We start from the raw sequence: 57,671 nt of genomic DNA, 5'->3' as shown, positions 1-57,671 counted from the left end.
GACAGAATTTTTTGGGTGGAAGTGGTAGTTCGTATGGAATGCTTATTCTACGCCTGAAACCTTGGAGCGAAAGACCGGGGGTAAGCGATAAAGACATCATTGCGCGACTTACACAGAAAACAAAGTTTATTCAGGGAGCAGCCATCAACTTTATGCAGCAACCAACAATAAGTGGGTTCGGAACAAGTGGCGGATTTACTTTCCAAATTGAAGATCGTGGTGGCCATAGTGTGTCGGAATTTTTTAGTATTGCTCAAAATTTCCTTCAACATTTAAATAGCCGTGCTGAAATTCAATATGCTGCAACCTCATTCAACCCCAATTTCCCACAATATCTGATCACTGTCAATGTTGCTCGTTGTGAAGACAATGGTATTTCACCATCAACCATTCTCAATTTGATGAACGTATATTATGGTGGCTCCTACGTCAATAATTTCAATGAATTTGGCCAACAGTATCAAATTATACTTCAGGCAGATGACCCCTACCGCGGTACCATTAATCAGATGAACAATGTAAAAGTGCGTACGGGATCTGGAGAAATGAGTCCGATTACAGAATATGTTAATATTGATAAAGTGTACGGGCCTACGTCCATCGCGAGATTCAACATGTATAATGCCATTTCTGTCAATGGCTCTCCTAACAATGGCTACAGTACGGGTCAAGCCATTCAAGCTATAAACGAAGTAGCCGAAAACTATTTACCTGCGGGTTACAGTTTTGAATATAGTGGTATAAGCAAGGAGGAACAAAGTACGGGTGCACAGGCCATCATGATTTTTGGATTGAGCATTTGTTTTGTCTATCTCCTACTCAGTGCGCTTTATGAGAGCTATATACTTCCATTTGCGGTTCTGCTTTCTATGCCTGTAGGACTTAGTGGCATCTTTATTTTTGCCAAACTCTTTGGTATAGACAACAACATATATGTACAAATCTGTATGATTATGCTCATCGGATTATTAGCCAAAAATGCAATTTTGATGGTCGAATTTTCATTAAAAAAACGGAAAGAAGGGCTCAGCTTATTTGATAGCGCAGTTGCAGGTGCCAAAATTCGGATCAGACCGATCCTGATGACATCACTTGCATTTATTTTTGGATTACTTCCGCTTTTGTTTTCCACAGGAGTTGGTGCTAATGGCAATAAATCGATTGGGGTGGGATCCATCGGGGGAATGTTATTTGGGACATTACTCGGTGTCTTTGTTATTCCGGGCCTCTATGTCATTTTTCAAGGACTTCAAGAACGCCGTCAAGGAAACAGATATGATGATAACGATGAATTAATTATAGATAAACAGCATGTTTAATAGCCTCACAAAGATCACGACATATTCAAATTTGGAATAATAGACTTATGTACAACGAGATCACTAAACATTTATAACTAATTTAAACCGATGGAAAAAAGAAGACATATAAAGACATTTTTCGCGATTATACTGCTTCCCTGTATACTGCTCTCTATGTGCTTCAGCTGCAATGTCTCTTCCCCCTACAATCATCAACAACGTGTTTCGGACAATTTATTTGGTTCAGTGAGCACTGACACCAATACCATAGCCACTCTTCCTTGGAATGAGCTATTTACGGATACAATATTACAACGTTTGATTGCAGAAGGTATAACCAATAACTTGGATCTCAAGACTGCCATTGCCAATATAGGAATAGCCGAGGCAAATTTTGTACAAAGTAAACAAGCCTTCTATCCCAATCTTTCAAGTACCGTTTCCGCGGGTGGATTCCATCCATCAGATGCACAAGGTAAAAACACACAAGTATATCAGTTCTATGCCCAGTCTTCCTGGGAAATTGACCTCTGGAACAAGTTAAAAAGTAGCAAACGGGCAATGTATGCCAATCTATTGGCAAGCCAAGCGAGTAAACAAGCTGTTCAAACGCAACTGATCGCCAGTATCGCCGCGACTTATTATCAACTTTTAGCCTACGACGCACAATTGGACATTCTACAACAGTCTTTGAAAACATACGCTGCGGATACACTTACCATGCGCATCCTCAAAAATAGCGATGTCGTTACAGGGGCTGCCGTGGTACAAAGTACAGCTAATTACTACGCAGCATTATCGTCTGTACCTGATGTTAAGTATAATATCCGTCAAACAGAAAATACACTATCTTTGCTATTAGGCAGAGTTCCCGGGATTATCGTACGAGATTCGCTCAATCAACAAAATACATCCACTAGATTGAATATCGGTATTCCAGCGCAATTATTGGCCAATAGACCCGATGTCAGAGCCGCTGAGTTTCAATTAAGAAACTGTTTTGAGTCAATCAATATTGCACGGGCCTATTTCTATCCGACGTTAACAATAACAGGCGAAACTGGTCTTTATGAAACGAACTTAAAGTCATTCTTTAATGCTGGTGCTTTTTTTGCCAATATTGTGGGCGGCCTAACGCAACCAATATTCAATAATGGTCTCAATAAACAACGTCTTAAAGTTGCCAACATCAATTTCGAAACAGCCAAATACAATTATAGCAAAGTATTGCTCAATGCCGGTCAGGAGGTATCTAATTCTGTTTATGAGTATCAGATGGCTAAGGAAAAAAAAGAGTCCCGGCAGCAACAAATCACCAACTTAATAAAGGCTGTTCATTTCACAAAAGAACTCTTAAAATATAGTAACACGACAAACTATACAGATGTATTGACCTCCGAACAGAATCTCTTGACCGCAAAACAGAATGCAGTCAACGACAAATTACAGGAGTTGCAATCGGTCGTAAAACTCTATGCTGCTCTGGGTGGTGGCTGGCGATAAAACAAAAAAGGACAGCAAATTTCGATGCTGCCCTTTTTTTACTTAGAATTTACCCTGACTTACGTTTACTTCCCTTTTTAATCAATGATAACTTCTTGTGGTCGTATTACTTTCTCAAGATCTTTTGGAAGAATGACGGTCAATACCCCATCCTCGAAGCTCGCATGCACATTATCCGTAAGCACTTGTTCATTTAATTGGAATTCGCGTTCAAATGCCATTCCATCGTACTCTTTATAAATATAATCTATGGCATTGTCCTGAGCATTCTCTGTACATGAAATTTTTAGTATTCCGTCATTTATACTGACTTGGAATTGTTCCTTCTTACGGCCAGCAGCAAAAAGCTGTACTTCATAGAATTCTTGATTCTCTACAATATTTACAGGAACAGATTGCTGTCCGCCACCACTGTGTGCGGCTTCACCTTCAAAAAAATGTTGTTGAAATTTTTCAAAACGGTCTTTAAAATGTTGTCCGCAAAATTTGTTATGATTTGAATATCCTCTGGTATAATGATCTCTTTTAAACATGTCTTTAATTTTTAATATTGAATAATACGTTGAACTGATACATGACGAAAGCTTCGTCTTTGCAATTTTTTAAGCTTAATAAACGGGAACTATCGTTGCTTTCCTCGCACGTTTTTGTCCTTGTAATGGTACGATAGCGACCACTGTGTTGTATTGACGGTGAACATTCGGATATACTGGAGTTCTATCCATTTTGAATGCTTGTCTATCTCTCCTACGCATTCTTGCTGCTGCGAAGCTTCCTATTCCGAAGAGAACTGTCCCAAACAATAAGAGTTTAAAGATCGTCCCAATAATCAAGGTTGCTAATCCCGCTATTGCCGTAAGCACAATCAGGCGTGGCAATATAAATCGAAGTTTATTTTTCATTTGAATACATCTTTTTTGTAAAATGGTTGCTGGCTTCCTCCTTTTTCATCTGATTGAAAACGACATTCTCCTTGACCATTCGTATTTTGTAATTAATTATTTTTCTGTCCAACATCCATTCTGACAGAACATCGCGTTCTGCTATTTCCTTAGCATCAGGATACCGGCATAAAAAAAGGCGCCTTTATAGAAGAAGACGCCCAACAACAGTTTTTACTTTAAAATTTTTTTTCTTTTTTTAGAATCCACATCGTCCTCCAAAACGACGCTTCCATTCTTCCCGCAAACGCTCCCTTTCCTCATCGGAAAGATCTTCTCCTTTTTCCATCTGACGCGGAAAACCTTTTCGAAATCTCCCCCCTCCAGGTTTACCAAAACCCCTACCGAATAGAATTCTTGACAAAACAAAGAGTCCCAATGCCTGCCAATAGGTAATTGTTTTTAAATTGAAAATATCAACCATTAATGTATTCCATAAATATTGTAGTAAGGCTACCAACAAAAAAACACCAATGATAATAGCGACAAACATAAAAGCGAATTTACCCTTCCGCTGTCTATTCATTCTTCCATTCATAGCTTAATCCTTTTAAAATTTTAATTCTTCATACAAACTTCGCAACCGTACCCGCAGGTGCTTCACGGCATACCCTTTTCGACTGATAATCGTCTTTAGGTTCTCATTTTCCATAATGGCAATTTCTTGAAGTGTTTTCTCTTCCAGCTCATTCAGCACAAAAACCCGACGTTGCTTCTCCGGCAATTCCTCCAATGCTTTCATCAGCTCATCCCAAAAAATATCCTTAAATAATTTTAGCTCGGGATTATTGGAGTCGTCGGCCAAAAGGAACTGACGAATAGGAAAAGTGCTTTCACTATCATCATCACCTGCTATCATATCGTCAAGCGATTCATTTTTCTTTTTCCGATAACTATCGGTAATCTTATTCCGTGTGACAGCATAGAGCCATGCTCCCGCATTCTCCAGTTCGTCCATATTGGTCAAACGGCTAAATTGATACCAGACCTCCTGTAAGATATCTTCTGCATCCTCCGTTTTCTTTACTTTTCCCTTAACAAAACGTAGCAGTTGACTTCCATAAGTCTTAACGATATCCGTAAATGATCTGGAATTTTTTTCTGCCATATGATTTTGGTATGCAATGTCCATAGCAGCATAGACGAACTAGTCGAACTTTTACTTTAAATTATTTTCATGGATCTACTTTCTTACTGACTTCCACCGCATGAACAACATGACACATTCATTTTCGTCTTCTTTCGTATACGCTTTGTTCGCATAAATATACTAGATAATCAGCTAATAGGCTATGCTTTCTATACACTTTATGCAACATAAAAAAGTAGTTCCATGGTTTAAGACTTCCGGCGCTGCTGAATGACCTTACCTTTATCGGTAATAAAAATATAATGGTATGCTGGAAAACGCTGAATCAATTTTTTTCCTTCTTTCTCGCCCAGTACCATGATTGAGGTACTGAGTGCATTTGCGATTTCCGCTGAGGGTCCATAAATCGTCACTGAAGTTAATCCTGTAGCTGGATAACCTGTCACCGGATTTATAATATGTGAATACCGTTTTCCATTGATCTCCGCATATTTCTCATAGCTGCCCGAAGTTGCTACGGCCATTTCATTCAAACGAAGAACTTTGACCATTCGATGGGGTTTGAACGGATTGTTTACGCCCACTTTCCATGCATCGTTCTGGGGTGGACTTCCCCAAGCCGACAGATCACCAGAAGCATTCACTATACCTGCTTCAATCCCTTTTGCTTTCATTATTTCCCTGCCCCTATCTGCTGCATACCCCTTCCCAATAGAACCGAAACCGATCTTCATACCCGGTAACTCCAGAAAAATTGTCGAAGCCGCACTATCGAGGCGAATGTGTTGATAACCAACTTTCTCGATAGACCTCTTAATCACTTCTTCCGAGGGCATCGTGGTCATGCTGCCATCTAATAGCCAAACTTTATCTAAGGCAACAATACTGATATCAAAAGCACCACCTGAATTTTGAGCATATTGGATTGCACGTTGTGTTAGTTCAAACACTTCTCTATCCACCTTAACTGGCTTAATCCCTGCATTGCGGTTCACCGTTGCTATTTGGGTTTGCGGACGCCATTCTGAAATCAGGTTTTCTATTCGATCTATTTCGGAGATGACTTCATCGATATGCTGATTTGTAATCGAGCTATCCCGATCTACCAGGCTAATTTCGAAAACAGAGCCCATAAGGGTAACCTGCCGCTTTACCAAGACCTGCGCAATCCCCGAAGTAATGGATACCAAGCAGAGTATTAAAAGCAGCCCACATTGTTTATTGTTCTTCATGAGATTGATCTGAAAAAGGGATTAAAAAGTCGATGCGTACCAAAAGCAGTCTTATCGATGGGATATGCTATTGCGCCACCAATTTACTAATAACAATCGGTTAAGATCTGTCCATTTTCTTTGTAGACTGCAATAGTTTTGCCGACATGTTGCAAAAGTAGCTCATTTAAAGTATATTCAACATCATGCTGCATACGCAACGCACCACAAAGCAATATATAACCTCCTTTATCAAGCAATTCGACAAAATATAGCGCATCCCGACGAATCAAATCCATGACATATTGTGCATTTTCCTCGCGTGAAAAAGCCAGTTCAAGCTGTTTTAGATGTCTCAGCTTTATCTGCTCATCAGCAAAATCTATATAGTGTGCTGTCATTTCATTTCGATGGCGAAAACCAGCATACAGACGCACAGGAGTCATACTTTCATTCGCTGAAATCATGCCTAGAAAAGGTGCTACCCCTGTACCATTCGCAATTAAAGCAACTGCATTTGCGGCTTTCGGAAAATGAAAACTTGGATTAACCATGACTCGTGCCTGCAGGGTTTGATTCGGTTCCAATCGATACAGGAAGCTTGAACCGAATCCATTAGGAAACAATTTCACCACAAGCTGAACCATACCGTCTTTGTAACCTATCGAATAAAAACGTTCACGTTGATCTTGCGCGGGATAGATTGCCAATAAATCGCCCGATTGCATTTTAATTTTACCTGAAGGTTTCAGTACTAAAGTAAAGGTAGTATTACTAGCTGAAACTGTAGACTTCGCAATCACCTTAAATTTCGTCAATCCGACGACTTTAGCATTATAAATAGCCGGTGCAGAAGCTAATGCAATATTGGTCTGAGCAGACCACTGATGTATCCATGAAATAAGCTCATCAACATTCTTATCATTGACTGTATGTAAATCTGTTAGTCGAGAAGCCCATGCTTGTTTTTCTAATAAATGATCAATTTCGCGCGCATAGGCACAAAAGTCGGGATAGGCTTTTGAACCAAAGCCCAGAACCGAAAATTGTACGTCTTGTTCTTGTGGATGGCTGTTGAGCTTATGTTCAAATTGAAGTGCATTGGATGGTGCAGTTCCTAGCCCGTATGTTGAGGTAAACACAAGCAAGTGTTTTGCCCTTGGAAAGCATTGATATTGATTCATTCCGAGCAGCAACGATTTTTGCCCATCCGCTAAGAGCTGTTTATGGATCTGATTGGCGAAAAACAGCGTGCTTCCATTTTCCGTTCCGAAAAGAATAACAATCTCTGCTTCTTCAGGTTTATATTTATTCTTGATTTTAGTACGCGTGCGCTTGAATGTGATTACAAAGCCCGTGTAAATAAAGAACACAATATTCAAAGATGCGAGCCCCAATATAATGGCCCATATGATATTGGTTTTGCCCGTATGGAGGTCCAAAGAAAACTGTTCGGCCAATGCAGTATAGGGATACTTTACTTCTTTATGCAAGCTTCCATTCAACTGATTTATGGTCAATTCCCGATCGCGAAGCTTCAATATAAAAAACTCGTCAGGATCGTCTTCCATAAACGGAAACTCCAATGTCTTCAAATCGACCAGTTTTGTATTTTGGAATATTGAAAATTTTGCCACCTCCAATTGAATATCTTCCTTCATCTTATTGGGATATTCAATTGTTTGGTTCGGCTTTTTTAAGATTTCAATACGCACCAGAAATAAATAGGTACCTGTTAAGGCCAATATCAAAATTGGTATCAAAAATAGACGTCCTGAAACAACATGAAAATACTGTGCGAAAAAGTCCCGGTTGATTTTAGCAAAGAAATGTCGAACGCCCTGTTGACGCTTGACAATCAGAATAATTCCTGAAATAGTAATAAGAAACAACAGAAATGAAACCACACCAATAATCACCCGACCGGTCACTTTAAGAAAGAGTGAGCGGTGTAAAGCAGTAACCCATTGAACAAATTGGGACTTATTCAATTGGGGACCAAGCAGACGCCCCGTATTCGGATCGATATAACCTTTCACAGTGTTGCCATCTGCGTCTATGGCATCAATGCTCACGAATTGATTGTGATCTACCGAGATCGCTATGATTTCAGGATAAACCTTGCGCAAGGCTGTTACTGACTGCGCAAGATTTAACGTTTCAATATGTTCAACCCGATAAGGCGGAATTTTTTCGTTGACGGCGTCAATGGCCAATATTACGCCAGTTATCGATAATAAAAGTAAAAAGATAGAAGAAACAATAGCTAAGGCTAAATGTGCATACCTCCAAATAGATACCAGCATTTTTACCCCTTTTCTTATTGTACTTTATTTAACTTAACAAGTTTGATATATCCCTTGCCATTAGCTTTTTCAGTGATAGCTTCCTTTGTCAAAGGAATTTCAACATCAGCAGTATGGTATTTTTGTTCCTCTACCGCAGATTCAAAACGGAGTTTATACCCTTTGTTAAACTTCGTTTCATCAATATCCAATGTCCGCATGGCACGGTCACCGCCACCAACTGACGCACCCGTCACCGCATTTAGCTTTTCTTTGGTTTTATTTTGGAACTTGTACCATTCCTTGATCGTATTATACCATTGTTTATCAGATCCCAATACGGCGAGTGTTTTTTCGTAAGCTCCACTAGGATTAATCAGTGAAATCACCACGTAGGCTTTCTCACCTTCGTAGGCATTCATTTGGATCATACACTTATATTTAGCTGCCTGTGCGAAAGAGCTTAGGGCCGCCATCGAAAATAAAAGGGTCGCTATCGTTGTTTTAACTATGTTATTCATCTTCAATTGTATCTAATTTTATTTCAAAAAATCAAGCTGCACATTGGATTTAGACAAGAAATCGTTTTCTTTCGCCAAATCATAAGCCGTTTCATCGAATTCTGTTTTCAATTCCTTTTTTGCACCAAGGGAAACCAATGTTTTTAGCAAGGAATCGTCTTTTGCTATGAGAGCTGCCTTATGTAGTGCCGTCGTTCCCTCTTTATCCTGTGCGTTAATATCTGCTCCAAGTTCGCTGGCTTTCTGAATAAGCTTCACATTCTCTTTCGCTACTGCCAAATGATACAATGTGCTACCATTTTTTTGTGGAGCAACAACGTCCAATCCATTCGTCTTAAGGATCGCTAATTTTTCTTTAAACTCATCTCCTTGCGAAGCATTTCCCTGTCCACCGGGTCTGCCGCCCTGAGGCAATTCCTTGTAAGAATTAAACCAGTAAAAGGCCAAGTTATTACCTTCCTTATCCAATAGCTTGATATCGGCTCCATCTTTAATCAACAATGCCACTATTTCGGGAGCCCCATTCGCTACAGCCTTGGTCAATGCAGATTCGCCTTTTTCATTTACTGCATTTACGTTCTTCGCTTTAGTAAGCAGCAGCTCGACCAATTTAGCATCCTTACCGCTAGCAGCCACCATAAGCGCTGTATTTCCTTCGTTGTCAGCTTTTGCGACATCTACACCTTTATCCAAAAAATAATTGATCACGGCCATATCTGGTCTACGAACTAAAGCATGCAGCACTGTCGCTCCTTCTTTATTTACAGCCTTGGGATCCAATTTGAACTTTTCAACCAAATAGGTATAAACCGACAAACCATTCGATGCTTGTCTAGAACCCTGAGTCGCAAAAAATAACGCATTATTGGTTGGTTTTACGCCACGGGCGATGAATTTCTCCATGAGCTCGGTATTTCCAAGTTTAGCCGCATAATCCGTCACTGTGCGGCCCGACTCGTCTTTATCTTGAATAGATAATCCTTTTTTAATGAAATAATCTGTCAATGCAAGGTCCTTGTCTGCAGACGCTGCAAGCATCATTAATGTAGCACCACCTTCATATTTTTGCTTGGGATTCACACCCGCTTTAAACAAAGCATCATATACTGCAGTATTTGTATTTCCTGTCGAAGCTGCATAAGCAATAATTGGGTAACCATGGCTATCTTGGTAATTGACATCCGATCCTTTTGCAATTAAAAACTCGACAAGCTCCGCATTTCCACTTGACGCTGCCCAGTGTAAATAACTACGGCTGTGATGCGTCTTCTTCGTTACGCTATTCCCTTCTTGTTCGATCATAAACTTGACAACATCCGTCGGAGCGCCATTTAATATCGCCATTGTGACTGGATCAAAGGATGCCGCATTAGGCTGAGAAGGGCTATTTCCTTTGCTGATTTCTTCTTTAACAATTGTCAAAGTAGGTTTACCTTTCCAAAACTCGCCGTTCATTAACGAGTTTGTTTGCGCCTGTGCATAAGTTGCAGCGAATAATAAAGCTGCTAAAAGTGTCTTTTTCATCCTTTTATTTGTCTTTTGAAGTTGATGAAGTAACATGGCCTATTCATTCCCTACTCAATTATTCGACAAATTGAGCTACAGTCATACGATAACTTGGGTCGAAATACATCGTGCTGGTTTCATCAGAATATAAGTGTAAATGCGTATATTTTAAGAACATGGAAGCTTTTCGAATTCGATTTTGTACAACAATTTCTGCATACAGAGAAGCCCATGTTTAAAATAGAATAACTACTTTATTTAAATTAATTCTAAATTAATGCAAATCTAAAAAATATTCCCAAACCACAAAAATTAATCGTGCTAATTTTTATTGATCAACTGCCCTTAAAGCCTTTCGGTCTCATCCGAACAAAATCGGAAAGAAGATTGTTAAACTTGCAAATGCACTAAAATTATCTTAGTTTACTTAAAATAAAAAGGTATAATGAGCAAGGTAGCATCCAATTTTTATACAATCAGCGCGACGACTGAAAATGAACATAAAATTTTCTATCGTTTGTATGTACCTGACAACAATCAGATAGTGGCGACAATACTCCTGGTACATGGCATGCAGGAGCATAGTGGTCGGTATGAAGAATTGGCCAATTATCTGACTACAAAGAATTTTGCGGTTCTAACCTACGATCAACTGGGCCATGGAAAGACAGCTCTAGATGCCGATCAATTGGGGTATTTTAAACCGCATAGGGCTAAGGAGCAACTCATTAATGATGCAATTACAATGAGTAATTTCTTACGAGAAACCTACCCACAACTGCCTCAATTTATTTTAGGGCATTCCATGGGATCTTTTGTTACACGTTGCGTGTTACAGAAAAAAGGAATACAATTTAAGGGAGCCATTATCGTGGGTTCAGGCCAACGTCAAAAAGGTTCCACAGCTTTTCGCCTTTTACTCACTCTTCTCAATAGTATTGCCCCAAAAAGAAGAAGTAAATTGATCAACCGTATTTTTGACAAGCGCAACAATGCTCGATTTAAGAACGAGCCCAACCAAAATAACAGCAATTGGTTAAGCGTAAGCAAGACAAACCGTAATTCATTTTTGGAAGATCCCCTCTGTGGGGGTTTGTTTACCAACAATGGATTTCATACCGTGTTAGACCTTTCCTTGCAAGCGACAGATATCGAAGCTACCAAGAATATCCCAAAAAATCTTCCAATTGTATTTATCAGCGGACAGGATGATCCAATTGGAGATTTTGGAATGGGCGTTGAAAAGAGCGTAGCGCAGTTAAGTGCACAGGGGCAGACCGATATAACCATTAAATTATATGCAGGCATGCGGCATGAAATTTTAAATGAAGACTGCAAAATGGAGGTATTCCAGTTCATCAGTACCTGGCTTCATCGCCATTTAGTTTAGTTTCCGGCTGTAATATTTCCGAATAGGCTCATCTAAATATTTAAAAACCAATAAAGCTACAAAAATCAACGACAGCATTCCAATTATAATAATCACAGCCATTTGCTTATTCGATGGGTGATGGAGCTCCACATAGCTCATAAAAATCCAGATAAATGGATAATGAATGATATAGAGCGGATAGGAAATATCACCTAAGAACTTGCATAACTTCTTGCCCCCTCCAAAAACAGGTAGTCCTCCTATCCCCAGCATGAGCAATAAAGGAAAATAAAATATAACGACAATAGGATCGATGTACTTACCATAAACATCAGAAAACGGAATGAAAAATACGACAGCAAGCAGACCAAGAACACTGAAAAAAGGAAGCTTGTTCGAAATAGTCCAGTTCGACCTAAAAATAAGTAGTCCCATTGAAAATGAAAACCATAAACGGATTCCCCCAGCCCAAAAGTTATCTGCCCCAAAACCTACAGCTAAATAGCCGGAACGAAATGATTCAGCACATAGCGCTGCCGCACCGAGGAGCACTATTCCCCAAAGAACCTTTTTTGGAATGCGTACCAGTATCAAAGCATAGGCTATATTGGCGATATACTCCCAAAATAGCGACCATGTAGGTGGGTTTAAATGAAAAAGATTAAAATATCGCTCTGGTACAGCTGGGTATGGAATCAACGTTATCCCACTGATGAACATCCCTATCTTCTGTAAGACGGAAAATGAGCTGGCCAAATTACTGAATGGGTCGTACATAAATGCCAATAAACCAATTAATGTACCGATTATAACCAATGGATGCAATCTTAACAAACGCAAGAGGAAGAATCGTTTTAGACCAATTGTGACCAGCTTCTGATCATAAGCATAGGCAATTACAAAACCCGATAAACAAAAGAAGAAATCAACGGCTAAATAGCTATGTGGAATAAAACTATTGCGATAATCCGGTTGTGCAATTTCCATAAAGTGAAACAGTACGACTGCAATTGCGGCCACCCCACGCATGGCGTCAAGAAGTTCAAAATGTTTCTTCGTTTGATGTATCATATTTTTTATGGACAGCGAAAATCCAGATCCACAAAAGTAGACCATCCGCTGCTAGCTATTGAAAATTCTATTTAAAATTAAACGTTGGGGCCCGTTGCACTGCAACACTACTGGTTGCCCCTTCAATTTTGGGCCAGTCCTTATCCCAGATAATCTGATCCAAAAATAGCATCCGACGATTTCCCCCCGTCGCAACACGAGGCCGCTTTGGGTCCATACCATGATAGAGTATCCAATCTTTTCCCTTATCGTCTGTAATAATGCGCGAAGTATGACCAGTCCCCACAAATTGATCATTTCCCTTTAACAACAACGTTCCACTCCCCCGCTGTGTAAGATTACGCCCCTCTTGATCGATATAAGGTCCCTTCAGCTTGCGAGAGCGACCCACAAGAACATGATAACTGCTTTTTTCTCCTTCACAACAGGAGCCTTTGGATCCGATAAAGTAGTAATATCCTTTCCGTTTATGGATCACAACAGCTTCAAAATCCCCAGCAGCAACTTTAAATTTTTTATTTAAATCGGGTACCGCAGTCCCATTTTCATCGAGTTCAACACCATATGTTCCCTGCGTATTCGCATCACTAAAACTACCCCAGAACAGATAATTCTGCCCATTTTCTGTAAAAAAATAAGGGTCTATTGAATTAGGTACATCGATCTCCTTGCTATCAAAAAGTTTACCTTGATCGATAAAGGGGCCTTCCGGTCTATCTGCTAGGGCTACACCAATACCGGGGTTGGGGTCTCCCCATGTTGAATAAGCATAATATAAGATATACTTACCATTTAACCGCACCACATCTGGTGCCCAGATTCCCCCCTCGGCTTTCCAGCTCGGTTTTGAGCTGAAGGCCGTTCCAATCCAGGTCCAATGAGCAAGATCAGCCGATTGTAGAATAGACACCAAACGCTGTCCCTTTCCATCGCCCCAATTGTCGGCTGTCCCGTACGCATAGAACATTTTGCTCTGAGGATCTCTAACGACTGTAGGATCAGCAAGTATAGGCTCAAAAACCGGATTGCTGTAGGTCTTATGTTGAGCCGTAGCATTTGTTATTTGACCAGACTGCTTAACTGAACCTGGAGAGCTTCCGCAGGAGCTCAACAAGTTCAGTACGACAACTCCGCCGATCCAATATCTGAACAACATTGCATTCAACATCTTATTATTTTTTTATATTATTTTCTTCATCACAGGAAAAGCTATTTTGCTTTTCCCAATTTCTCTTCCAACATTTTGATAAAATAGCCCCCAACAACGGATCTTGCTTTAAATCCAGCTCTCTTAGGACGGTCTGTATACGTCCAATCCGACATGGGAACACGATCTGTTGTTTCGTTCATAAAATGGTAGACTGGCTTTAAAAATGCCTCAAAGGTAGGCTTGTCATTTGCCATGGTCGCCGTCCAAATAATCCAATCGGTTTTGGTATAAGGCTGACGATTGTCCAGGGGAAGTCCGTATTTATTTTGTTTGCCGAGATAGTATTTAATTTCAGTTTCACGAATAGAGGGATCAAAAATATCCATCTTAAGCAATTTATCCCAGACCATATTATACTTTTGGCTCCAGGTTCCGGTTTTATCAAAAGTCAACTTATAGTGATCCCCATCTTCAGCCATCTCTTTCCATTTCATAGCCATTGCTTTTGCTTCGGTCAGATACTTTTTCGCCGTAGCCTCTTCACCAAGCATTTGGGCTAGATAACCGTAAGATGCAATACCTAAAATAGCTTTAATTGATAAATTGGCATTATGCGCAAAATGGCCCGCGAAATCATCTGTGCACAACTGATTTTCAGGGTCAAGACCTTTATCTACTAAATAATCTACCCATGTAGACAACACTTTCCAATGTTTTTTGGCATAAGCTGCATTTCCTTCGACCTTCGCTAAAGCATAAGTTAATATCAACATATTTCCCGATTCTTCGACAGGCATATCTCCACCGTAAGTTTGGCCATTCGCCAAAGGATAGGTCCCAACATCATGCGCAGCAAAAGGTTTTGTCCACTTATTGCTTTCACTATAATAAAAAATGGCGTTCATTAGTGCTTTTGCCAGTTCCGGATTATAGTAAAGGAAAATCGGAGCCGAAGGATAGGTTACATCAACAGTTCCTATCGACCCATTGCTATCATTTTCTTTAGACAGTAAAAGTAGATCGCCATTGGGTGCTTTTACAAGTTTATGAGCGGCGATTGCCTGTCTATAGGCCAAGGCACACAATGCAGCATAGTCCTCACCTCCGTTGCGCAAAGCTGTACCCCATAATTCGGCATCAAATTTATCAGCAGCCTTTTTGAGAGCAGTATACTCTTTGTCGGCCAGTTCAAATTGTTTCTCAATGGAACTATTTCCATTGGTATTCCAATAAGGTCGTAAATTTTGTCCAAAATATTGGATGGAGTACAGGTCATCATACCCCAACAAGATCTTATCCTGGTAGCTTGATGAGACATCAAAAGTTTGCATCAGCGCCAATTGTTGTCCTCCATTTGAAGAAGAGCTATTTTCACTCTTCAGAAAATTAGACCGTAATTGATGGCTACTTCCGACCGCGGACTTTGTCTTTGATTTTGCACCAGCCATATAGAAATACCCCCAATCTATCCGTAGGTCGTCACCTTTCCTTCCTAGAACCTGCTGGCTTTTGCTTCCTGTCTTTACAAACTGGAGATTTCCTGAAACAAAGGAACTGCTTACAGCATCTTGAAGTGGAGAATTCAGTGCCCAATTTGGTGCTGCCTCCAAATAAAGTTGTACCTGGTGTTTCTTGCCATCCTTCGCATCGACCGTATAGGAAAGATAATTTACGGGTCTAGCCATTAAGTCCAATTTATCCAGAAACATGGGCGCAGTAAATGTAATATTTAAATCGACCGGCCCGCAGTTAAACGAATAATGTGTTTGTGTTGCCTGCACATTGGAAGTGATCTGCTTCGCTTCATTGTCGAATTGAATACTACCTTCTTTTTCTGTAAAGAGTCCAAAATCAAAATATCCATTCGCTACCCTATTATAGCAATAACCCGCGAGTATATTTTTTCCTTTCTTCAATGTCTTTACGACATGATCGGGCAGCTTGACCCGACTATTTTTACCTGTCGAATTGCCTGTATTAACAACCTCAATCCCGTTGACGTACAAAATAGCGTCATCGTCATGTGTAAATTCGATATATACGGATTTGCCCGTAAGATCCTCACTCAGTTCAACTTCCCTTCTAACCCAAATTTTAGGTTCCTGCCAATCAGTCTCCACATTGGGTTCTTTATCCTTGGTACCGAATGGCGCTGTCCCCGTCTTCCATTGCTGTGCATCAAATGAAGGTTTCATCCAGTCCGAGGCGGGTTCATTGACAACATAACTTCCGGTCCAAGCCGCATGTTCACCCATCCGTGCCAACGGCAAGAGTTCAGCTTCTTCTTTACCTAAGAAGCGATAGGATTTCCCATCCACTTTAAGGACGCCCAATAAGGGGAAGGATTTTCCGGTCCAATGGCGTACAACATCCGCATTCAATTCGTTGCTATAGGACCAGGCACTTGTATTGGGGTCAATTGTTACTAAAGGATAGGCAGGCGCGCGAAGATCATTCTTAAGGACTTGTTTTTGTGCAAACGACGATACCGATTGACATACAATAGCCGTTGCAATTAGTAATTTTAATTTCATTGATTTCGTATAAAATAGGTTTAGGTTGACAGATATACTTTCAGCGATAAATTTAGGCCGCAACCCGAGTTGCGGCCATATCGCTATCAATTATTTGGTAGGTGCATTATAAAGCGCCTGATGTGCAGCTTTCAATTCTGCTTCAGGCATTTTGACAACTTTACGATCATAGGTCATCAAACCATTTGTTTCTACTTCCACATCTGTTGTCTGTGTATAAACAGCGGCAGACAATCCCATTGGAATTAGACGTGTCAAGTCATGAATCAGACGTTTATAGCGCTCCAATAATTCCGATTTATTTTTAAAACTTTGGTATCCCCAGTTGTCTTTTTGTTGCCAGGAGTGCCCATCGATCGGTAATCCCAGACCACCAAACTCACCCAATGCAAGCACTTGTTTGGCGCCGAATAAATTTGGATCAGGCATAGCTGCATCGGGATAATTGTGGATATCCAAGATATGTCCAGTTTCCATAAAGTTACCACCGCTGGCACTATTTACGAGTCTTGAAGGGTCATTGGCCATTGTCCATTCCGTTATTTCCTTCGTTTTGAATTGCCCCCAAGCCTCATTAAAAGGTACCCAAATAACGATGCTTGGATAGTTGTGCAATACCTCCATAATAGTTTTCCACTCTTTTCTGTAGTACCCTTCAGATTCCTGCGAACGTACTTTATCCCTATTTCCTCCTGAAATCTTTCCCGGTTGCATATCCCAATGGTTTCCGCCAAGATCGCCGCTAGGCATATCTTGCCAGACAAGCATACCTATACTATCGCAGTAACGGTACCAGCGCGCCGGTTCTACTTTGATATGTTTACGGATCATATTGAATCCCATTTCCTTTGTTTTGACAACGTCAAACTTCAGCGCTTCATCCGTTGGTGCTGTATGTAGACCATCTGGCCACCAGCCTTGATCCAATGGTCCATATTGGAAGGTAAACTTATTGTTTAACATTAAACGTTGAACGCCATTTTCGTCTTTCTGCATGGCTATTTTCCGCATGGCAAAATAGCTTTTCGCCTGATCTACGACTTTTCCTTTTCGAATCAGCTGAATTTCTAGATCATAGAGCTTAGGGTTGCTTGGGGACCATGGCTCCAGGTTAGGTACCGAAAGATCGAAAGATGTATTCGGTTGTCCTATTTGTTCTTTAATAACCTTTCCGCCATCCAATGCACGCACCTTTATTTCGTCACCGGCTTGACTTCCTTCTACGGAAGCCTGAAAGGCCAAGACTCCATCGTCCAAACGCGGAGTCTGTTTGGTACTCACAATGTAAGTTTGGGGGACACTTTCTAACCAAACGGTCTGCCAAATTCCCGTCACTGGTGTATACCATATACCATTCGGCTTGTTCACCTGTTTACCCCGTGGTTGTGGACCATCGTCAGTCGGATCCCATACCCGAATAGCTATTTCCTGTTTCGCTCCTTTCTTTAGGAAGCTTGTCACATCCATCGAAAATGGATCAAAACCACCTTCATGTCTTCCGACCAATTGGTTATTTACATACACATCACATTGCCAATCTACGGCACCGAAATGCAACAGGACCTTATTTTTATTGACAGACTTGTCCAATGTTATAGTATTATTATACCATAACGCTTTATCTTTCCCGACCTCTTTACCAACACCGGACAATGCCGATTCAATAGCAAAAGGAACAAGGATATTTCCGTCCCATTCACGAGGAATCTCTTTAGTACCTACTGGAGTGACAGCATATTTCCATAGTCCATTTAAATTCTGCCAGTTATTGGCTCTGGTTAATTGTGGTCTAGGATACTCAGGATGTGGCTTTTGTGCCGTTACTTTCTCGCCCCAAGGGGTTAATATATGTGACCCTGCGGGTTTCCAATCCTGAGCAAAGTTCAATTGTGCTGCCATCATCAAACTGGCAAAAAGTAAGGTTTTCTTCATCATAAAAAATCGTTAAGTCATTTATTTATATATCGTATTTACATTATTTCACAGTTGGAAAAGCAGCAATGCGCAAACGTGCTGCTCCCATGGGAATCAGTTCAACTTCCTGCACCTCACCCTTGCTTTCCACCGGACTCAGGGGCAATACGCCCGTTAGTCCATTTTCATCAATTTTCCATCCATCAATACGTTTCGCTTTCACAAGAATCGAAATAGGTACTGCTTCTGCGTCGAAAGGAAATGCATCTTTAGGCCATGGCCGTTTGACCACTTTTAGTTGGTCAACAGCTTGTAGCTGATTTTGTACAAGTCCGTAATTCCAGTCACTTGCAGGAAGGATTTCATAGGATGGCCATTTTGATGGATCTGCAGTCTCCTGCCATTTAGAATCCCCAATTGCCGAAGCCTTACTATCCTTTTTCACATAATTCTCTTTGATTTTGAGTGCATAGGTCAATGGTCCACGCTGGATACTAACTGAATTTTTATTGGCAGCCCATGTTTTCAGATCTATGGTCATCGGTAAGGAGAGTTCGACCTTGTCGCCGTCTTTCCATTTCCGTTCAATCCGAATATATTTTGCTCCAGCTTCTATAGCCTGACTTTTACCATTAACCGTTACTTTGGCTTGTTTCGCCCAGGCAGGTATACGGAGATAAAAGGGAAAATCAACTGTTTTACCCTGTGTTCCTATTTCAAATCGCAGCGATTCTTCAAACGGATAATTGGATTCTTGTCTGATCTGAATGGATTGATTGTTTCCGACTTTGATTTCAGCTTTTGATGCGGCATAAAGTACTGCCGCAACACCATTATCATTCGTTGCCATATACAGATGCTCCGCATAATATGGCCAGCCCTGACTGTGATTATGTTGACAACAACGTGAACTGAAGGGGTTCATCATTAAAAATGGCCCATTATTATCAATCCCAGGAGCATGATTATGGCTATCGCTGATAGTCATATTAGGGCTCGTGATATAGCGTAATGCTTTAAAATCGGCTGTCACAGCGGCTGGATAGGTATTAAAAGCAACTTCTTCCGCATGATCCGCCCAAAAAGGATCGCCTGTTATCCCGAGAAGGATTTCATTGGAAGCCATCTGCTCCACCATTCCACAGGTTTCCACTCCCTGACGGGGATCGGTATATCCCGGACGTGCATTTTCATCGGCACCGAACATGCCGCCCGGAACCTGACCAAATACTTGTCTGACAAAATGAAAATTATCGTAGGTTGCGTTAAGATCTGCAGTCGATTGGCTTTTCAGATAATAGGTTGCTGGCTCTCTAAAACACTGCGCTACGTTGACATTATGCCAATTGGGCAAATCATCTTTCTGCCGCCAATTGGCTGTATTCCGATGGATTTTATCCGCTAAATCCATCAACCATTCATTACCTTGTGTTCTGTTATAGAGCCAATATACGGATAGCAAATTGTCACCACCACGACTGTTTTCCCAATAATCCTTGAGAAAAAAACTATCCGGCAAATTGGCCTGCCATTTAAAATAATTGGTCATCAACGTTAAAACACGTTGGTCACCGCTATATTCATAATAGGATTGCAAACACCATAGCATCAACATATTCCCCCAAAGATCAGGTTTGTTATTACGCAGGATCAATGGCCCAAAGTATCCATCAGGACGCTGGCTTTTTAGCGCAGCCTCTAACCAGAGTTTTGACTCTGCTATTATCTTAGGATCTTTCAAGATGTAGCCCAAATTAGCGTAGCCTTTTAACCAATAAGGAACTTCTTCCCAGCCATAATCTCCTTTCCCATCTGTACTTAACCAAGCATTATTTTTTTTGGACAACCAGGCACTAATTTCTCCCAAATGACCTGTAAGACCATCTTTTTGCAACTCGAGATACTTCCCTAACCAGCCTTCAGGCACGATACTACCCACCGGCAATTTCAGCAAGACATTTTGTTTTAACGGAGCCCTATTGTTTATATATTGTGAGTTCTTACCTGTTAAGGGCAATTGGTTTACGGAAGTCGCAATTCCGGATTGCGCCGACGCAGCTAAACCAAGCCCCATTAATAGGCTTAAAAAGCTAATTCTTTTAATCATTGTTATTTCAATTTCTTAGGTGAACTATCGTATAGCGCCTCGGTGATACCGCTTATCTTCAAGCCCACACGCGCATACACTGCAGCGCTCTTGGTCAAAATATCTTTGATATCAAGTTCCAAGTCGACATGGCCCGAACTAATTCCAGTTTTTTCCATCTTATAGGTATATTGGCCCAAATCCACGAATTTTGTATCATTGACCAATAAAGTCGCAAAATCAATCGTTCTTGAAGCATCTATCGTCTTGACGTCAAAAGAAGCTTTTAGCATATTCCCTTGGACATCATAGGTAATATTACTCATGGTATAATAAGGTTTAACTGGGTACTCGATACTTGTATTCCCCCGCACATCAACCAGCACTGTATCCGCACTATTCAACCAGGGGCCATTTCCGCTGGTTGCTACCAATTTGTACTTCCCATCAAACAGCTTTGTAGCAAATGAACCGTCCTGCGTCACATACACATTAATAGCAGATCGAAGCGGAAAACCATCTTGCCATAGTTGAAGTGAAACGGACTGGTTTGATCCTCTTACTCCTAGAGGTTCTGAATTATAGGTTACATGACCACTTAATGTACTTTGTGGCGCATCATAATTATCTTTGCCACAAGCAAAAACACCCAAGAGCAAACACAAACTGACTATTAATTTACAAAAAAAAGTTTTCATAAGAGTAATGCTATTGATAAGGATTTCGGACTAACTTCGGATTGTTATTAATCCAATCTTGATCGATGAAATTATAATAGTTCTGATATTTAAAATTTCGTGGATAGAGTGTATGACTCGATTTCTGTTTCTCAAAAATCCACTTACCATCATTAGGATCCCCCGGAGCATATATTTTGTATGGAAATAGGGCATAGTGTACCGCGTTGTAATTATCAGCGCTTCCATTCCAAATTTCATGAGCAATTCGCAAACGCTTCAGATCCCAATAACGATGATCTTCGAAGGCAAATTCAACCCGGCGCTCCTGAATAATATCATTCAAGGAAATGGTCGTCAATGCCTGTATCCCCGCACGCTCCCTAATCTTATTGACATATCCCGTCAACTCGGCTTGTGGTTTACCAAGCTCTAGGCCTGCCTCTGCAGCGATCAACAAAAATTCAGCATAACGGAAGCGCACAAACCAAATATCCGACCCACGCCCACGAGTAGAGGCATCTTTATTTTCGTCGATAAATTTCCTGATATTAAATCCAGTTTTGTTGACATACATATCGTTGGAAGTCGTAGGTCCATCTTTGCTTGTAATAATTCCTCCGAATTTGGAATCTGAAGTACCGGGTATTGCGGTCATCGTCTTCCAAACACCTCCTTCTTTATATCTAACGCCTGCTTGGTAAGTGATTTTGGTACCAGCAAAATCAGCACCAGAGTAAATTACAGTACCATACAAACGCGCGTCTTTATGGGCGAATATCTCTTCGGGATTGTTATAGTAGATGTAATCTCCCGTAGCAGTCTTCGTTTTCAATGCTCCATTTCGATCATCTGTATATTCAAATGCTTCCACCAAATTTAAAACAGGCGTAACAAAATTGGCATCAATATCTCCACGGACGGATGAGGCAATGTTATTGTTGGTGAAAAAATGTGTTTCACCTGGATACGCATAATCCTTAGCCCAAATAACTTCATTGCTACTTGATTTTGAACTTACAGCAAGATAGAAGTTCTTTCCTTTATCGGCATTTCCATTATAGAGGGCATAAGGGCTATTGTTGATAATATCCAATGCTGATTCGTAAGCAATCTCGTAATATTTATTGGCGTCCGCCGCAGGGATTCCCACCTCGTTACCTGCTGTTTTGACGTCTGGCGTTTTATAGTTATACTTCGCTATTGAGGCGGCGTACAGACTTGCCCGCGCCTTAAGTGCCAAAGCTGTCCATTTATTAGCTCTAGCTGAATTTATGGTTTTCTCTGTACCGAGCATTTTAGCGGCTTCGGTACATTCGTTAATCACGTAATTATAACTCTCTGCTTCTGTTGATCGCGGTGTCTGCAACTCTGCTGGATCCATGCCGCCAGTATAATCATAGATCTTATCACCCACCAAAGGAACTCCGCCCAAACGCTTGATCATATTAAAGTAGGTCCAAGCACGAATAAATCTGGCCTCGCCTTCGATGCTCTTTTTATTATTTTCGTCCAATGATGATTGACGAACACCTACGATAAATTGATTCAGATTGCGAATCAGTTCATAATCGTACATACGCCAAAAGTCATTCGGAAATTCCTGCATCGTATTGGGGCCACCGCTTGAAAATCCGGCCTCATCTAACATCGCAAAAGATCCATTGTCTCCAAATTGCTGTCCCCAGCTAATCCGCCCATAATAATTCGCTAGAACAGATTTTATCATATTCTGATCCGAAAATATCTGATCGTCGGTAAAAATAGCCTGTGATTCGCGTTCCAAAAATTTATTGCAGCTTGAAAATGTACATACGAGACATACACCCAATAAAATAACTTTCTTATTTATCATCTTATTAAAAAGTTAAGGTAACACCCACATTTATAACTCGGTTTGTTGGGTACTGAACGCCCGAATCACTTGTGATTTCTGGATCGATCTTCATATCACCCAAATTATCTATGCTAAACAGATTCTGCATCATGGTATATATCCTCAATTTCTGAATTCCTCGAGGTTTCATCCATTTCTCCGGTAAAGTATATCCGATCTGCAGGTTTCTTAATTTCAAATAGTTGACATTGGTAAGCCAGAAGTCGCTATGCCAATAATTACTATGATCTCTATTTCCTTTAATTAATGTAGGGTACTTTCCTGGGATCAATGCACTATTTGGATCCGTAATATCGCTCAGCATCCACTGGTTTTCCATATAGTATTGCGGATTGTTGCCACCATCATGGAAAGGGAAAACAGCTTCATAACTGGGATTAAAAGAAGCAAAAGCTGCTCCGGTGAAATCCATTGCCAAATCAAATCCCTTAAATTGGCCGCCAAGGTTAATTCCGTAATTGAAATAAGGAAGACCGCCTTGTCGATATCCGATTGGCCGTTCATCCAGCTCATTGATCACTTTATCGCCATTAATATCTTCATACTTAATATCACCCGGCCGTAATGATGAGTTACCTTTACGGTCATTGTCTATATCATAATTAGCAATTTCTTCCCACGACTGGAATTGTCCAATGGAATGTAATCCCCAATTGAGAAAGGCATAACGATCATAGATCGATTTTCGATATTGATCCAAAGAGTTTCCAAAACGTGGTTTATATTGTTCGCCGTCAGTTTGCCGTGCGAAAGTGAAATTACCACCTACGAAATAGTTAAATCCATTGACGCTACTCCGCCACATTAATGATCCATCGATACCTTGATGAATATCCGAATTCAGATTTTCATAAGGTAAACTAAAACCTACTTCATTCGGTATCAATACATCTTCTCGCTTGGCAGGCAGTCCTGTTCTTTTTCGACGGAAGACATCTACCGAACCTGTTAATTTACCTTTTAGTGTGCTAAAGTCCAAACCAACATTTAGCATATGGGCCTGAATCCAAGAAAGCGTTTTAACGGGAAGGCCACGTGCTTGAGAACCGATAACATACTTCCCGTCAATTGTTGAGCCGACGATATTTTGATAGCCATCACGGACTGGTTTTCGGAAATAATTATATCCACTTAGATAACCAAAAGCAAAATATTCCCAGGCATCCAAATTATCATCGCCCAATACACCGTAAGATCCCCTTAACTTCACATCGTCAAATACCTTTCTCATACCTTCAGACCAGAACTTTTCAGATGAAACACGCCAGCCTGCAGATACCGAAGGAAAAAATCCCCATCGGCTTCCTGGCGCGAATTTCCATGAACCGTCATAGCGTGAAGAAAGCTCCAAAAGATACTTCTGATCATAATCATAATTGACCCTGCCTGCAAAACCGGCTCTCGCCTGGGTATTTACCCCGGTATCATTGTAGGTATCCATCGTCTGAAAATAGATCAAACTCAAGGCATTAGAGGCTGGACGATCGTGTACATAAACATCTGGATTATCCCTTTTTATGGACTCAGCAGCAAGCACGGCATTGATTCCATGTTTACCGAATCGCTTGTTATAATTTAAGGTAAATTGGGTTGAGATTTCTTCAACCTGCGAAATAGATCTCTCCCGCCAAGGGTTGTCCATGCTAAAAGTTACCGGGTACGTATCTGTCTTCTCATCGTAGCCATATAGTTTATAGGTAAACTCCTGATTATCCATCCATTTATTGGCCAGATAATAGCCTACTGTTCCCTTAGCGATCAAATCATTTGTGATCTTATATTCCGCATTAAAATTTAACTGCATCACCCGCCATTTTTCCTGATAAGTACCGGACAGATCATAATTCAGCATCGCAAAGTTAGTTTCCGCATTGGGCGATGTCTGCGTTGGATATAAAGGATTGTCGTTGGCAAAAGGCCGTGCAGTGGGCAGGTTGCGATATATCGCAAATAAAGCCTGCCAAGTATCGTCAGCACCAGGTACGCCCGGTTGTTTGCGCTGTTCGATCCGCCCATTCAAATTGGCACCAATCTTTAATCGTTTTGATACATTCGCGTCAATATTCATCTGCACATTGGTACGATTGAAGCCGCCGTAATTACGGATGATGGACTGCTGGTCCAGATGCCCTACACTCAGGTAATAATTAATTTTTTCGGACCCACCACTGACATTACCCGAGATATAAGTTTGTGGGCTAGTTTTGAGAATATAATCATACCAATCAAAAGGACGATATCCCTTCTCGGTACCTTGTTGCCATTTTTCGAGATCTGCCAACGTATATTGTGGATGTTCAGTTCCGAGAATAGCATCAGACTGAATATAGCTTTTGATATAAGTACTGGCATCGGCTGGCTTGGGAAAACGAAACATACTCTGCCAGCCATAATATGAATTGATATTAAAGGTATTATTATCGCCACGCTTCCCCTTCTTTGTCGTCACCACAACAACACCGTTGGCAGCACGCACACCATAAATAGCAGCAGACGCATCCTTTAATACCGAAACCGATTCAATATCATTGAAATCTAAATTATTGAATTGCCCTTCATCCTTTTGAACACCGTCGATCACATATAAGGGTGTCCCCATATTGCGGATACTGATTCCTGTTGGAGCTCCCGGACGTCCATCCGACATCCGGCTGTTAACACCGGCGATCTTCCCTACTAAGGCTCCAGACGTTGTTGTAGCAACAGATCTGGAGATATCCTGAGAAGAAATTGCGGTGATTGCACCGGTAACGGATTCTTTCTTCTGCGTACCGTAACCTACAACGACCACTTCATCAATGCGCGAATTTTCATCTTCCAAAGTGATTGCCAAGTCAGCAATTGCCGTCACTTCTTTGGAAAGGTAGCCTACAGATCTTACGGTCAAAAGTTCACCGGCATTGACACCTGTCAGGTTAAAATTACCTTTCGCATCTGTTGAGACTGCAATATTGGGTTTTGATTTCAATGCGACCGTCGCTCCTACAATAGGATTGCCATCCTTATCCTTAACAACCCCTTTTATTGCTTTTTGCAACTCGATCCCCTCTGAAGAAACTGGAATTAAATTAGCTCCCTTTGCTAAGGGGATAAAACTGCTCGCACAGCAGAGCAATGTAGCAGATATTGGCAGACATTTAAGACCCTTAAACATACCTAGATTGATTAGTTTGTATAATTGATTTGTCCAAAATTAAGGTATATTCAATCGTACAGACTTTCGTTTTTTCTCAAAAAACTGCCTATTTGTATCAAATAAATAAAATAGACCTAAAACGTTTTAAAGTCTATTAAAAAGAGAAAGCACACCTCTTTTCAGTGGTGTACTTTCAAACCAATCATTATTAAATATGTATTATTTTACCGAAAAACGATACAGGGATTTCGTTTGATAAACTTGCCCGGGGTTTAAGACAGTTGTTGGAAAATTAGGTTGGTTTGGGGCATCCGGAAAATGCTGCGGTTCGAGGCAAAAGGCCGTACGAAAGGAATCTTTTTTTCCATTCTTCAATTGCACCTGCTCGTTCATGAAATTACCACTGTAAAATTGTATTCCAGGTTCTGCGGTCAGAATATCCATAACAATACCCGATTTATCTCCAATCACGTGAGCTGCTTTGTACCACTCGCCATCTTTCTCCTTGCTTAAGACAAAGTTGTGATCATATCCCTTTCCAAAGCTCAGTTGCTGATCATTGGCATTAATATCTTTTCCTATTGGTTTCAAGGTTGTAAAATCAAAAGCTGTTCCCTTTACCGGTGCTAATTGCCCTGTTGGTATGAGTGTACTATCCACTGGTGTGTATTCATTCGCAAACAATTGAAGCTGATGATCCAGAATTGTACCGCTTCCTTCACCATTTAAATTAAAGTAAGCATGGTTGGTCAAATTGATCACCGTCTTTTTATCGGAAGTAGCACGATAGGCAATCATCAATTCATTATTATCGTTAAGCGTATAGGTCACTTCCATCTGGATGTTTCCTGGAAAACCCTCGTGTCCATCAGGTAAGGTGTAAGCAAAAGTTAGAGACGATTTATCTGACGATTTTAATGTCCAATTGGCAAAATGCACACCTTTAAAACCTCCATGCAGTGTATTAGGACCGTTATTTACCGCCAATGTATAGGTTTTATCATCCAACTTAAATTTTCCCTTAGCAATCCGATTACCAAAAGGCCCTACAATAGTACCAAAAAATGGTTCTTTGGGATTATTATAATCAGCCGCTTTAGAAAAACCCAAAACAACATCGCATAACTCACCCTTATTGTCAGGTACCCATAATCCCACTAAACGTGCACCAAAATTGGTAAAATAAGCTTGTACGCCATTTTTATTGCTCAGTTCATATAGATAAGCCTGTTTTTGATCAATAGTTCCGCTGAACTGTGCGGTATCCATGTAGGCCGATAAAGAATCTGCTTTTGAAGTTTTGGAACCAGTCGATTGCTGACAAGACACACAAAATGCCAGCATTGCAGAAAGACCAAGCAAGGTCAATTTTCCTCTCATTCGTAATATTTTAAATGGTTTATAATCTTTGTTTAGATAGAACTTACGTCCTTTTCTAGATTTTTTATAATTTTAACGCTTACAATATATAAGCTAAAGTCTTAATTTTTTCAGAAATTTTAAGATTAAATTGTTTCATTTTAGCACTATTTTGTATCAATAACCAAATGATCATGATCAACCTAAAGCCTTTACGTCTTCTATTTTTTCTGTTGCTTCCCTCGTTGCTCTATGCGCAGCCCTATTATTTCAATCATTATCAAATCAATGAAGGATTGTCTAACAATGCTGTCATTTGTAGCATGCAAGATAGTCAGGGTTTTCTTTGGTTCGGGACAAAAGATGGATTAAATCGTTTTGATGGTAATAATTTCAAACATTTTGATGCGTCAAAATCTGGAAAAAATAGCCTGGGGGGCAATAATATCATCTCATTGAAAGAAGATTTTCGAAAGAGAATTTGGATTGGTACAGATCAGGGAATCTATTGTTACAACCCCGTCGATGAACAATTTAGATTACTGAGTAAACAATTTGAAAATGCGGACGTCCCCGTTATTATTACCGATCAACGCAAAAGGATCTGGTTTATATCAAATGGAATGCTCTATTGCCATGATTTAGTTAGTCATGCAATTCAACAATTTACAAAATCAGATCTGTACATTACATCCATCAGCTGCACAAAAAGTGGAGCTGTATTTTTTGGAACTCCTGAAGGCAAAATCTTCCAAATAGGTCCTTCCGGAAAACCCGTACTCATGCTTGACTTTCAAGCAAAATATGGTGCTAAGGATTGGTTTAGTATTGAGAAAATAATGGAAAACCGCGACGGAGACTTATTGATTGGTACTTCAAAAACTGGAGTATACAGCTACCGATTTAAAGACCAGTCTTTAAAGCCCATACTTGGCCCGGATCAACTGCATCAATTTCTCTATGTCAGAGATATTATACAGCCAAATGATCATGAATATTGGTTTGCAACGGAATCCGGCCTTTTTATTTATCAAATTGCTAGCCGACGTTACATCAACATTCAGAAAGAGCAAGAAAACCCTTGGGGTATATCTGACAATGCCATTTATAACATCCTACAGGATAAGGATGAGGGTATTTGGCTGGGAACCTATTTTGGTGGGATTAACTATTATCATAAGAACAATAGTATCATCGAAAAATTCCTCCCACAAGATCGCCCCGGGAGCCTAAAAGGCTCTGTTGTACGCATTATTAAAAAAGATATCGACCACAATATATGGATAGGCACCGAAAACGGAGGCCTATCTAAACTGGACATCCAGTCGGGTAAGATTCAAAATTTCTCCGATAAACAGGGGAATCTGGCAAACAATAATATCCATGGCATACTTCCCATTGGTGATAAACTACTGATCGGTACCTTCGTCAATGGTCTGGACATATTTTCACCAAAGCTTCAAAAAGTAATCTATCATATCGATCGCAACAGTGCAACATCGTCCGATCTCCAAAGTAATTTTCTCTTTTATCTCTATAAAACTCGGAAAGGAGAAATTCTCGCGGCGTCAACGCGTGGATTATACCGCTTTGATCTCGAAAAAAAATCTTTCCATCTGATTGATAATGTCCCTGAATACATGTTTTACACGACTATTTTGGAAGATAAAGAGGGGAATATCTGGGTAGGTACATGGCGCGATGGGTTATTTTGCTATAATCCTACAACAAAGTATTTCAAGCATTTTACCCATAGCCAGAACGATCCCAATTCCTTGCCTAACAATAGGGTCAATAGTCTATTTGAGGATTCAAAAAATCAAATTTGGATCGCCACTGAAGGTGGAATGGCTAAGAAGAAATTAAATCAGGACAGTTTTGAAAACATTGGCCTGGAAGAAGGAATGCCCAGTAACGTAACGCTCGCATTTTTAGAAGACAAACAACAGAATCTCTGGGTAAGTACCTCTAAAGGGCTGGTGCGCTATCATCTGCCCAATGGCAGAAAACGGATCTTCAACTTGGAGTCAGGCCTACCGACGATTCAATTCAATTATAATTCATCTTTTGATGATAACAATGGGAACTTCTATTTCGGTACCATCAATGGGCTTATACGTTTCAACCCGGAAAAACTGAACCAAATTAACTATAAGAATCAAATACCGATTTATATCACTAATTTTTACATCAACAATAGAGCGATCAATCAATATACCGATGCAAGTATTCTATCCAAATCAATCCTATTTACAAAAAATATCAAACTAAAACACGACGAATCATCCTTCAGTCTTGATTTTGCGGCATTACACTACCAAGCCCCACACTCTATTCACTATAGTTATAAAATGGATGGTCTTGACGACAATTGGATAGACATTACAAGCAATCAACGCGCTTATTTCACCAAGTTAGCTCCCGGCAATTACGTTTTTACGGTAAAAGCGGAGGATCCAAATGGTAACACAATTCCCACCTTTGCTAGTCTTAAAATCACTATTCTTCCTCCTATTTGGGCAAGTATACCGGCTTTTGTTTGCTACGCACTAATCCTTATGGGGCTCATTGTATTTGTGATTCATCATTTCAATGAAAAGATCAAGCAACGCAATCGACAACACCTTCTAACCGTACAAAATCTACGTGAGCAAGAACTCTACCGCTCAAAAATCAATTTTTACACCGATGTTGCCCATGAAATACGCACACCGTTGACATTGATCAAAGCCCCCTTAGAGAAGCTTATGGATAAGGTAGATCACAATCCTGTAACAGACAAGCTATTATTGACCATGCAGAACAATACGGAGAAGTTGATTGCGCTTAGTAACCAATTACTGGATTTTAGACAGGTCGAAACGGAAGGATTCAAATTACACTTTGAGTCAGAAAACATAAGCCAAACGGTTCAGGAAATCATCAACAATTTTACGGTCACACTCCAGGCACAGGGAAAGCAGATTGTGTCGCACATTATGCCAGATATTATAGGTCAAGTCGATATCGACGCATTCGACAAGATTTGTTACAACTTATTGAATAATGCCCTTAAATATTCCTCATCCTATATTGAAGTGAATTTGAATATGGATAAACAGAAAAATATCTTTATATTGACCGTGAAAAACGACGGAGCTTTAATTCCTTCAGAAGAAAGGGAAAGAATTTTTGAACCATTCAATCGTTTAAAGCAAAATAAGAATGTTCCCGGAAGTGGTCTAGGCTTGGCGTTGACAAGATCCCTAACCTTAAAACACCAAGGTACCTTGTTATATAATACAAACGACCTCCAATTGAACGTATTTAGCTTGACGTTACCTTTGAATCACAATACAAACCCATAATTATGAATGCCAAATCCAATTTATTATTAGTAGATGATCATACCGAACTGCTTGAATTTATTGCGGATGATCTCAATGAGGATTATCAGATAACGACGAGTTCTAATGGAAGGGAAGCCCTAGATTTATTAGCCTCTGAATATTTCGATCTGATCGTCAGTGATGTAATGATGCCAGAAATGGATGGTTTTGAGCTCTGTCAAAAAATTAAGGAAGATATCGCTTATGCACATATTCCAGTTATACTTTTGACAGCAAAAAATAGTATTGAATCAAAAATTCAGGGTTTAGAATTTGGTGCCGACGCTTACATTGAAAAACCTTTTTCGCCCGCTTTTTTAAGAGCACAAATAGCGAGTTTATTAAAGAATAGAGTTAAGGTCAAGGAATTTTTCATTAAAAATCCGATGTCGCAAATCCAACAGATCGGGCAAAATCAAAGTGAACAAGAGTTCTTGCTGAAGATTGAAGAAATCATTATGCAACATCTCGATGATCCCCAGTTTAATGTCGATAGAATGGCCGATATTCTCTGCATGAGCAGACCTACACTCTATCGCAAAATCAATGTGGTATCCAGCCTATCACCCAATGAACTGATTAATTTAACTCGACTCAGAAAAGCAGCAGAACTGCTTATTCAAAAACAATATAAAGTTTACGAAATTTCTAATTTATTGGGATACAGCTCCGCTACTCATTTCTCACGTAATTTTCAAAAGCAGTTTGGCCAAAGTCCTACCGAATTTCAGGACGCTCAAACTGCTTTATCTAAATCTTGAACAAGCAAATAATCATATCTGAATAAAAATAGGTGTCCGTCCACGCGTGCACCTATTGTGTTGATTCAACTTGCGAAAGTGTTGCATACTGTGCTGCATAAGTGAACATGAACATTCCTTCCAAATCATTCTTACCTTTATCATTTGCCCAGCCTCCAAGCAAGTCATTCGGCAGAAATCCATCTTTCAAGAAGTGGGTATAGCCATAATCCAAGTTATCCTGAAAAGATTTTGCATACAGTCCAGCCTTGCTGTAATTGGGAGATATAGCGGTATATCCTCTTAACAACACGCCGTTAAACCAATTATTAAAACCATCTGTCGCATAGGTATAGTGCTCAGGAATCTGCTGCCCTAACTTTCCAAAATAAGTAAAAGTCGCATCGGCCAGTTTCTTGCCATCTTCTAAATAGCTTTTTGCTTTCGTAACACGATATAAGTCTGCTGCTCCGGAAATCATCGTGCCACTATTATAGGAAAATGCTGTTCCAACCGCTTTTCTGAGCTCAGTATTTTTTCGATATTGTACACCATTGACCGTTTCATAAGCTATCGAACAATCTGGAAAGCAATCACCCATCATATCAGCATAAACGCCTTTTTCATTAAGAAGATACACCTTTTGCCAGTCATAAATCCTTTTAGCATAACGGAGATAAAAATCGCTCTTCTTCTCTTTTTTAGAAATACGGGTTAATTTATCTTTCTGATCAATGGAATGCGTAACGATTTGGTCTCCTTTCTTTTTATAGATTTCATACAATGCAACAAGCGGACTAATAATCGGTGCATTGCTACAGGCATGCTTAGTTACATATCCTGGACCCCAAGGAATTCCGCCATGCTCTTTCCCTTTCTCATCCAAAGTACAATCCCAACCATCAAGAACATAAGCAGTAAGGTATTCAGCTTCTTGCAAATAACGTTCTTGCCCAGTCAAGTGATAGGCTTCCAATAATTCCCGTACCAACCACATCTGATCATCATAGACATTCAAAACTCCCGTTACATTTGCTTTTCCTTTTTCTCGAACGCGATCGACAGCATACACCGTCCATTCTTTATGTTGTGTAAAAGATGTTAGCGTAAATGTCCCTAAATAATAAGCTGCATTTGCATGAAGCTTAGCCAATAAATCCACATAGCGGGAATAATACTTTCCGTAAAGCTCGGTATTACCTGCCTTTTGTTGCTTTTTCAAGCCGCTCAACACAGCATTTACAGCTTCTATGGAAGCAGAGTACATCCATACACTCGCTTTTTCTTCGGATCGAACCTGCGTAAATGGATTATAAAAACGATGCATTTTGAAATCTTCACCAGAAAAATAGACTTCCATTGACCGATCAATCAATTGGATCGCCCGTAAAAGATTCTGTTGGCTTTTATGTTGATCATGTACTGATCTTTGGCTGTGCAATTCTTGCGCACACACCTGTTTCACACAGAGGGGTGATACTGACAGAGAAATTAGAGAGAGTGCCCAAAAAGGCCGGATGGAAAAGAATTTGATCATGATACGGTTTTAAATTGATTAAGTAGTCTTTCATGCGCTTTGGTAGAGCGTGATAACCGAGGTTGAAGATAAGCATTTTTTGGACAAAAAAAATCGCATTTTTTGAAATGCGATTAAACTATTTGCCCTTTTGCTTAGTTAACCAAGAACTTTCTCGGTCAACTAAGCTGCCACTGGCTGACGATGACGATTCACAAATTGCTTTTTCAACAGATACAATTTGTAGTGGTCGTACAAACCAATGATTAAAAGAACAAAACAAACCACGTAAAATGTCTTATTCGATAAATAGGTGAATGAAATACCGCTCACAAGCCCTCCCATGACATAGGCTCCCACGATACTCAGCAGTAAATGGAATTTGTCGACCAACGCCTTATTGCTTCTGTTGGACTCCTTTGTGAACATCGAAATCAATATTGCTAAATCTGTCGTTAATCCTGTCAAATGTGTCGTTTTCACAACAGAATTGGATATGCTCGCTGTTAAACCATTTTGTAATCCCATTGCAAACAGCAATGCACCGACAAGTATCTCTGTTTCTTTCAAAGAATCTTCATAAAATACATCAAGATATATCCCGACAAATAATATACTCAGTATTTCCAATGCCAAGGGAATGGAATGTGTCAAATAGGAGCTAAAACGTCCTTTACCATGAATGATGATAAGATTCGAAAGCATACTTCCCACTAGAAAAAGTAAAATCCAAAATAGCACTACTGCACCTTGATACCAATTTCCTTTCGCAATCTCTTGCGCAAAAACAGCATAATAACCTGTTACATTGGATGTAAACGAGAAAAAGACAATGACAGATGCGACATTGACCATTCCTGCAGAAAACGCGGTAATTCCCCCCAACCTAATGTTATCTTGAATCGTCCTATGGTTACTATATTTTCTCAGCATACTTTTCCTTTCCTCCTTTTTTTAGCACAATTCGTGCGATTCCTTTCGTCTGCATATCCAAGTTAAGATGCAGTATCAATTGGTTTTTATTCAATTTTTGTATGACAAAGCTCTCTATAAGCTCATCATTTTTCCGAAGCTCAAGGATATGGCCTCGTCCCTTCAAAAACCAATTGTATTGTTTGTCCTCATGATGGGCAATAAAATTTTTGTCACCCATTTTTTCAAAATGCCATAATCCATCCTGCAAGGGTGGAAGGTGAGCGATTGCAGCATCTTTTATTCCCTCATGGATAACCGCCTGTTTTTTGAACGTTGGAGACTTCTCCACTTTCTCAAAGTACCAACCTTGCTCTTCCCACTCCCCTTCTAAAAGCCGCTCTGGGTTTTCATAAAACATAACCATTGAACTAGCTCCTAAAAGCAAAAATGACAACAAGACGAAGTTGAACCTCGCCAATATTTTTTTCTTAATAATTAACATCCCATTTCTTGTTAAAAAATAAATCCGCCAAGACATTTCCTCCTGTTTTGTTTGTCCCAGGTCTTGCTACAATCGAGACATTCTTCTGTTTACTTTTACTCAAGTGAAGCAAAGCCTGTCCGACGTCGAAAAAATGCCGTGTTCTTTTTTCAAATTCATAATCTGTGGGAACTTTGACTTCATCAATCCGAGCTCCGCGCAAATAATGTTGTAAATAATTGAGATTGTCAGAGCCGATGATATCTGTATAGATATTTAGCTTACGATTTTCATAACGATGACAGATCATCTGGCAGGCCTTCAAAAAATCCTCCGATTGAAGATTACTGAGTTGGTCATCCAATGTGATTCCCAATAGTTCGCTGATCGATGTACTGCTCTTATTACCATAGACAAGAATGATATCAAGTTCTTCGGCTGTCGATTGCTCTATACTATGAATCACAAAAAAAAGCGAATCAATCGTAAAATCACTTGGAATCAATACACGCATTGCCTTTGCCATATCCAATTATTTTTATACAAAATTAATAGGTCATCATGGCAACCGAATGAATCTGGAATTAACTTTCTATTAGAATTTTAAGACTTATATTAAAATGAGATTAAAAAAAAGGTGCAGATTAAAATGGGATTAAAATTTAGTTCCGGCTTTGTAATATAATTCCGCTAGTGCCTTTCTGTAGTCCGTAAAAAGCTTCTCTTGCTTGATCCGCATTTCGATCAGCTTGTTTTCCCTGTTATTGACAACAAATAAGGTGGATTCACCAAGTTCAAATTTATTCAATTCCCCTTTGAGCAATAATTCCTGGTTGCTGACATTTACCGATTGAAGCTTAATCTGCTCGCTGTAAGCATTTAAATCATTGTATTTTTTAACAACATCGTTGTGAATATTTCTTTCTGTTACGAGTTGTTCAAATTGTAGCTGATCTTGCTTAATTCTCACCTCTCTTAGTTTTCCACGTTCGCTACGGATAAAAAGAGGAAATGCAAATTCAAAACCTACCTTATAATTCTGCCAATTAAAATCATACTGCGGTGGTATAAAATCATTGAATCCCCGGCGACTCGAGATAAGTGTGCCCGAAACCGTAAATTTGGGTTTGAGCATTTCCTTTCGATAGCGTTCTTCAAATACGAGTTGTTGATTTTTACTCGCCAACTTGATCAATTCAGGATGAGCAATTTTTGCCGAATCAAGGAGCTCAGTGATTACTTTACTGTCTGGCAAAATAGCATTGCGCTCAATTTTTTGCGGTAAGGCATGCTCGGGAAGTTCTACAGGAAACTGTTGATCGTTCCATAGGTGATTGGACAATACAATTCTGGCATTCGCAAGTTCAGCTTCATATTTTGAAAGTTCTATCCGTCGCTCTTTTACAACGACGGAGGCTTCAATGGAATCGATTACAGGTTTATCCCCTAATATAGTCTGCTCACTGATCGCTTTAAACCGTTGATCAGCCAATTTTACACCCTCCAATAAAAGCTGATACTGCTGATAGGCAAAATACCAATTCCAGTAATCTGAAAGTGCCTGAAACCAAATCGCATTTATTTGCTTTATCTTTTCACCTTCCAGATAACTTATCATGGCCTTTGCTTGCTGTAGAGTATTTCTTCTGCTGTCAACGATCAGTCCCTGACCCAGCGGAATACTCACACCAATGGCTGACAGCCCTGCATTGTTCGTCCTTGATTGCGGGTTTGTATAATCACCAACATTTCTATCGTAAGCAATTTTTAGATCTGCGCCAGCTAACCAAAGTGGAATTTTCAACTCACTATTCCATTGATTGTAATAATCCGTATTGCCAAAATGCTTATTTTTAAAACTGGAGTTGATTGTTGGATCAAACTTCCCCAATGCCTGCGCCACTTGGGCTTTAGCCGTTTCACTCAATAGATTGACTTGTTTGACAATGGGATGATTCGCCATTAAAAGTTCCTCCATGTCATCCACTGTAAAAGTCTTTGTCGTTCCATTTCCCTTTTCTTGCGCTGGGAGCCGATGGAATAAGAATATACACAGCACAATAAAAATGAAATTCAATTTGCTCATAGGATAATCACTTTTTTCCACTTTCTTTTGGTTCACGTTCCAAACTCGGCGGAAAACCATTTAACTGCCGCCATATCTCGTACCATAAAGGAACTTTATTTAAAATAACTCTGCCATATGCACCTGAGCCCTGATTTAACTGAACAGGCCAAGGCTCATCTCCTTCCGGAACAGGATCTGCTGCACGTATCAAAATCCTAAATCGACCATTCGTACTACTCACCTTGTCAATGACCGAGACTTTGCCGGCAAAGGTACCCACCGCGACAGAAGGCCATCCGGAAAATTGGATCGATGGCCAGCCATCAAATTGTAGCCTTACATCACTTTCCGGCTCTATCAGTGGCACATCCATTGCGTTTACATAAAGTTCTACAGCAAGCAAAGGTGTTTTAGGCTGTAATGTCGCAACGGACTCACCCTCCTTCATATTTTCACCAATTCCTGCCTTAAAGGTTTTTACAATAAAACCATCTTGTGGAGCCCTCACGACATATAACCCTCGTCGGACATCAATATTGGATATCTCATTTCTCAGTTTGGCGATATCCCCTTGTACTGAGGCTTTGGAGGAAAAGGCGGAACTTAAATCAGACTGTGCTTTCGCCAATGATTCATTATACTTTGCGCGGATGTTGTTTAATTCGATACTGGCATTCGTTAATGATTGTCTTGAATTTGACAATTTGTTATCTGCACTTACAACTTTAGCTCGATCATTTTGCAGATTTAAGCGCCTTGTTTCAATATCCGTTAACGAAAATAAGCCGTCACGATACCCCTCTTCGTACCGTTTAAGCCGCTTTTCACTGGTCTCAAAAAAGCTCATGACAGCGACCAATTCTGCACTATCTATTTTTACCAGATTTTGAGATTGGATCACCTTATTTTTAGCTGACGCAAGCTGAAATTCCAAACCATTCCGTAAAGCCTGAATCTGTGCTTCAGTGGCTTTCATCTTTTGATTAGCGGCATCTTCTCCACTTCTTTTGGCATGCAATTGTTCTTCTAATCTCAAGGGTAGCATTGGATCAAAATAAGATTGTGCAGTCTCTGAAAGGACCAAAATTGTGTCACCTTTATTCACTTCCTGCCCTTCGGTAACCGCCCAATATTCAATGCGACCACCAATCTGATTTTGGATGGTCTGCGGTCTGTCTTGTGGACGTAAAGCGGTAACCGTTCCTACTCCAGGAATTGTCTGCCTCCATGGGAGAAAAAGTGCTAGTACAAAAACAATCCCAGAAAACACAAGAATTCGCCCCAAGACGAGGGATCCCCGCTCTTTCAATAACCTATCAACTGCATCATGGGAAAGATCTCTCCAAGAGAGCGTTTTCTGATTCGAACGATCCTTATTAATCAACATAAACTGCAGCGTCCTCCTCCAACGCAAGATCCGTTACAGCCGCCAATTTGACAACTCCAGTAAGCATATCAAAAATCGTATTCAAATTTGTCATCAGTTTTTCAATGGCATAACCAATTTGAACGATGACAACTTCAGCAGCAACAAATTGACCAAAAGTCATTTGCCGCTCAACAACAAAATAAGATCCAAGCAAGAGCATTGCTCCAAACAACAGGGTACGAAGTAGGACAGAACCAATAAAAAAACGCTTTAAAACCTTAAAATGATCGTTCCTCGCCTCTAAATACTTACTGACAATATAATCTGTTGTTCTTGTCACTTCGTTCATTTTCGTCTCATCACCGCGATAATGGTCAATTTGTCCGGCAACAGCCTCCAAATAGGCTACCGTCTCATATTTGTATTCAGACTCTTCAATACTTGTTTTCAACCCTCTTTTATAGTATAAAACAAGTATCGTAATAACAGAAAAAATGACAATAAGGCCAAAGGCTAGAAATGCTGGATGATAAAATGATAATAAGACCACGCTGAAGAAAATTGTCACCACCGCAGCGATGATATCGATCAAAAGTTTGATAATTCCCTTTTGAATAATGATAACATCAAAAAATCGGTTGACCAACTCCACAAGGTTTTTTCCAAGTAACTCTTTAGGTTTAATTCTTGGCAGGCGATAAGAAAATTCAACCGCCGATTTTAGAAAGATTTTCTGCTCTAAATACTCGACTAAGGTCAATTGTCCGATCAATAATACCCCGCCCACAATCACGCCAAATAACACAAAAGCAATTAAGATATAGGTAGAGCTATACATCGCTCCATTGCTTAAAAAATTAAAGATAGCTGTTATCCCTATTGGAATAGTCAAACTAAAAATACCGATGACGATGGCATAAATAAATATATAATTGATCGTTTTTCGTTCAGTATGTAATAAGCTAGCCAACCGTTGTAGAGGTGATGGTCCGCCTCGTATATGCCCCATAAAAATAGATAGAAGATAAGTTATAAATGATGAATTTCAGCTAAAAACAACAGTAAAAACTCCGATCGATCATTCTATTAGTCCGATTTCTCTGTTTCTAATACTTGGTTGTTCCTTAAATGAAATTGTAGAAGGAATTTGACTCTCGACTTTACGGAGTGCATTAGCGACATTAAAAAAATTACGTGTTTTCTTTTTATAGGTATAATCACGTGGTATTATGACCTCATTCACAGACTGTCCTTTGAGGTAATGCTGCAAATAATGACTATTATCGGTACCCAAAATATCCGAAAAAATACTGAGCCTACGGTTTTTATAGCGCTGATAGATTCCGCTACAGGCTTTTAAAAAAGATTCAGATTGAAGTGTTTCCAGTTGATCTTCCAATCCAATTCCGAGTAATTCACTCGCAGAAGTGCTGCTTTTATTGCCATACACAAGGATAATATCGATAGAATCAGCCATTGACTCTTCAATACTTTGACGCACAAAATGGAGTGAGTCAACTGTGAAATCACTAGGTATTAATATACGCGTTGTTTTAGCCATGCTTTTTTTTAGCAAAGTTAAAACGCAGTTATGGCAACGGAATGAATCTAAAATTAGCTTTCCATTAGAAAGCGAGCAACAGTATTAAAATGAGATTAGAAATACGATCAAAATTAAAACTACATTAGAATCGAAGGTAAGTGGGTAGTTCAATTTCTACAGTGGTTCCTTCACTCACAACAGAATTGACCTTCAATGTCCCACCATGCAACTTAATAATATTTCTAGCCAAGGGGAGTCCTATACCATAGCCGTCTATCCCACTCGTATTGGACGCTCTAAAATAAGGATCGTAGATATGATCCAAGTCACTGGAAGGTATTCCTATACCTTTGTCTTTTATTAGAATAAAGACTTTATTGTCCAATGCCCCTAAAGCAATATAAGCGGTTCTATCGGATGAATACTTACACGCGTTGCTGATAATATTGGATAGCGCAAGCTGTAGCAAAATTGCATTTCCATTCACCTTGAGTCGCATACTATCATCTGGTAACAAACTGAAATCTGTAATAATCTTAAATTTGTCATTGATGGCCTTAACAGTCAGCTCGGCGTCCATCACGATCTGATCAATACGAACGGGACTAAATGCGGTCGCATTATTAACAAAACCTGTACGCGCCAACAGTAAAAGTGCTTTTGTTTTCTTTTCCAAATGCTCTGCCGACTCAATGATCTTAAATAATGTTCGCTGGTACTCCTCTGTTGTTCGTTCTTTGGATAAAGCAAGATCTGCCTGTCCTATGATGGATGTCAATGGCGTATTTAGCTCATGTGATGCATTGCTGATAAAGTTCTTTTGCGTTTCGAAAGAAGTTTCCAAGCGCGTCAACATCCGGTTAAATGTAAGTGCCAGACCATGAAGCTCACCTTTATATTTATCCTCATCCAATCGCTTATAAAGATTTTCCGAACCAATCTCTTGCACCTCTTTCATCATGGTTAATATTGGCTTTAAGAACGAACGTTTCATAAAAACCGAAACAACGAAAATAAAGAGAATTCCCAAAATCAGACTTACAATAAGCAGATTACGAAGGTAGGCCAAATGGTGTGTATAAAAGTAATTTTCAGCAGAAGCGCCCACAATATACTTTCGACCATTTTGCGAAAAATATTTAGTTGAATAGAATTGATTACCCGACTTGAAATTTGAGCTTCCTTTTTTATTGATTTTATCCCAAAGTTCTTTATGAAATCCTTGGCTTCTTAAAATAGCACCATTGCTATCAAATTCTACTAAAAATTCATGCTGATTATTGAGATTTTCAATAAAATCAAGGCTCCACTGATCAGCCTGGGAGGCGGATTTACTATTCAGAAATTTTTCGGCAGCAATATTTCGCCGCAGATCCAGCCGTTTATAAAAATCTGTAAAAGCAAAATTCGTAACGGAATAAAAAATAAAGCCAACAAAACAACTCACATAAATGACCAGAATTGCAATGAGATAAATAAGCTTTCGATTATAATTGTGCATTTTTAAATATTCAGTCTTCTATTTTTAGAACATATCCCATACCAATAACCGTGTGGATCGCTTTTTTGCTCGTTATTTTTTCAATCTTTTTTCTCAAATAATTCACATAAACATCGACAACATTTGATCCAATATCGAAATTTATTCCCCATATTTTGTCCAAAAGCTCCGTTCTCTCAAATACCTTTTTGGGGCTCTGAATAAACAACAAGAGCAAACGATACTCTGTACTTGTCAGATTGAGTTCCTGCCCCTCACAGTAGGCTACTTTTTTATAATCATCGATACTTAGAAAACCATAACTAAATGTGTCTTTCGATGGCTGTAACTCACGTTGTGTTGCCTGTACGATAGACTGTTGCCTGCGGATCAATGAACGTATCCGAGCCTTCAATTCAATCAGCTTAAAGGGCTTGGAAAGATAGTCATCGGCACCATTATCGAGTCCGAGCACCACATTCTCCGGAGTACCAAGTGCAGTCAGCATCATAACAGGTAAATCGGTATAACCCCACTGTCTGATCTGCTTACAAATATCCAGACCATTGGTTCCTGGCAAAAGAATGTCCAATAGCACAAGAGAGACATCTTGCTTCGCCAAAAGCTGTTCCAGACCTTCCGAACGCCCCAGATGAATGACCCTATAGCCATCCTCGCCTAAGCCTTGTACGATCAAATCAGCAACATCCTGTTCATCTTCAACCAAAATAATTTTTTGCTCCTCCATATTCGTCATGATGTGTAGCTCTCTGTAATGAACTACGATCCAAACCATAAAAATAACGTTTTGACACAAGAGACACAAATCCCATTTTTGCCAAAATCTACACGAAAAGAATCTTGCTCTATTTTTCAAAAGCAAAAGCGCTGTGTTCATCGATCGTGAAACAGCGCTTTCGCCATACTAGCCATACTATTTAATTGGTTCAGCTATAATTTTACTTTACCCATTAACGGGTCTGTCTTACTTGATTTACCAGTCTCTATATGTCCAGCATAGCGGAATTTGACCGCATGATCTTCTGAACACGTTATTTCAATATCATACCAACCTTCGCTTTTGCTACAATCTATTTCAATCAAAGCAGGATCATCCTTGCGCATTGCCTTCGCATGGAAAAGATCATAGGAAGAGTCTTTAAGAAGTAAATCCCAATTTAGCGACTCAGACTGTACACAAAGAATAGGCTTTCCAGCAACTACTTTCGTATATACATCAATTGCAGGAATATGTGACTTTGCGCCTTCAATCGCACGATAGAAACCATTAGGACCATGCAATGCAAATGATATGTACTCTCCTACAATTTTATCGAGTTCCCATTCATACGTTAATTGATCCCCTTCTCGTACCGTAAAATTCCAAACTTTACCCGCCGCATGGCCATCATAATCCACATAGGAAATAACATGATAAGGCAGACCCGCTCCCGCTTTGGCTGTATCGAGCCTTCTTTCCAAGGTTGAGCTGATGGAAAGCATCGTTGGTGTATGCTGTACTTTTAGCTGCAATTCATAAGGTAAAGCACAAGCATCCTTCCATCCCTGCTCTTGCATCTGCATAGCTGCATGATACTGACCTGTCGATTTGATTTCCTCCAGTTTTTGGCTGTCGATTTTCACAAAATCTGTCGGGAGCTTTTTATTCCTGGCGGAGAATATACGTTCAACATACTCATCTCTATCCACCGGATTAAGCCTTGTTTTGGAAATGTTATCTACAGGACGAAAAGAAGTCGTTAAGTCGCCACAGACCATTCTTCGCCATTGACTGATGTTTTCTTCTCGTACCACCTTACCCGTTTTCTTCTCCAAAAAATGTTCTAAAAATTGAAGACAGGAGGTGTGGTCGAAAACTTCGGAATTGACCCAACCACCCTTAGACCAGGGTGAAGCTATCACCATTGGTACTCGATAGCCCAAACCAATAGGACTTTCAAAACTTACATTCTTACTATTTCTCCTTTTTCGCTCCTGTTCTAGCGTAACATATTCATCCGAAGTGTCGATTTCTGACACGGCACCCTGATCTTTGTTCGTGCTCAATGGCGGAACAAAAGGAGCTATATGATCAAAATATCCATCATTTTCGTCATAAGTTAAGATGAAAATCGTCTTTTTCCAAACCTCAGGGTCTTTGGTCAATATATCGAGGACTTCGGATACGTACCATGCCCCATACCAAGGTGAGCCCGGATGATCCGAGAAACGACAAGGTGCCACTAACCATGACACTGTAGGTAATTGGCGATCTTCAACATCTTTTCTAAACTGATAAAAAACATCCCCCGCAGGCACCTCAACTTCCTGCCGCTTTCCACCTTCTTTATAACTTAATTTATCAAGTTTGTGAAAGTTGGGATCAGCTAGATTAGTCACAAATGCATTGTGATGAATATCTTTTTCAAATTGGGATAGCTTTTCAAAATTTTCGGGGGTATAATGAATGACATCTCTTTTCAAATCCTCCAATTCAGCTTTGGCTTTGTGCAGCAATTCTTCTTTTGGATTTGTTTCCAAAAATTTATGCAGCTCTTTTACCCGTTCTTTCATCCACTGATAATGTGCCAAATGATATCTTACACCATACTGTTGGTGAAACTCCAGGTTGTTATCTGTAAAATTGGCCAACCAATCTTCCTCTTCTCCTTTAAAGCCTACTGGTAAACTTAGTTCATTTTGATAAACTTTCCACGAGACCCCTGCTTTTTGTAATCGTTCAGGATAGGTCTTCCACTTGACATCCTTGTAATTAATCTGACCATTGTCTACATGCGCAACAGATTCGGGATTACGGGGTTCTTCGCGCACTGTACCAGTCCAAAAATACGATCGATTAGCGCTCGTTCCCGTCAGTGAAGAGCAAAAATGCTGGTCACAAACCGTAAATGCATCTGCAAAAGCATAATAAAAAGGAATATCTGCACGGTTATAATAACCCATTGTTAAAGGCATGGCCTTATATTCTGAATTGCCAGAGCTCTTTGCTTCCAACCAATTATCCATTTTCCCGTCATGACGAGCAGCAACCATATCACGCCAACCATGCGGAAGCGACCCCATCCAAGTCGATTTACTATTGACGATATCTAAATGGAAAGGTGCAAAATATGCACCTTCCTTATTTCCTTGTATCCATACAGGTAGACCATTTGGTAATTTCATCGCGCGGGGATCGTTAAAGCCACGTACACCCTTCAAAGTTCCAAAACAATGGTCAAACGATCTGTTTTCCTGCATCAAAAAGACAACATGTTCGGCATCCAAAAAAGTTGATCCTTTTGGAGCTTCAATCGCCAAGGCTTTTTGTATTGATTCAGGCAGCCAGTTTATAGCAACTGTACTCCCAGCCAGCATGGCTGCTTTTTTTAAAAATACCCTCCTTGAATCCATTATTTTAACCACCAAGTCTGTAAATTAATATTGTCATTTCCGCCAAATTGTGATTTGATCGCATCAGATACATTCGCAGTATTATTATTGTACTCATCTTGAGGATACATCCAGCGATAGGCTGTTTTCACATTCGCAGATTTACGGAAACTCGGATATCCCGTGCGCAAATGATCAAAATAAGCCGAGTACCCCCCCTGATGAAATGAGCGCAGGTATTTCTGCATCAAAATACGTTCTAGCTTTTGCTCACTGGAGCTAGCTCCGTCAAGACTTACCGAATTTTGTTCAAGATATTTGGCCGCTTGTGCTTCATTTGTATAAGTTCCTAAATTTTTCGCATACTTTTCATAAAATTTGAACGATGCCTGTACTCCTTTGGTATACGTTGCATTGAGATCGCCCGTTATCCAACCTTTCAAAATGGCTTCAGCCAAAATAAACTGCATCTCCGAACAGCCCAATAAGACCAATGGCTCAGCTGTGGGATCTTGATAAAATCGTTCGTGGACTTTCGATAATTTACCTAATACAGCTTTTGCATTTACCTGTGCATAAGGAACAATCGGATCACCGCCTTCATAAGCCGTAAAATCATTAATCGCTTTACCCGCTTCTTTACCCAGTCTTGTTTGTGTAGCGACGGCAAATAACCGCGGATCTTTCAGGTCCTGCAATCGTTGGATAAATGTTGAATCCATATACATTCCCGATCCATAACCGCTAGAGTTAAACTCCGGATAACGATTACCCTCTTGATTCAAAAAGACGAGTTGCCCATCTTCAGCACCACTAACATCAGTGATTCTAGACTCATTGGTAAATATTTTTGAAAATTCTGTTGCTGCATTAAATGGGAGATCAGTCGCTTTCTTCGAAAGCGTCAATAATACTTTTAGGCGAAATGAATTGACTAACTTGTTCCAATTGCCATTATTTCCACCATAAATAATATCCCCATTTATGGTGTTATTGTTCTTCTTCAGAATAATACTTGCTTCCTCGAGCTCCTTCAATACACCCACCAAAACGTCTTTCTGTGTATCGTATTTCGGCGCAAAAATTGCCGAATTTTCACCCTTTGCTGCTTCTGAATAAGGGACATCACCAAACGTTAAGGTAAGATTATAAAAATAATACGCACGGAAAAATTTTGCTAATGCCAAATAACTTTCAGCGCCAATACGTTCAGCTTCTTCGGTCATCTTGGTAATATTGCGAAGATTACCATATTGCTCAAAGCTTCCCCTTTGCCAATTATAAATTTGATTCGCATTTTCACCATCCGTTTGCACAATCATTTTCAAGGCATATAGTGGTGAGGTACCGTGCCAGGTCCGAAAAGCATCCCATTCTACCTTCGTCAATAAAGCTTGCGGGTGGGTTGTTGTCGCTTCATTTGGATTAACATTTACTTCAGTCAATTTCTGACAAGAAGTTATGATTGAAAGAGAAAATAATCCAAGAAATATATGTTTATTAAATAACTTCATCGTACTACCTTATTAAAACTTAAAATCTAGAGAAAAACCAATATATCGCGTAGAAGGATCTTGTAAGTTTCCATCGTTTCCAACACCAAAATCAGGATCGATATAAGGTACTTTCTTCCACATAGCCAAATTATAGCCAAATAGTGATGCATTTAAGGCCGTAAGCTGTTTTAATTTAAACAGCTTATTGACATCATAACCTACCGACAGTCTACGCAGTTTTACAAATGATCGATCAAATACATTGGCAAACAGTTTACTTTCAGACTCTGTAACTCTGGCCTGGTAAGGATAATTTTGACTCCAAGCCTGCCAATCAACAGCTTTTGTATTACTTGTATACGTTCGGGTATCTGAAGTAATATTACCGTTCACGTCGCGGGTAAGCTCACCTCCTGTTACGATCACCCCATCTGGTACAAAAACTGGTTTCCCTGCATCATATTGTTCCTGACGATATAAGACCGAAGAAGGATGCTTTCCACCCCACCACATTTTTTCTATGGTTGTCGAATTCATCACGCCGCCAATAGATCCGTCGAAATCAAGATTTACCTGAAATCCCTTAAATTTAAACTGGTTTGCAAAACCAAATTGCCAGTCCGGTTGAAAGTAACCTAAATACTGTGGAAATGGATTTTTGGTCGGCATACCCGTATTCGGATTCAAGATAACCTTACCATCAGCCGATTTTTCCCAAACAGTACCATAATAGCTGTCTGCACGATCGCCTTTTTTAAGATTACCGTATTTCGCTTGGTTATTATAAATTTCTTCCAAACGCTGAATTGCACGAGACCAGTTTACAGTAGACGTCCACGAAAATTGTTCATTTTTAATTATATTTCCCGTCAAAGAAATCTCCAATCCTTTTGTACGGTATTTATTTCCATTTACTTTACGCGAAGTAAAAGCGGATGCTTGAGAAATACTCAAATCGATAATCTGATTTTTATCAACAACATTATAGTACGTTACATCAGCCGAAAGCCTATTTTTAAAGAAAGCCATAGAAGCACCAATTTCTAAGGAAATGGACTGCTGCGGAAGGATATCAGGATTAATAATACCTGCAGGATAGGTTACTGATGGGGTCGAACCATAGGTAACATCTTTTTTATAAGTCGCGGCAATGCTATAAGGATCCAGATCAGAAGATACCGATGCCCAGGAACTGTACAATTTAACAAAGTCAATTTGCGCTGGCAGTTTAAAATAATCGGAGATAACACTACTTAGTGAAACCGATGGATAAAAGAATGACTGATTTGCCTTTGATAATGTGGATGACCAGTCATTTCTTCCTGAAAAATTCAGATAGGTCGACTTAAACACATTTAAATTTACCGACGCATAAGCACTTCGGATTATTTTTTCAGTTGTTGTATTTGTTGCCTTAACTGGGCCTTGGGTATTGCCTAAGTTGTAGACAAATGGTACAACTAAACCATCTGTAGTTTGATAAAGCTCACGATAATCTCTTTTGAAAGTGGAAGATCCCGCATTAACGGTTACACCGAAATTATCAGACAACTGCTTAATATAAGTTGCTAAGACGTCCGCATCAAAATTGAGCTGTTTGCTATCCCAGTTTTTATAATCCCCATTCCGTGAATCGCCATAATTCATGTAAGACTTAGGACTCTGCATGTCCTGGAATAGATTTTTTTGTCTTGCTGCAGCACGACCTTTGATGGTAAATTCAGGTGAAATACGCCAAGTTAAAGCAGTCTGCCCGGCCAAAATATCTTGATCGTATACTTGGTTCAACTCATTAGCTGCAAAATAAGGGTTGTTGTACCAAGCATAGTTATAGTTTGCTTGACGATAGCCTTCCTGTCCCGGAATATAGAGGTGATCCTTTAATTCCTGTCCATTTACATCATTTCCCATCCACAACAAAATCGTATACATATGATTTTTAGGCCCATATCCATACCTTGGATAATTTGGAGATTTCACTTTATTATAGGATAAGTTAAGATCTAATTGCACCTCAGGAGTAAAACGGTAAGAGGTATTCAAATTTAATCCACCTGTAGAAAGCTTTGTATTGGGCACCTGACCTTTTTGATAGGCATATTTTCCTGTTCCAAATATGCTTACCTTTTCTGAACGATACGATAATGTCGCATTATTTTCGGTAATCAGTCCAGTTCCAAGGAAATCCTCTAAATTGTTATGTGCGACCCAATCAATCGGCACTCTTTCGTAACGTGACTTATCGTTATACTTGGTTCCACTCACATCACCCCACCAAGGAATCACTTCACCAGTTTGCTTATCACGAATCGGACTGTTCCATTGTGCAACCTTTATTCCGGAGTTCAATTTGGGTCCCCATGTCATATCTCCATCTGAAATACCTCCATCAGCACCATCCCAAAATTCATATTTACCGTTGGATCCACTTCCGAACTCCTTCTGCGATTCAGGAAAAACCGTAAATCCTGCAGAAAACATATTACTGGTTCCAACCGAAAACTCCAGCCTATCACTTTTTGCACTTTTGGTTGTAATTAAGATCGCGCCATTTTTACCGCGTGATCCATATAAAGATGAAGCGGCTGTTCCTTTTAGTACATTGATATTCTCTATGTTTTGACTGGACATGTCGTAAAAATCAGATTCTACAGGAATACCATCTACGACAATAAGTGGGGTCTTACCACGCAATTGAAAAGATGGTGCCTGAAAAATCCCCGTTGGATTATTAACGATCAGACCAGATACTTGTCCCGTTAGCGCTGTACCAATATTCATTGTTTTAGACTCTTTAAGTACGTCTAATTTAACTTCTTGGGTAGCGTAACCAATTTGCTTCTTTTGTTGCTTGATACCAATTGCCGTGACAACAACCTCATCCAACTTTGAATCATCCTTTTCCAAAACCACTACAAGATCCCCATCTGTAGCAGTTATTGTAGCTGTTTTATATCCTAAAGAAGAAACACGGATTTGGTCGCCAACCTGACCTTTCACATTGAATTTACCATTAAACTCTGTACGCGTACTCTGTTTGCTGGTTTCATTGATGATCGTGCCGCCGTCAATAGGTTTGCCGTCCTGATCCTTAACAATCCCTTTAATAATAGCTTGATCGGCAATTTCGAGCTTGGTAGTTTCATTCGCAAAGTTTGCCCATACGCTATCGACATGTGCCGCATTCAGCAATGCAATAGCTAAGGTCACCTGAGCTGTTTTCCTAAATTGAGGTAGTTTAATAGGTTTCATTATTTTGAATTTTGCCCAAAAAAATGAAACCTATATTACTAGAAGATGAGTAGTATATTAACAATGCAATCTTAAAGATTGCTTAACTTAACATTAATATCGTTCGCGCTGCAATCTCCTATACATCAACCTGCATATTGAGCTTCCGCGTGCTTCGTCGAACCGCATAGATGACTATAATGAAAATAATCCAATCTATCGCCGCGCTCGCTACATAAATGCTGTGTACACCAAAATATTTTGGCGCAATAATTAAGATAGGAATATAAAATACAACCTGCCGCAATACACTGATAAAAGTCGCAGGCTTGGCATGATCAATGGAGGGAAACCACACCATCGCCATAAAAATAAATGGAAGAACCAATAAAACACTCATGTAAATTCTGAAATCCATTAGCTGCTGTATTGAAAAAATCGCTCCTGGTATCATGATAGATATCACGGCAACGGGATGCAGCATCACCAGCAACCAGAACGGAAGCAGAATCAGCAGCCCAGTAATGGCAAATAAACGGTAAGAATTGATACTTCTCGTATACTGCCCAGCACCATAGTTCATCCCCGTTACAGGCTGCAAAGCCCGCATAAGCCCCCATAGTGGGGTATTTAATAAAATATAAAGCCGATTGACCGCCGTAAAAAACGTAATATCCATATCATTTCCGTAATTGGCCAATGCGTTGAAGACAACAATATTCTGGATTACAATCATGACCATCATGACAAACCCAGGCATTCCTAACGAAAAAGTTTCTTTTAAAATCGATAAATCCCAAGATAAAGACCAAAACTTTGTTTTGAACGAAGCCTTTCCCCCGGCGTAATACCATACACCTAAAAATGTGTAGATGATCATCGACATATTGGTTGCCCAAGCTGCTCCTGAAACACCCCAACCAAAGTGTTCTATAAAAACCGGTTTAAGTAAGACATCAACAAGCAACCCTATTGCAATCATCCAGGCCGCAGTTTTCATACGACCCTCTGCACGAATAATCATATTGAGGGCCAAACCATAAATCCAGAAAAAACTACCCAATATGGTTGCTCGAAAGTAATCCACCCCAAGAGCCAATATCTCACCTCGACCGCCCATCATGTAGACCAATTTGTCGGCAAATACATAGCAAGGGAGCGTAATTATAAGAGAGAAAATAATCGTCAAAAAATGCACCGTACCAAATGACCTATGTAATTTCTCCTGTTGATCCCCACCTATCCAAATGCTAATTGCCGCCCCCATACCTGTTCCGATCAGAGTACCAAAACCTTGTGCAAATTGGGCTAAAGGATAGGTTACACCGACAGCTGCCAACGCTGTATTGTTAATCAGATGACCAACAAAAATACCATCCAGAAAATTGTTCAGACCATACAGGACCATTGCAATCACGGCAGGCCACGACATCTGCCACATCACCCTGCTTAACTTGCCGTTTAAGATCAGTTGTTTCTGTTTCTCCATAACCTATCGTAAACGTTAAGCCCGGATTTCTTCACTCTCACTACGGCGATCTGTAGCAGATTTATCTTCAGCAACTCCGGCTTTCCAATACGAATAAGCATAAAGTTCCTCTCTTCCCCAACCGAGATCCTTACGCAAATAATTCCGAATCTCCTTAACTGTCGAAAATTCAGCAGCTACATAAGCAAATTTATCCTCTACGGGCAAGGATCTGATCTTCACCAAATCCGCCAAAAGGCTACCTTCCTGTGGCGTATCATTATGTAACCAGATAAAATCAATAGCAGCCTTAGTCTTCAATTGCTGTATATCTTCGCTACCATGTACTTCAATCATACAGATTCCCTTTGCCGAAGGTGGCAAATCTTCTAAGATTGCCCCCAGAACAGGAATTGCAGTTGCATCCCCAACAAGGAGATAGTTAGCTGCAACTTCATATAGAGACGTCTTCCCTGCTTTCATCAGAATCCCAAGCACATCACCAGGTTTTGCAGCCATAGCCCAAGCGGAAGCTGGCCCCTCATCACCATGGGCAACAAAATCAATCCATACTTCATTTCTATCAAGGTTGATACCGCGATGTGTATAAGTTCGAACTGTTGGCCTAATCGCTTCATCCATCGGCTTCCACTGCCCTCGTTCATAATCAAATTCTGGAAAATAAATGCGATCTACATGCTTTGGCGGAATCAAGATCTTGTTATTGACTCCGACGGTCGTATTAGCGATTTGATCTACACCATCACCAGTCAAATAAACACGAATATAATGTGGCGTCAGGTATTCTTTTCTACTTACAGTCAGGGCGAGCTGTATTACTTTCATTTCAGTTTTTCCCATGATTTTCTAATTACATACATATTTGATCAAAAGATTTCTATTAAGAATCTTTCTAAACAAAGGTAATTATTCGACTTTATCAAACCCGATTCATGCGCTATTAAAACTTCCGTAAGAAGGAATAAAAGGTCCGTAAAGTGTGAAAAAAGCTATTCCACATCACAAGGTATTTTTTAGCTTACTCGGTGGGATTCCAAATTTACGTTTAAAGGCGTCCGAAAAATGGCGTTGATTTTTGTAACCAACCAAATCAGAAACTTCACCGATTGTTCGATCTTCATCTAAGATCAGTTTCTTGGCATGTTCCATTTTTGCGTCATGCCAAAAACCAAAAACAGTGGTACCAAAGAGCTCCTTAAAACCTTTTTTCAATGTGAATTCATTGGTACCCACCAGATGCGCGAGATTGACCAGTGTACTATTGGTATCCATATTTTTTAAAAGAAACTCACGAACGGCATATATCTTATCGATATCGGCTTGTTTTAACGAAACTGCTACAAAATCTTCTTCCTGAAACTGTTCCAATTGAAGAAGCAAGAGCTCCATAATCTTTGCTTCCAGGAAAATTTTCTTAAAAATTCCCTTTCGTTGACAATTGATTATCTCGTTGATAATTTGATACATATCGTGGGTAATCCGTCTATGCATATTGGTCAGCAATCCCGATTTACCACGGTCAATGGCATTACGAAAATCTGCAAAGAATTTAGAATCGTCGGGTAAGAATCTTTTAAAAAATTCGGGCGATAAGTTTATTTCACATAACTGAAACTCCTGATTCCCCCACTCCATTTGACCACACATTGAATTTCCGTAAATAATATTATGCTGGTAGGTCTCGAAATTTACACCTGAGGGCATCATTTCGCCACTCGCCTGACTATTACCCTTTAAAGCAAAGTGCATTTCAACTGTTTCAAAATCACTTTCAAAACGAAACCGCATCCGTTTAAATAATTGTGCATGACCGTAACCAATATGAATACCATCGAAGAAAACCTCCTTGTAAAAACCTTTTCCAAATGTAGTATCCAAATGTGTTACAGATTCATAAATTCCCGTGTCGACAGAAAAGCAGGTACTTGGGTAAGTCCGCTCCAATAATAAATTGGGTGAATCAATATCATATAATCTTAGTGCCATTTTTAATTCCTTTTAGGATTCAAATAGTCTTACGCACATTAGGCAATATATCTTAGCAGAATATTCCCTTCGACGGACATTTTACTCCTTTATGCAGACCCCATAACAATAGAATGCCTGCTATCTTTGACTAAAGTATAAAATTATTTAGAATCATTCTTAATTATTTTAAAAATAATTCACTATGGATACAAATAGAAATCAGGATATGGCAGACAACTTTCCACTCATCCAGGATAGCATTTATAATAACATCAAGATTGCCAATCCAAATGCAACGAAACATGATATTATTTTAGCCGCAGAAAAAGCGAAAGTCTTAGATTTCGCCTGGGAATTTCCAAAGGGGCTCGACACATGGATTGATGATAGCAGATATCCTTTATCCAGCATACAACAACAACAAATCCAACTGGCCCGTAAATTTTTAAGGGCATTGTCGTAATGACAATGCCCTCCTTATGCTATGCCGTGCAGCGTGCTGCGGTGGCATAACTATTTAATCACCTCAGTTAACTATAACCAGCCCTTTACGAGATCGTTATGTTTCTTGACCCATTCTTTTGCCGTAATTGCTTTGTTCTGGCTTCCCTGCATTTGTGACAACAAATCAGCCATTGTTGATTCATCAAAGTGGACTTTCGAGAAAAATCGGGCTAGCTCCGGCTGCTCAATGTTAAAGTCTCCCCGTGCAAAAATTTTAATTTGCTCGGCATCACCCAATGTCTTTTTGGGGTCATCCAAAAACTTCAATTTCATTTTAGCAAACATCCAATGCGGTTGCCAGCCAGCTACCACAATCCAACGTTTTGCTTTGATCGCGTTTTGCAATTCCGTGATCATAGCGACGGTAGATGAGTTCACATGCTTATAATCGAGGCTATAATCTTTGATCACCTGATCCACCGCACGTGTTATTCCAGCCCCCTTTTCTATACCAATGATCCTACTATCAAACTCTTTTTCATGTTTTTTCAACTCTTCAATTCCATCAATTGTTACGTAATCCGGTACAACAAGTCCATTTCGCGCATGGTTATAACTCGTTCCAAGCTCTTCAATATTTGGGAATTTAGCCACTTTACTTCCATGGGTCAATGGCAGCCAGACATCCATATATAGATCTGTATCGCCATTGTTCATGGAGGCTAAGATCATATCTGGCGTAGCTCGCTGGATAACAACATGATACCCCTTTTCTTCCATAATAACTTTTGCGACCTCTGTCATTGCGACTCCTTCGGCCCAGCCATCGACCATACCGATATGAATAATATTTTTATTCCGGCCTGTGGTGCATGAAGCAAGCAATAACACCATCAGACACAATACCATACTTTTTATTTTCCTCATACTATGCTTTCTTTTTTACAAAGCCCTGCGTGATCCGATCCAAAATAATAGCGAGAATCACAACGGACAAACCACTTTCAAAACCAAGACCAATATCCAAGTTGTTAATACCCTCAAGCACTTTTTCTCCCAAGCCACCAGCAGCAATCATTCCGGCAATAACAACCATAGATAAAGACAGTAATATGGTCTGATTGATCCCTGCTAAGATTGTTTTTGTAGCCAAGGGCAGCTCTACTTTAAATAAGATCTGACTATTGGTTGCTCCAAATGAACGCGCAGCTTCCACAATATCTTTTGGAACCGCATCAATCCCTAGAGTCGTCAAACGGACAGCAGGTGGCATAGCGAAAATAATGGTAGCAAAAGCTCCCGGGACTTTACCGATACTAAAAAATAAAACCGCTGGAATCAAGTAAACAAAGGCAGGCATCGTCTGCATTAAATCAAGTAAGGGCCGAATGATTTTCGCTGCTAGTTTATTCTTCGCGGCCCACACGCCCAAAGGAACTGATATAACCAATGCTGTCAGTGTAGCGACCAACACTAGGGCCAAAGTCTCCATCGTTGCAATCCAAAATCCCATCAGATAGATCAATGTTAATCCCACCAATGTTGTCAATGCAACCCCTTTCCCAGATTTCCACCAGGCTAAACCTGTAAATAATGCGATTATAATAAAAAAAGGTATTGTTGTTAGCACCCATTCCAGTCCAATAATGGATGCATTCCCCGTATTTTTTATCAAGTTAAAAAATGGTTCTAAATGATCTGTCAGCCAATTGACGGCTACAGCAATGTATTGTCCTATATCGATTACTTTATTCATTTCTACTGATTATTTGCTTTCTCTTTTAATTCAATAATTTCTTCTTCATTATACTTTGTCGCTTCGATAATCAATGATGTCTGTGTTACGATCCCCAACAAACGATTATGTTCATTCACCACAGCGATTGGCGACCGGATCTCCGATATCAAGGGCAACATTTCTTCAACGGTCACCTCTTTTGATACAGTTGGAACGGTCGTATGTATAATGGATTCTACGGTAGGTTCCCTACGCTTTGCAGATTGAATGACTTCACTCATATGAACAAAACCAAGAAAAGTCTCATGAGCATCAACTACAGGGAGAATCTCAATTCCTGTCGACCGCATTTTACGTAGAGCCCCCTCAGGGCCATCTTTTTTGAAACGTACAACAGTAGGTTTCTCAAACATCAGTGAACCTGCCGAAATGATGGACTTGCGATCCACTTTTTCAACAAAGGCTTTAACATACTCACTCGCTGGATTTGTCAAGATATCTTCCGCAGTACCGATCTGTTCGATGACACCATCTTTCATAATAGCAATACGATCGCCCAATTTGATTGCTTCATCGAGATCATGGGTAATAAAAACGATCGTTTTTTGTAAATTATCCTGCAACTCCAATAACTGATCTTGCATTTCTGTTTTAATCAGGGGATCTAGTGCTGAAAATGCCTCATCCATCAGTAATACTTCGGGATCATTTGCAAGTGCCCGAGCCAGTCCAACCCGCTGTTGCATACCACCAGATAACTGAGACGGTAACTGTTGTTCAAATCCGCTCAGCCCCACTACATCAAGTGCTTTCTGAGCCTTAGATTCCCGTTTGTCTCGTTCTTCCCCTCTTAGTTCTAAACCAAAAGCGGCATTGCTCAATACGGTGTGATGTGGCAACAGACCAAACTTCTGAAAGACCATACTCATTTCTGTCCTACGGACTTCAAGAAGATCCTTATTATTTTTCCCTGTAATATCCTCTCCATTGATAAATACCTTTCCTGATGTGGGTTCGTTCAATCGATTAAGACAACGAAGCAGGGTAGATTTCCCACTGCCTGATAGTCCCATTATAACAAAGAATTCACCCTCGAAGATTTCAAAATTAGCTTTGTTGATTCCGATCGTGCAATCTGTCTTTGCCAAGATCTCCTTTTTGGAGAAACCCTCATTTAGTAATTTCAAAGCTTGCTTCTTCTGTTTTCCGAAAACAAGTACCAAGTCTTCAACTTTTACTTTTACCTTGCTAGTTTTATCCATTCTTTAATTTTTTTAAACATAAATAAACCATAAGGGCATGAGTGATCCACTAAGGCCATACGCCTACGCTATTTTCTTACAAATAAAAATATCCCTACAGTTGAGTTCGTTTGATCGAAATCTTACTCGTACAGTTCAATCAACTTATTAACTAACATACTTTACTCTCGGTTCGGTAAGAGCAATGATGAAAAAGAAACTAATCTTTTAAAGACGAAATGCTCCATTCAAAAAGCATCTCCAAAATATACTTCAACAAGTATAACGAACAACCTAGGCTGTGCCAACGGCACAAAGCCATAGCGGAATAAACTCACGCCATTCTGTCTTTTGACAGTACAAAGGTACGAAAAATAAATTTAACGTCTTTTTCGAACCATATAAACCTATTTTACAACAACTTATAAAAATAAAAATGAAATCTGATTTTTTGAAGATAAAATCAGTAAACTTAGTAGCTAAACCAGCCGGTCTCGCAGCCCATATTGTACACATAATCCTTTTACCTTTTTCGCAAATGCCTGTCGATAATAGCTGGGAAGTTTACCGCCCGGACCAAACAATCGTTGGTGTTTTTCCACGAGCTGTGGATAGCGTTTTTCAACCGCACGCATAACCAAAGTCCGATTATCACCAGGGTCAGAACCATATAATGCCAAGGTATCTCTCCGTTTTGTTTTGTTAAGAATGGATTTAGCAATTACACGCTGCATACGGAACTTTACGTTTAATGAAAATCTATCTTATAAAAACAAATTTTAACATCCTAAGTTAGTTCAAAATTACGACTAAGAGACAAAAAATAACTCCATAAAATTATTCGTTTAAATAAATTTTACAAAACTCCTTTCGACTACATATTCCCTCAATTTGGCGATTTTTATTAGACGCGCTTTATGGAAGTTTGTATTACAAATACAAAGAAATATGACACAAAATACGCAAAGTAAAATCTGGTTTATCACGGGCAGTTCGCGCGGATTCGGGAAAATCTGGACAGAGACAGCATTACAGCGGGGAGACAAAGTAATTGCTACCGCACGACGACTCTCTTCCATCGCCTATCTCAATGAGAAATATGGAGACAACGTATTGACACTGGAATTGGACGTTACCGATACCGAAAAAGTAAAAACTGTTGTACAACAGGCATATGATCACTTTGGCCAGTTAGACATTGTCCTTAACAATGCAGGTTACTCTCTTGTTGGAACTATTGAGGAAGCTAGCATGGACGATATTCGAAAACAATACGAAACAAATATCCTTGGACCGGTAGCTGTCATTCAAGCTGTTTTACCATTATTACGTCAGCAAGGACATGGCCACATCTTAGGTACATCAAGTAGCCTAGGCCACGTCACACTGCCTGTAATCGGATACTATTGTTCCTCAAAATGGGCATTTGAAGCAATACACGAAAGCTTAGCACTTGAGGTCAAAGCGTTTGGCATCAGAGTAACCATCATAGAACCCGGAGCCTATGCCACCGAATTTGGAAGTCAGGAATCACTACAATTTGCTGAAACATTAGATCCTTACCAGGATTTTAAAGCCCAGTTTTTTACTGATTTAGGAAAAATGGAGAAAGGCGATCCGAATGCGACTCCAGCTGC

General features: G+C 39.8%; 44 protein-coding genes (2 of these 44 running past the window's edge). 7 read left to right on the top strand and 37 right to left on the bottom strand.

What is annotated here, in order from left to right; all coding sequences use genetic code 11:
- Nucleotides 1–1,319: the final stretch of an efflux RND transporter permease subunit gene (locus A9970_RS23835; protein WP_182983992.1), read on the top strand. It extends 1,834 nt beyond the left edge of the window; the window shows 1,319 of its 3,153 coding nt (coding positions 1,835–3,153); its start codon lies off the left edge, out of view; it ends in the stop codon at nucleotides 1,317–1,319.
- 90 nt (nucleotides 1,320–1,409) lie between these two features.
- Nucleotides 1,410–2,804 carry a TolC family protein gene (locus A9970_RS23830; RefSeq protein ID WP_182983991.1) on the top strand — a complete coding sequence of 465 codons (1,395 nt, stop codon included), beginning with the start codon at nucleotides 1,410–1,412 and terminating at the stop codon, nucleotides 2,802–2,804.
- A 77-nt stretch (nucleotides 2,805–2,881) separates the two neighbouring features.
- On the opposite strand, the gene A9970_RS23825 is transcribed toward A9970_RS23830, so the two are convergent.
- The 8 genes from A9970_RS23825 to A9970_RS23790 form a co-directional block, all read right to left on the bottom strand.
- On the bottom strand, nucleotides 2,882–3,337 hold the full coding sequence (locus A9970_RS23825) for an Hsp20/alpha crystallin family protein (RefSeq protein ID WP_153845809.1): 456 nt from the start codon (nucleotides 3,335–3,337) through the stop codon (nucleotides 2,882–2,884).
- 75 nt (nucleotides 3,338–3,412) lie between these two features.
- Nucleotides 3,413–3,706, bottom strand: a complete 294-nt coding sequence (locus A9970_RS23820) for a hypothetical protein (RefSeq protein WP_153845808.1) — start codon at nucleotides 3,704–3,706, stop codon at nucleotides 3,413–3,415.
- Between the two features lie 238 nt (nucleotides 3,707–3,944).
- The gene (locus A9970_RS23815) at nucleotides 3,945–4,283 is read right to left on the bottom strand and encodes a hypothetical protein (RefSeq protein ID WP_075993453.1); all 339 of its coding nucleotides are present in this window, start codon (nucleotides 4,281–4,283) and stop codon (nucleotides 3,945–3,947) included.
- 12 nt (nucleotides 4,284–4,295) lie between these two features.
- Nucleotides 4,296–4,853, bottom strand: coding sequence for an RNA polymerase sigma factor (locus A9970_RS23810; protein ID WP_201669230.1), 558 nt, complete (start codon nucleotides 4,851–4,853; stop codon nucleotides 4,296–4,298).
- 230 nt (nucleotides 4,854–5,083) lie between these two features.
- On the bottom strand, nucleotides 5,084–6,067 hold the full coding sequence (locus tag A9970_RS23805) for an FAD:protein FMN transferase (protein WP_220801687.1): 984 nt from the start codon (nucleotides 6,065–6,067) through the stop codon (nucleotides 5,084–5,086).
- 86 nt (nucleotides 6,068–6,153) lie between these two features.
- Entirely contained in the window at nucleotides 6,154–8,352 is a 2,199-nt protein-coding gene (locus A9970_RS23800; RefSeq protein ID WP_182983989.1) for a PepSY domain-containing protein, read from the bottom strand.
- Between the two features lie 14 nt (nucleotides 8,353–8,366).
- On the bottom strand, nucleotides 8,367–8,852 hold the full coding sequence (locus A9970_RS23795) for a DUF2271 domain-containing protein (protein WP_075993457.1): 486 nt from the start codon (nucleotides 8,850–8,852) through the stop codon (nucleotides 8,367–8,369).
- Nucleotides 8,853–8,870: 18 nt separating this feature from the next.
- Nucleotides 8,871–10,376, bottom strand: coding sequence for an ankyrin repeat domain-containing protein (locus tag A9970_RS23790; RefSeq protein ID WP_153845803.1), 1,506 nt, complete (start codon nucleotides 10,374–10,376; stop codon nucleotides 8,871–8,873).
- Between the two features lie 427 nt (nucleotides 10,377–10,803).
- Here A9970_RS23790 and A9970_RS23785 point away from each other — a divergent pair, with 427 nt between their 5' ends.
- On the top strand, nucleotides 10,804–11,748 hold the full coding sequence (locus A9970_RS23785; RefSeq protein WP_182983988.1) for an alpha/beta fold hydrolase: 945 nt from the start codon (nucleotides 10,804–10,806) through the stop codon (nucleotides 11,746–11,748).
- Here A9970_RS23785 and A9970_RS23780 read toward each other — a convergent pair.
- From A9970_RS23780 to A9970_RS23740, 9 genes are all read right to left on the bottom strand, one after another.
- On the bottom strand, nucleotides 11,740–12,801 hold the full coding sequence (locus A9970_RS23780) for an acyltransferase (RefSeq protein ID WP_182983987.1): 1,062 nt from the start codon (nucleotides 12,799–12,801) through the stop codon (nucleotides 11,740–11,742). The two genes, A9970_RS23785 and A9970_RS23780, sit on opposite strands and share 9 nt — an antisense overlap.
- Nucleotides 12,802–12,868: 67 nt before the next feature.
- On the bottom strand, nucleotides 12,869–13,969 hold the full coding sequence (locus A9970_RS23775) for a family 43 glycosylhydrolase (RefSeq protein ID WP_259655466.1): 1,101 nt from the start codon (nucleotides 13,967–13,969) through the stop codon (nucleotides 12,869–12,871).
- A 41-nt stretch (nucleotides 13,970–14,010) separates the two neighbouring features.
- Nucleotides 14,011–16,485, bottom strand: a complete 2,475-nt coding sequence (locus tag A9970_RS23770; protein ID WP_182983986.1) for a glutaminase family protein — start codon at nucleotides 16,483–16,485, stop codon at nucleotides 14,011–14,013.
- Nucleotides 16,486–16,575: 90 nt separating this feature from the next.
- A complete protein-coding gene (locus A9970_RS23765; protein ID WP_259655465.1) occupies nucleotides 16,576–18,420 on the bottom strand; it encodes a glycoside hydrolase family 2 protein in 1,845 nt (614 codons plus the stop codon).
- A gap of 40 nt (nucleotides 18,421–18,460) precedes the next feature.
- The gene (locus tag A9970_RS23760; RefSeq protein ID WP_182983985.1) at nucleotides 18,461–20,506 is read right to left on the bottom strand and encodes a beta-L-arabinofuranosidase domain-containing protein; all 2,046 of its coding nucleotides are present in this window, start codon (nucleotides 20,504–20,506) and stop codon (nucleotides 18,461–18,463) included.
- Nucleotides 20,507–20,508: 2 nt separating this feature from the next.
- Entirely contained in the window at nucleotides 20,509–21,183 is a 675-nt protein-coding gene (locus A9970_RS23755) for a DUF3823 domain-containing protein (protein WP_182983984.1), read from the bottom strand.
- 10 nt (nucleotides 21,184–21,193) lie between these two features.
- Nucleotides 21,194–23,017, bottom strand: a complete 1,824-nt coding sequence (locus A9970_RS23750) for a RagB/SusD family nutrient uptake outer membrane protein (protein ID WP_182983983.1) — start codon at nucleotides 23,015–23,017, stop codon at nucleotides 21,194–21,196.
- Nucleotides 23,018–23,021: 4 nt separating this feature from the next.
- Entirely contained in the window at nucleotides 23,022–26,213 is a 3,192-nt protein-coding gene (locus A9970_RS23745; protein ID WP_182983982.1) for a TonB-dependent receptor, read from the bottom strand.
- A 201-nt stretch (nucleotides 26,214–26,414) separates the two neighbouring features.
- Nucleotides 26,415–27,575, bottom strand: a complete 1,161-nt coding sequence (locus A9970_RS23740) for an aldose epimerase family protein (protein ID WP_182983981.1) — start codon at nucleotides 27,573–27,575, stop codon at nucleotides 26,415–26,417.
- A gap of 173 nt (nucleotides 27,576–27,748) precedes the next feature.
- On the opposite strand from A9970_RS23740, the gene A9970_RS23735 reads away from it, so the two are divergent.
- Complete coding sequence (locus A9970_RS23735; RefSeq protein ID WP_182983980.1) at nucleotides 27,749–30,901, top strand: sensor histidine kinase; 3,153 nt, start codon at nucleotides 27,749–27,751, stop codon at nucleotides 30,899–30,901.
- A gap of 2 nt (nucleotides 30,902–30,903) precedes the next feature.
- On the top strand, nucleotides 30,904–31,683 hold the full coding sequence (locus A9970_RS23730; protein WP_075993465.1) for a response regulator: 780 nt from the start codon (nucleotides 30,904–30,906) through the stop codon (nucleotides 31,681–31,683).
- A 52-nt stretch (nucleotides 31,684–31,735) separates the two neighbouring features.
- Here A9970_RS23730 and A9970_RS23725 read toward each other — a convergent pair whose 3' ends face one another.
- From A9970_RS23725 to A9970_RS23650, 16 genes are all read right to left on the bottom strand, one after another.
- A complete protein-coding gene (locus A9970_RS23725) occupies nucleotides 31,736–33,199 on the bottom strand; it encodes a glycoside hydrolase family 76 protein (protein WP_182983979.1) in 1,464 nt (487 codons plus the stop codon).
- A gap of 162 nt (nucleotides 33,200–33,361) precedes the next feature.
- Nucleotides 33,362–34,111 carry a YoaK family protein gene (locus A9970_RS23720; protein WP_182983978.1) on the bottom strand — a complete coding sequence of 250 codons (750 nt, stop codon included), beginning with the start codon at nucleotides 34,109–34,111 and terminating at the stop codon, nucleotides 33,362–33,364.
- Nucleotides 34,095–34,595: a hypothetical protein gene (locus A9970_RS23715; protein ID WP_182983977.1), complete on the bottom strand. Its 501-nt coding sequence runs from the start codon at nucleotides 34,593–34,595 to the stop codon at nucleotides 34,095–34,097. The genes A9970_RS23720 and A9970_RS23715 overlap by 17 nt, the downstream gene beginning before the upstream one ends.
- Nucleotides 34,582–35,100: a hypothetical protein gene (locus A9970_RS23710; protein ID WP_182983976.1), complete on the bottom strand. Its 519-nt coding sequence runs from the start codon at nucleotides 35,098–35,100 to the stop codon at nucleotides 34,582–34,584. Before A9970_RS23710 ends, A9970_RS23715 begins: the two co-directional genes overlap by 14 nt.
- 129 nt (nucleotides 35,101–35,229) lie before the next feature.
- Nucleotides 35,230–36,660, bottom strand: coding sequence for a TolC family protein (locus A9970_RS23705; RefSeq protein ID WP_182983975.1), 1,431 nt, complete (start codon nucleotides 36,658–36,660; stop codon nucleotides 35,230–35,232).
- A 7-nt stretch (nucleotides 36,661–36,667) separates the two neighbouring features.
- Nucleotides 36,668–38,029, bottom strand: a complete 1,362-nt coding sequence (locus tag A9970_RS23700) for an HlyD family secretion protein (RefSeq protein WP_182983974.1) — start codon at nucleotides 38,027–38,029, stop codon at nucleotides 36,668–36,670.
- Nucleotides 38,019–39,020 (bottom strand): ABC transporter transmembrane domain-containing protein, encoded by a 1,002-nt coding sequence (locus tag A9970_RS23695; protein ID WP_182983973.1) that lies wholly within the window; start codon nucleotides 39,018–39,020, stop codon nucleotides 38,019–38,021. Before A9970_RS23695 ends, A9970_RS23700 begins: the two co-directional genes overlap by 11 nt.
- 69 nt (nucleotides 39,021–39,089) lie before the next feature.
- Nucleotides 39,090–39,572, bottom strand: a complete 483-nt coding sequence (locus A9970_RS23690; protein ID WP_182983972.1) for a hypothetical protein — start codon at nucleotides 39,570–39,572, stop codon at nucleotides 39,090–39,092.
- A gap of 124 nt (nucleotides 39,573–39,696) precedes the next feature.
- The gene (locus A9970_RS23685) at nucleotides 39,697–41,055 is read right to left on the bottom strand and encodes an ATP-binding protein (protein WP_159727718.1); all 1,359 of its coding nucleotides are present in this window, start codon (nucleotides 41,053–41,055) and stop codon (nucleotides 39,697–39,699) included.
- Nucleotides 41,056–41,065: 10 nt separating this feature from the next.
- A complete protein-coding gene (locus A9970_RS23680; RefSeq protein ID WP_235032803.1) occupies nucleotides 41,066–41,830 on the bottom strand; it encodes a response regulator transcription factor in 765 nt (254 codons plus the stop codon).
- A gap of 155 nt (nucleotides 41,831–41,985) precedes the next feature.
- Nucleotides 41,986–44,448, bottom strand: coding sequence for a phosphocholine-specific phospholipase C (locus A9970_RS23675; protein WP_182983971.1), 2,463 nt, complete (start codon nucleotides 44,446–44,448; stop codon nucleotides 41,986–41,988).
- The gene (locus tag A9970_RS23670) at nucleotides 44,448–45,941 is read right to left on the bottom strand and encodes a SusD/RagB family nutrient-binding outer membrane lipoprotein (RefSeq protein WP_182983970.1); all 1,494 of its coding nucleotides are present in this window, start codon (nucleotides 45,939–45,941) and stop codon (nucleotides 44,448–44,450) included. The genes A9970_RS23675 and A9970_RS23670 overlap by 1 nt, the downstream gene beginning before the upstream one ends.
- Nucleotides 45,942–45,953: 12 nt before the next feature.
- Nucleotides 45,954–49,175, bottom strand: a complete 3,222-nt coding sequence (locus A9970_RS23665; protein WP_182983969.1) for a SusC/RagA family TonB-linked outer membrane protein — start codon at nucleotides 49,173–49,175, stop codon at nucleotides 45,954–45,956.
- 118 nt (nucleotides 49,176–49,293) lie between these two features.
- The gene (locus A9970_RS23660; RefSeq protein ID WP_182983968.1) at nucleotides 49,294–50,643 is read right to left on the bottom strand and encodes an MATE family efflux transporter; all 1,350 of its coding nucleotides are present in this window, start codon (nucleotides 50,641–50,643) and stop codon (nucleotides 49,294–49,296) included.
- Nucleotides 50,644–50,658: 15 nt separating this feature from the next.
- On the bottom strand, nucleotides 50,659–51,483 hold the full coding sequence (locus A9970_RS23655; RefSeq protein WP_182983967.1) for a siderophore-interacting protein: 825 nt from the start codon (nucleotides 51,481–51,483) through the stop codon (nucleotides 50,659–50,661).
- 159 nt (nucleotides 51,484–51,642) lie between these two features.
- Nucleotides 51,643–52,629: a helix-turn-helix transcriptional regulator gene (locus A9970_RS23650; RefSeq protein ID WP_182983966.1), complete on the bottom strand. Its 987-nt coding sequence runs from the start codon at nucleotides 52,627–52,629 to the stop codon at nucleotides 51,643–51,645.
- A 184-nt stretch (nucleotides 52,630–52,813) separates the two neighbouring features.
- Here A9970_RS23650 and A9970_RS23645 point away from each other — a divergent pair, with 184 nt between their 5' ends.
- Complete coding sequence (locus A9970_RS23645; RefSeq protein ID WP_046675378.1) at nucleotides 52,814–53,074, top strand: hypothetical protein; 261 nt, start codon at nucleotides 52,814–52,816, stop codon at nucleotides 53,072–53,074.
- A 71-nt stretch (nucleotides 53,075–53,145) separates the two neighbouring features.
- Here the strand turns inward: A9970_RS23645 and A9970_RS23640 are convergent, their stop codons facing one another.
- The 4 genes from A9970_RS23640 to A9970_RS23625 form a co-directional block, all read right to left on the bottom strand.
- On the bottom strand, nucleotides 53,146–53,982 hold the full coding sequence (locus tag A9970_RS23640; RefSeq protein WP_182983965.1) for a glycine betaine ABC transporter substrate-binding protein: 837 nt from the start codon (nucleotides 53,980–53,982) through the stop codon (nucleotides 53,146–53,148).
- 1 nt (nucleotide 53,983) lies between these two features.
- Nucleotides 53,984–54,811 (bottom strand): proline/glycine betaine ABC transporter permease, encoded by an 828-nt coding sequence (locus A9970_RS23635; protein WP_075993479.1) that lies wholly within the window; start codon nucleotides 54,809–54,811, stop codon nucleotides 53,984–53,986.
- A 2-nt stretch (nucleotides 54,812–54,813) separates the two neighbouring features.
- Nucleotides 54,814–56,055 (bottom strand): glycine betaine/L-proline ABC transporter ATP-binding protein, encoded by a 1,242-nt coding sequence (locus A9970_RS23630; RefSeq protein WP_182331170.1) that lies wholly within the window; start codon nucleotides 56,053–56,055, stop codon nucleotides 54,814–54,816.
- A 458-nt stretch (nucleotides 56,056–56,513) separates the two neighbouring features.
- Nucleotides 56,514–56,768, bottom strand: a complete 255-nt coding sequence (locus tag A9970_RS23625; protein ID WP_182983964.1) for a hypothetical protein — start codon at nucleotides 56,766–56,768, stop codon at nucleotides 56,514–56,516.
- A 214-nt stretch (nucleotides 56,769–56,982) separates the two neighbouring features.
- Here A9970_RS23625 and A9970_RS23620 point away from each other — a divergent pair, with 214 nt between their 5' ends.
- Nucleotides 56,983–57,671, top strand: the 5' portion of a protein-coding gene (locus A9970_RS23620; RefSeq protein ID WP_182983963.1) for an SDR family NAD(P)-dependent oxidoreductase. The gene runs 154 nt beyond the window's last position; 689 of the gene's 843 nt are visible here — the first part of the coding sequence; the start codon lies at nucleotides 56,983–56,985; its stop codon lies beyond the right edge, outside the window.

The organism is Sphingobacterium sp. UME9 (assembly GCF_014170215.1).
GTDB lineage: Bacteria > Bacteroidota > Bacteroidia > Sphingobacteriales > Sphingobacteriaceae > Sphingobacterium > Sphingobacterium paramultivorum.
This window is presented reverse-complemented; position numbering and strand designations above follow the sequence as displayed.

What these genes read in the sequence shown, in the direction of transcription:
- A9970_RS23830 (WP_182983991.1), top strand. Translation starts at nt 1,410, where the DNA reads ATGGAAAAAAGAAGACATATAAAGACATTTTTCGCGATTATACTGCTT.
- A9970_RS23825 (WP_153845809.1), bottom strand. Translation starts at nt 3,337, where the DNA reads ATGTTTAAAAGAGATCATTATACCAGAGGATATTCAAATCATAACAAA.
- A9970_RS23820 (WP_153845808.1), bottom strand. Translation starts at nt 3,706, where the DNA reads ATGAAAAATAAACTTCGATTTATATTGCCACGCCTGATTGTGCTTACG.
- A9970_RS23815 (WP_075993453.1), bottom strand. Translation starts at nt 4,283, where the DNA reads ATGAATGGAAGAATGAATAGACAGCGGAAGGGTAAATTCGCTTTTATG.
- A9970_RS23810 (WP_201669230.1), bottom strand. Translation starts at nt 4,853, where the DNA reads ATGGCAGAAAAAAATTCCAGATCATTTACGGATATCGTTAAGACTTAT.
- A9970_RS23805 (WP_220801687.1), bottom strand. Translation starts at nt 6,067, where the DNA reads ATGAAGAACAATAAACAATGTGGGCTGCTTTTAATACTCTGCTTGGTA.
- A9970_RS23800 (WP_182983989.1), bottom strand. Translation starts at nt 8,352, where the DNA reads ATGCTGGTATCTATTTGGAGGTATGCACATTTAGCCTTAGCTATTGTT.
- A9970_RS23795 (WP_075993457.1), bottom strand. Translation starts at nt 8,852, where the DNA reads ATGAATAACATAGTTAAAACAACGATAGCGACCCTTTTATTTTCGATG.
- A9970_RS23790 (WP_153845803.1), bottom strand. Translation starts at nt 10,376, where the DNA reads ATGAAAAAGACACTTTTAGCAGCTTTATTATTCGCTGCAACTTATGCA.
- A9970_RS23785 (WP_182983988.1), top strand. Translation starts at nt 10,804, where the DNA reads ATGAGCAAGGTAGCATCCAATTTTTATACAATCAGCGCGACGACTGAA.
- A9970_RS23780 (WP_182983987.1), bottom strand. Translation starts at nt 12,801, where the DNA reads ATGATACATCAAACGAAGAAACATTTTGAACTTCTTGACGCCATGCGT.
- A9970_RS23775 (WP_259655466.1), bottom strand. Translation starts at nt 13,969, where the DNA reads ATGTTGAATGCAATGTTGTTCAGATATTGGATCGGCGGAGTTGTCGTA.
- A9970_RS23770 (WP_182983986.1), bottom strand. Translation starts at nt 16,485, where the DNA reads ATGAAATTAAAATTACTAATTGCAACGGCTATTGTATGTCAATCGGTA.
- A9970_RS23765 (WP_259655465.1), bottom strand. Translation starts at nt 18,420, where the DNA reads ATGATGAAGAAAACCTTACTTTTTGCCAGTTTGATGATGGCAGCACAA.
- A9970_RS23760 (WP_182983985.1), bottom strand. Translation starts at nt 20,506, where the DNA reads ATGATTAAAAGAATTAGCTTTTTAAGCCTATTAATGGGGCTTGGTTTA.
- A9970_RS23755 (WP_182983984.1), bottom strand. Translation starts at nt 21,183, where the DNA reads ATGAAAACTTTTTTTTGTAAATTAATAGTCAGTTTGTGTTTGCTCTTG.
- A9970_RS23750 (WP_182983983.1), bottom strand. Translation starts at nt 23,017, where the DNA reads ATGATAAATAAGAAAGTTATTTTATTGGGTGTATGTCTCGTATGTACA.
- A9970_RS23745 (WP_182983982.1), bottom strand. Translation starts at nt 26,213, where the DNA reads ATGTTTAAGGGTCTTAAATGTCTGCCAATATCTGCTACATTGCTCTGC.
- A9970_RS23740 (WP_182983981.1), bottom strand. Translation starts at nt 27,575, where the DNA reads ATGAGAGGAAAATTGACCTTGCTTGGTCTTTCTGCAATGCTGGCATTT.
- A9970_RS23735 (WP_182983980.1), top strand. Translation starts at nt 27,749, where the DNA reads ATGATCAACCTAAAGCCTTTACGTCTTCTATTTTTTCTGTTGCTTCCC.
- A9970_RS23730 (WP_075993465.1), top strand. Translation starts at nt 30,904, where the DNA reads ATGAATGCCAAATCCAATTTATTATTAGTAGATGATCATACCGAACTG.
- A9970_RS23725 (WP_182983979.1), bottom strand. Translation starts at nt 33,199, where the DNA reads ATGATCAAATTCTTTTCCATCCGGCCTTTTTGGGCACTCTCTCTAATT.
- A9970_RS23720 (WP_182983978.1), bottom strand. Translation starts at nt 34,111, where the DNA reads ATGCTGAGAAAATATAGTAACCATAGGACGATTCAAGATAACATTAGG.
- A9970_RS23715 (WP_182983977.1), bottom strand. Translation starts at nt 34,595, where the DNA reads ATGTTAATTATTAAGAAAAAAATATTGGCGAGGTTCAACTTCGTCTTG.
- A9970_RS23710 (WP_182983976.1), bottom strand. Translation starts at nt 35,100, where the DNA reads ATGGCAAAGGCAATGCGTGTATTGATTCCAAGTGATTTTACGATTGAT.
- A9970_RS23705 (WP_182983975.1), bottom strand. Translation starts at nt 36,660, where the DNA reads ATGAGCAAATTGAATTTCATTTTTATTGTGCTGTGTATATTCTTATTC.
- A9970_RS23700 (WP_182983974.1), bottom strand. Translation starts at nt 38,029, where the DNA reads ATGTTGATTAATAAGGATCGTTCGAATCAGAAAACGCTCTCTTGGAGA.
- A9970_RS23695 (WP_182983973.1), bottom strand. Translation starts at nt 39,020, where the DNA reads ATGGGGCATATACGAGGCGGACCATCACCTCTACAACGGTTGGCTAGC.
- A9970_RS23690 (WP_182983972.1), bottom strand. Translation starts at nt 39,572, where the DNA reads ATGGCTAAAACAACGCGTATATTAATACCTAGTGATTTCACAGTTGAC.
- A9970_RS23685 (WP_159727718.1), bottom strand. Translation starts at nt 41,055, where the DNA reads ATGCACAATTATAATCGAAAGCTTATTTATCTCATTGCAATTCTGGTC.
- A9970_RS23680 (WP_235032803.1), bottom strand. Translation starts at nt 41,830, where the DNA reads ATGGTTTGGATCGTAGTTCATTACAGAGAGCTACACATCATGACGAAT.
- A9970_RS23675 (WP_182983971.1), bottom strand. Translation starts at nt 44,448, where the DNA reads ATGGATTCAAGGAGGGTATTTTTAAAAAAAGCAGCCATGCTGGCTGGG.
- A9970_RS23670 (WP_182983970.1), bottom strand. Translation starts at nt 45,941, where the DNA reads ATGAAGTTATTTAATAAACATATATTTCTTGGATTATTTTCTCTTTCA.
- A9970_RS23665 (WP_182983969.1), bottom strand. Translation starts at nt 49,175, where the DNA reads ATGAAACCTATTAAACTACCTCAATTTAGGAAAACAGCTCAGGTGACC.
- A9970_RS23660 (WP_182983968.1), bottom strand. Translation starts at nt 50,643, where the DNA reads ATGGAGAAACAGAAACAACTGATCTTAAACGGCAAGTTAAGCAGGGTG.
- A9970_RS23655 (WP_182983967.1), bottom strand. Translation starts at nt 51,483, where the DNA reads ATGGGAAAAACTGAAATGAAAGTAATACAGCTCGCCCTGACTGTAAGT.
- A9970_RS23650 (WP_182983966.1), bottom strand. Translation starts at nt 52,629, where the DNA reads ATGGCACTAAGATTATATGATATTGATTCACCCAATTTATTATTGGAG.
- A9970_RS23645 (WP_046675378.1), top strand. Translation starts at nt 52,814, where the DNA reads ATGGATACAAATAGAAATCAGGATATGGCAGACAACTTTCCACTCATC.
- A9970_RS23640 (WP_182983965.1), bottom strand. Translation starts at nt 53,982, where the DNA reads ATGAGGAAAATAAAAAGTATGGTATTGTGTCTGATGGTGTTATTGCTT.
- A9970_RS23635 (WP_075993479.1), bottom strand. Translation starts at nt 54,811, where the DNA reads ATGAATAAAGTAATCGATATAGGACAATACATTGCTGTAGCCGTCAAT.
- A9970_RS23630 (WP_182331170.1), bottom strand. Translation starts at nt 56,055, where the DNA reads ATGGATAAAACTAGCAAGGTAAAAGTAAAAGTTGAAGACTTGGTACTT.
- A9970_RS23625 (WP_182983964.1), bottom strand. Translation starts at nt 56,768, where the DNA reads ATGCAGCGTGTAATTGCTAAATCCATTCTTAACAAAACAAAACGGAGA.